General features: G+C 63.7%; 52 protein-coding genes and 1 rRNA gene (1 of these 53 only partly in view). 20 read left to right on the top strand and 33 right to left on the bottom strand.

What is annotated here, in order from left to right; genetic code table 11:
- Positions 1-128: the 3' portion of a peroxiredoxin family protein gene (locus ACFRJ9_RS22695; protein WP_377672855.1), read on the top strand. 343 nt of this gene lie to the left of the window's left edge; the window shows 128 of its 471 coding nt (coding positions 344-471); the start codon falls outside the window, past its left edge; the stop codon is at positions 126-128.
- Between the two features lie 26 nt (positions 129-154).
- On the opposite strand, the gene ACFRJ9_RS22690 is transcribed toward ACFRJ9_RS22695, so the two are convergent.
- The 4 genes from ACFRJ9_RS22690 to ACFRJ9_RS22675 form a co-directional block, all read right to left on the bottom strand.
- On the bottom strand, positions 155-1,636 hold the full coding sequence (locus tag ACFRJ9_RS22690) for an FAD-dependent oxidoreductase (RefSeq protein ID WP_377672853.1): 1,482 nt from the start codon (positions 1,634-1,636) through the stop codon (positions 155-157).
- 63 nt (positions 1,637-1,699) lie between these two features.
- Positions 1,700-2,761 (bottom strand): ABC transporter substrate-binding protein, encoded by a 1,062-nt coding sequence (locus tag ACFRJ9_RS22685; protein ID WP_377672850.1) that lies wholly within the window; start codon positions 2,759-2,761, stop codon positions 1,700-1,702.
- Positions 2,762-2,807: 46 nt separating this feature from the next.
- Positions 2,808-3,644 carry an ABC transporter permease gene (locus ACFRJ9_RS22680; protein ID WP_377672848.1) on the bottom strand — a complete coding sequence of 279 codons (837 nt, stop codon included), beginning with the start codon at positions 3,642-3,644 and terminating at the stop codon, positions 2,808-2,810.
- A complete protein-coding gene (locus ACFRJ9_RS22675; RefSeq protein ID WP_377672846.1) occupies positions 3,637-4,443 on the bottom strand; it encodes an ABC transporter ATP-binding protein in 807 nt (268 codons plus the stop codon). Before ACFRJ9_RS22675 ends, ACFRJ9_RS22680 begins: the two co-directional genes overlap by 8 nt.
- A 343-nt stretch (positions 4,444-4,786) precedes the next feature.
- Between ACFRJ9_RS22675 and ACFRJ9_RS22670 the strand changes: the two genes are divergently transcribed.
- Entirely contained in the window at positions 4,787-5,443 is a 657-nt protein-coding gene (locus tag ACFRJ9_RS22670; protein ID WP_377672844.1) for a TetR/AcrR family transcriptional regulator, read from the top strand.
- Between the two features lie 55 nt (positions 5,444-5,498).
- Here the strand turns inward: ACFRJ9_RS22670 and ACFRJ9_RS22665 are convergent, their stop codons facing one another.
- Genes ACFRJ9_RS22665 through ACFRJ9_RS22655 form a run of 3 tightly spaced genes read right to left on the bottom strand, consistent with a single transcriptional unit; the run spans position 5,499 to position 10,110 of the window.
- On the bottom strand, positions 5,499-7,295 hold the full coding sequence (locus tag ACFRJ9_RS22665) for a glycoside hydrolase family 3 protein (RefSeq protein ID WP_377672842.1): 1,797 nt from the start codon (positions 7,293-7,295) through the stop codon (positions 5,499-5,501).
- A gap of 4 nt (positions 7,296-7,299) precedes the next feature.
- On the bottom strand, positions 7,300-8,817 hold the full coding sequence (locus ACFRJ9_RS22660; protein ID WP_377672841.1) for a carboxylesterase/lipase family protein: 1,518 nt from the start codon (positions 8,815-8,817) through the stop codon (positions 7,300-7,302).
- 12 nt (positions 8,818-8,829) lie between these two features.
- The gene (locus ACFRJ9_RS22655) at positions 8,830-10,110 is read right to left on the bottom strand and encodes an MFS transporter (RefSeq protein ID WP_377672839.1); all 1,281 of its coding nucleotides are present in this window, start codon (positions 10,108-10,110) and stop codon (positions 8,830-8,832) included.
- Positions 10,111-10,280: 170 nt separating this feature from the next.
- Here ACFRJ9_RS22655 and ACFRJ9_RS22650 point away from each other — a divergent pair, with 170 nt between their 5' ends.
- Positions 10,281-11,888, top strand: a complete 1,608-nt coding sequence (locus tag ACFRJ9_RS22650) for a family 20 glycosylhydrolase (RefSeq protein ID WP_377672836.1) — start codon at positions 10,281-10,283, stop codon at positions 11,886-11,888.
- Positions 11,889-11,917: 29 nt separating this feature from the next.
- Here ACFRJ9_RS22650 and ACFRJ9_RS22645 read toward each other — a convergent pair whose 3' ends face one another.
- The 7 genes from ACFRJ9_RS22645 to ACFRJ9_RS22615 form a co-directional block, all read right to left on the bottom strand.
- Positions 11,918-13,159 (bottom strand): ROK family protein, encoded by a 1,242-nt coding sequence (locus tag ACFRJ9_RS22645; RefSeq protein ID WP_377672834.1) that lies wholly within the window; start codon positions 13,157-13,159, stop codon positions 11,918-11,920.
- A gap of 111 nt (positions 13,160-13,270) precedes the next feature.
- Positions 13,271-14,113, bottom strand: a complete 843-nt coding sequence (locus ACFRJ9_RS22640; RefSeq protein WP_377672832.1) for a substrate-binding periplasmic protein — start codon at positions 14,111-14,113, stop codon at positions 13,271-13,273.
- Positions 14,114-14,139: 26 nt separating this feature from the next.
- Complete coding sequence (locus ACFRJ9_RS22635; protein ID WP_377672829.1) at positions 14,140-14,793, bottom strand: amino acid ABC transporter permease; 654 nt, start codon at positions 14,791-14,793, stop codon at positions 14,140-14,142.
- A complete protein-coding gene (locus ACFRJ9_RS22630; protein ID WP_377672827.1) occupies positions 14,790-15,428 on the bottom strand; it encodes an amino acid ABC transporter permease in 639 nt (212 codons plus the stop codon). The genes ACFRJ9_RS22635 and ACFRJ9_RS22630 overlap by 4 nt, the downstream gene beginning before the upstream one ends.
- Before the next feature lies 1 nt (position 15,429).
- Positions 15,430-16,200, bottom strand: coding sequence for an amino acid ABC transporter ATP-binding protein (locus ACFRJ9_RS22625; protein WP_377672824.1), 771 nt, complete (start codon positions 16,198-16,200; stop codon positions 15,430-15,432).
- Positions 16,201-16,223: 23 nt separating this feature from the next.
- Complete coding sequence (locus ACFRJ9_RS22620; protein ID WP_377672822.1) at positions 16,224-16,997, bottom strand: hypothetical protein; 774 nt, start codon at positions 16,995-16,997, stop codon at positions 16,224-16,226.
- Positions 16,990-17,490 (bottom strand): Rid family hydrolase, encoded by a 501-nt coding sequence (locus tag ACFRJ9_RS22615; protein ID WP_377672819.1) that lies wholly within the window; start codon positions 17,488-17,490, stop codon positions 16,990-16,992. Before ACFRJ9_RS22615 ends, ACFRJ9_RS22620 begins: the two co-directional genes overlap by 8 nt.
- 230 nt (positions 17,491-17,720) lie before the next feature.
- Between ACFRJ9_RS22615 and ACFRJ9_RS22610 the strand changes: the two genes are divergently transcribed.
- Entirely contained in the window at positions 17,721-18,269 is a 549-nt protein-coding gene (locus ACFRJ9_RS22610; protein WP_377672816.1) for a type IV toxin-antitoxin system AbiEi family antitoxin domain-containing protein, read from the top strand.
- A 50-nt stretch (positions 18,270-18,319) separates the two neighbouring features.
- Here the strand turns inward: ACFRJ9_RS22610 and ACFRJ9_RS22605 are convergent, their stop codons facing one another.
- The gene (locus ACFRJ9_RS22605) at positions 18,320-18,667 is read right to left on the bottom strand and encodes a hypothetical protein (protein WP_377672813.1); all 348 of its coding nucleotides are present in this window, start codon (positions 18,665-18,667) and stop codon (positions 18,320-18,322) included.
- Positions 18,668-18,771: 104 nt separating this feature from the next.
- Between ACFRJ9_RS22605 and ACFRJ9_RS22600 the strand changes: the two genes are divergently transcribed.
- Positions 18,772-19,029, top strand: a complete 258-nt coding sequence (locus ACFRJ9_RS22600) for a hypothetical protein (RefSeq protein ID WP_377672811.1) — start codon at positions 18,772-18,774, stop codon at positions 19,027-19,029.
- A 58-nt stretch (positions 19,030-19,087) separates the two neighbouring features.
- On the opposite strand, the gene ACFRJ9_RS22595 is transcribed toward ACFRJ9_RS22600, so the two are convergent.
- Positions 19,088-20,005 carry a LysR family transcriptional regulator gene (locus tag ACFRJ9_RS22595; protein ID WP_377672808.1) on the bottom strand — a complete coding sequence of 306 codons (918 nt, stop codon included), beginning with the start codon at positions 20,003-20,005 and terminating at the stop codon, positions 19,088-19,090.
- 116 nt (positions 20,006-20,121) lie between these two features.
- On the opposite strand from ACFRJ9_RS22595, the gene ACFRJ9_RS22590 reads away from it, so the two are divergent.
- The gene (locus tag ACFRJ9_RS22590) at positions 20,122-21,408 is read left to right on the top strand and encodes an amidohydrolase (protein WP_377672805.1); all 1,287 of its coding nucleotides are present in this window, start codon (positions 20,122-20,124) and stop codon (positions 21,406-21,408) included.
- An 8-nt stretch (positions 21,409-21,416) separates the two neighbouring features.
- Positions 21,417-22,400 carry a LysR family transcriptional regulator gene (locus ACFRJ9_RS22585; protein ID WP_377672803.1) on the top strand — a complete coding sequence of 328 codons (984 nt, stop codon included), beginning with the start codon at positions 21,417-21,419 and terminating at the stop codon, positions 22,398-22,400.
- An 80-nt stretch (positions 22,401-22,480) separates the two neighbouring features.
- On the opposite strand, the gene ACFRJ9_RS22580 is transcribed toward ACFRJ9_RS22585, so the two are convergent.
- Positions 22,481-23,497: a LacI family DNA-binding transcriptional regulator gene (locus ACFRJ9_RS22580; protein ID WP_377672801.1), complete on the bottom strand. Its 1,017-nt coding sequence runs from the start codon at positions 23,495-23,497 to the stop codon at positions 22,481-22,483.
- 126 nt (positions 23,498-23,623) lie between these two features.
- Between ACFRJ9_RS22580 and ACFRJ9_RS22575 the strand changes: the two genes are divergently transcribed.
- The 6 genes from ACFRJ9_RS22575 to ACFRJ9_RS22550 all read left to right on the top strand — a co-directional run bounded on the left by ACFRJ9_RS22575 (position 23,624) and on the right by ACFRJ9_RS22550 (position 30,297).
- Positions 23,624-24,028: an L-rhamnose mutarotase gene (locus ACFRJ9_RS22575; protein ID WP_377672798.1), complete on the top strand. Its 405-nt coding sequence runs from the start codon at positions 23,624-23,626 to the stop codon at positions 24,026-24,028.
- A complete protein-coding gene (rhaI, locus tag ACFRJ9_RS22570) occupies positions 24,025-25,203 on the top strand; it encodes an L-rhamnose isomerase (RefSeq protein ID WP_377672796.1) in 1,179 nt (392 codons plus the stop codon). The genes ACFRJ9_RS22575 and rhaI overlap by 4 nt, the downstream gene beginning before the upstream one ends.
- Before the next feature lie 4 nt (positions 25,204-25,207).
- Positions 25,208-27,238, top strand: a complete 2,031-nt coding sequence (locus ACFRJ9_RS22565; RefSeq protein WP_377672794.1) for a bifunctional aldolase/short-chain dehydrogenase — start codon at positions 25,208-25,210, stop codon at positions 27,236-27,238.
- A gap of 9 nt (positions 27,239-27,247) precedes the next feature.
- Positions 27,248-28,750, top strand: a complete 1,503-nt coding sequence (locus ACFRJ9_RS22560) for a rhamnulokinase family protein (RefSeq protein ID WP_377672791.1) — start codon at positions 27,248-27,250, stop codon at positions 28,748-28,750.
- Between the two features lie 26 nt (positions 28,751-28,776).
- A complete protein-coding gene (panD, locus tag ACFRJ9_RS22555) occupies positions 28,777-29,208 on the top strand; it encodes an aspartate 1-decarboxylase (protein ID WP_377672788.1) in 432 nt (143 codons plus the stop codon).
- A gap of 162 nt (positions 29,209-29,370) precedes the next feature.
- Complete coding sequence (locus tag ACFRJ9_RS22550; RefSeq protein ID WP_377672786.1) at positions 29,371-30,297, top strand: AEC family transporter; 927 nt, start codon at positions 29,371-29,373, stop codon at positions 30,295-30,297.
- A gap of 8 nt (positions 30,298-30,305) precedes the next feature.
- Here ACFRJ9_RS22550 and ACFRJ9_RS22545 read toward each other — a convergent pair whose 3' ends face one another.
- Positions 30,306-32,942 carry a trehalase-like domain-containing protein gene (locus tag ACFRJ9_RS22545; protein ID WP_377672783.1) on the bottom strand — a complete coding sequence of 879 codons (2,637 nt, stop codon included), beginning with the start codon at positions 32,940-32,942 and terminating at the stop codon, positions 30,306-30,308.
- An 86-nt stretch (positions 32,943-33,028) separates the two neighbouring features.
- A complete protein-coding gene (locus tag ACFRJ9_RS22540) occupies positions 33,029-34,018 on the bottom strand; it encodes an LLM class flavin-dependent oxidoreductase (RefSeq protein WP_377672781.1) in 990 nt (329 codons plus the stop codon).
- Positions 34,019-34,291: 273 nt separating this feature from the next.
- On the opposite strand from ACFRJ9_RS22540, the gene ACFRJ9_RS22535 reads away from it, so the two are divergent.
- Positions 34,292-35,287, top strand: coding sequence for an ABC transporter substrate-binding protein (locus ACFRJ9_RS22535; protein WP_377672779.1), 996 nt, complete (start codon positions 34,292-34,294; stop codon positions 35,285-35,287).
- Positions 35,288-35,364: 77 nt separating this feature from the next.
- On the opposite strand, the gene ACFRJ9_RS22530 is transcribed toward ACFRJ9_RS22535, so the two are convergent.
- A complete protein-coding gene (locus ACFRJ9_RS22530; RefSeq protein WP_377672877.1) occupies positions 35,365-36,294 on the bottom strand; it encodes a threonine/serine dehydratase in 930 nt (309 codons plus the stop codon).
- Between the two features lie 69 nt (positions 36,295-36,363).
- On the opposite strand from ACFRJ9_RS22530, the gene ACFRJ9_RS22525 reads away from it, so the two are divergent.
- Positions 36,364-36,804: a GNAT family N-acetyltransferase gene (locus tag ACFRJ9_RS22525; protein WP_377672776.1), complete on the top strand. Its 441-nt coding sequence runs from the start codon at positions 36,364-36,366 to the stop codon at positions 36,802-36,804.
- A 72-nt stretch (positions 36,805-36,876) separates the two neighbouring features.
- Positions 36,877-38,073 carry an FG-GAP repeat domain-containing protein gene (locus ACFRJ9_RS22520; protein WP_377672773.1) on the top strand — a complete coding sequence of 399 codons (1,197 nt, stop codon included), beginning with the start codon at positions 36,877-36,879 and terminating at the stop codon, positions 38,071-38,073.
- An 11-nt stretch (positions 38,074-38,084) separates the two neighbouring features.
- On the opposite strand, the gene ACFRJ9_RS22515 is transcribed toward ACFRJ9_RS22520, so the two are convergent.
- The 8 genes from ACFRJ9_RS22515 to ACFRJ9_RS22480 form a co-directional block, all read right to left on the bottom strand.
- A complete protein-coding gene (locus ACFRJ9_RS22515) occupies positions 38,085-38,207 on the bottom strand; it encodes a hypothetical protein (protein ID WP_377672770.1) in 123 nt (40 codons plus the stop codon).
- Positions 38,208-38,293: 86 nt separating this feature from the next.
- A complete protein-coding gene (locus tag ACFRJ9_RS22510) occupies positions 38,294-39,646 on the bottom strand; it encodes an NtaA/DmoA family FMN-dependent monooxygenase (protein WP_377672767.1) in 1,353 nt (450 codons plus the stop codon).
- A gap of 9 nt (positions 39,647-39,655) precedes the next feature.
- On the bottom strand, positions 39,656-40,714 hold the full coding sequence (locus tag ACFRJ9_RS22505) for an LLM class flavin-dependent oxidoreductase (protein ID WP_377672764.1): 1,059 nt from the start codon (positions 40,712-40,714) through the stop codon (positions 39,656-39,658).
- Positions 40,711-41,538, bottom strand: coding sequence for a DUF1684 domain-containing protein (locus ACFRJ9_RS22500; protein WP_377672761.1), 828 nt, complete (start codon positions 41,536-41,538; stop codon positions 40,711-40,713). Before ACFRJ9_RS22500 ends, ACFRJ9_RS22505 begins: the two co-directional genes overlap by 4 nt.
- The gene (locus ACFRJ9_RS22495; RefSeq protein ID WP_377672759.1) at positions 41,522-42,688 is read right to left on the bottom strand and encodes an LLM class flavin-dependent oxidoreductase; all 1,167 of its coding nucleotides are present in this window, start codon (positions 42,686-42,688) and stop codon (positions 41,522-41,524) included. Before ACFRJ9_RS22495 ends, ACFRJ9_RS22500 begins: the two co-directional genes overlap by 17 nt.
- Complete coding sequence (locus ACFRJ9_RS22490; protein ID WP_377672756.1) at positions 42,685-43,677, bottom strand: ABC transporter substrate-binding protein; 993 nt, start codon at positions 43,675-43,677, stop codon at positions 42,685-42,687. The genes ACFRJ9_RS22495 and ACFRJ9_RS22490 overlap by 4 nt, the downstream gene beginning before the upstream one ends.
- 9 nt (positions 43,678-43,686) lie before the next feature.
- Positions 43,687-44,643, bottom strand: coding sequence for an amino acid ABC transporter ATP-binding protein (locus ACFRJ9_RS22485; protein ID WP_377672753.1), 957 nt, complete (start codon positions 44,641-44,643; stop codon positions 43,687-43,689).
- The gene (locus tag ACFRJ9_RS22480) at positions 44,640-45,611 is read right to left on the bottom strand and encodes an amino acid ABC transporter permease (protein WP_377672750.1); all 972 of its coding nucleotides are present in this window, start codon (positions 45,609-45,611) and stop codon (positions 44,640-44,642) included. Before ACFRJ9_RS22480 ends, ACFRJ9_RS22485 begins: the two co-directional genes overlap by 4 nt.
- Positions 45,612-45,900: 289 nt before the next feature.
- Here ACFRJ9_RS22480 and ACFRJ9_RS22475 point away from each other — a divergent pair, with 289 nt between their 5' ends.
- From ACFRJ9_RS22475 to ACFRJ9_RS22460, 4 genes are all read left to right on the top strand, one after another.
- On the top strand, positions 45,901-47,838 hold the full coding sequence (locus ACFRJ9_RS22475) for an FAD/NAD(P)-binding protein (RefSeq protein WP_377672747.1): 1,938 nt from the start codon (positions 45,901-45,903) through the stop codon (positions 47,836-47,838).
- A gap of 57 nt (positions 47,839-47,895) precedes the next feature.
- Positions 47,896-48,414 (top strand): GNAT family N-acetyltransferase, encoded by a 519-nt coding sequence (locus tag ACFRJ9_RS22470; protein WP_377672744.1) that lies wholly within the window; start codon positions 47,896-47,898, stop codon positions 48,412-48,414.
- A gap of 3 nt (positions 48,415-48,417) precedes the next feature.
- Positions 48,418-50,139 (top strand): helicase HerA-like domain-containing protein, encoded by a 1,722-nt coding sequence (locus ACFRJ9_RS22465; protein ID WP_377672741.1) that lies wholly within the window; start codon positions 48,418-48,420, stop codon positions 50,137-50,139.
- Between the two features lie 104 nt (positions 50,140-50,243).
- A complete protein-coding gene (locus ACFRJ9_RS22460; RefSeq protein WP_377672738.1) occupies positions 50,244-51,272 on the top strand; it encodes a hypothetical protein in 1,029 nt (342 codons plus the stop codon).
- Positions 51,273-51,441: 169 nt separating this feature from the next.
- Here the strand turns inward: ACFRJ9_RS22460 and ACFRJ9_RS22455 are convergent, their stop codons facing one another.
- The 5 genes from ACFRJ9_RS22455 to rrf all read right to left on the bottom strand — a co-directional run.
- Positions 51,442-53,415 (bottom strand): NHL domain-containing thioredoxin family protein, encoded by a 1,974-nt coding sequence (locus tag ACFRJ9_RS22455; RefSeq protein WP_377672735.1) that lies wholly within the window; start codon positions 53,413-53,415, stop codon positions 51,442-51,444.
- Positions 53,415-55,814 (bottom strand): cytochrome c oxidase assembly protein, encoded by a 2,400-nt coding sequence (locus tag ACFRJ9_RS22450; RefSeq protein WP_377672732.1) that lies wholly within the window; start codon positions 55,812-55,814, stop codon positions 53,415-53,417. Before ACFRJ9_RS22450 ends, ACFRJ9_RS22455 begins: the two co-directional genes overlap by 1 nt.
- Before the next feature lie 126 nt (positions 55,815-55,940).
- Positions 55,941-56,228: an HU family DNA-binding protein gene (locus ACFRJ9_RS22445; RefSeq protein ID WP_011776355.1), complete on the bottom strand. Its 288-nt coding sequence runs from the start codon at positions 56,226-56,228 to the stop codon at positions 55,941-55,943.
- A 250-nt stretch (positions 56,229-56,478) separates the two neighbouring features.
- Positions 56,479-57,024, bottom strand: a complete 546-nt coding sequence (locus ACFRJ9_RS22440; RefSeq protein ID WP_377672730.1) for a GNAT family N-acetyltransferase — start codon at positions 57,022-57,024, stop codon at positions 56,479-56,481.
- A 139-nt stretch (positions 57,025-57,163) separates the two neighbouring features.
- Positions 57,164-57,249 (bottom strand): 5S ribosomal RNA (gene rrf, locus ACFRJ9_RS22435); the annotation flags it as partial.

The raw sequence follows: 57,249 nt of genomic DNA, 5'->3' as shown, positions 1-57,249 counted from the left end.
CCGGCGTCGTCCTTGCCGACATCGACGGCGTAGTCCGTTACACGCGGAGCGCTGTGATCGCAACGGGCGCCTACAACTGGCCCGAACTGTTCACCGCAATCCGGGAGCTGACGCCTGAAGCAGCCTAAGACCCGGGCCACTTCAGGCAGCCAAGCTACTGGGTTCGCCGCATTGACGAGGCGGGAGCGGGGGCCGGCCAGTCGGTCTCCGCGAACTCGGGATCGCTGTACTGCTCCATACGGGCCAGGTGGTCACCGGCGTCCTCGGCGAACAAGGTGCTGATGACGGCGGTGGCTGCGCGGGCAGCCACCGCCCCCGCTCCGACCACACTGACGGCCGCGACCCCTTGACTGACGATAGCGGCATCCGCCAGACAATAGACATTGCGCAGCGCAGGGCAGGCGCCAGGTTCAGCCTCCACCAGTCGGTAGTCCCGATCCACCACGGGGTGATGGGCGAACGCCTGCTGGGCACGCTCCGGTAGCTGCGGGTCTTTCCCCACGAACCGCATCTGCGGCAGCAGCCGCCGCCATTCGGGCCGACGACGACCATCCACTTCGAAGCCGGTCGCAGCAATCAGGAAATCGACATTGTGCGGCTGCCCGTTGACCCACAGGGTGAGGGAGTCGCCGTCGGCATGGATGGCGGTGATATCGGCGCCAAGGTGGAGCCGATGAGCGCCGGCCTGCCCTAGACGCTGGACGCTGTGACCCGGGGGCGGCGCACCATCAGCTTGCAGCAGCCTCATGAACTCCGCCCGCATCTCCGGCGCCAACTCCCCGAATCCTTCAATGCAGCCGATGTTGATCAACGCCTTGGCCCGGTGAATGGATGGGACCGAGTTACGTCGGACGAAGAAATCGACCGAGGCCGCGCCATGCTCCAAGGCAGTCGAGGCGTTATCGACGGCGGATGCCCCTACCCCAAGAACGCCGACCCTGCGCCCCGCAAGCAACGAGAAGTCGATCATCTCCGACGAATGGGCATAGAGGTACTTGGGGATGTTCGCCAACATCGCAGGCAGCCTCGCCCCTCCCCACCCGCCGTAGCCAGTGCACACGATGACCCGCCGCGCAGTGATCAGGCGCGTCCCGCCGTCGTCCTCTACAGTTAGCCGCAACCAGCCATTGGCGAGCGGTTCCACGTCCACCACCTCGGACTCATTGTGCACAGGAAGTCCGAGTACCTCCTTGAACCAGCGAAGATAGGAAGCCCAGTCGTCGAGGGGGTAATACGTGAGTTCATCCCACGCTTGGACACCGTACTTCGCCTCATACCAGGCCCGGGGTGTGAGCGACGAGATGCCGGGTGTGGGCCCGAGCCCGGATTTCGCCGTGCGCAGGGTCTTCATCCGCGCCGACGTAGCCCAAGGACCTTCGGCACCCGAGGGGTTCCGATCAAGGACCAGCATCCGATCGACTCCGCGAAGAAGCAGCGACGACGCCACCGCCAGGCCGGTGACGCCGCCCCCGATGACGACGACGTCGAGCACCTCTTCGCCGGCGGCGTCACCTTGGGGCGGTATCCAGGGCGCGGACGGCAGGTCCAGGAGGGACAGCTCCTGGGCTACCCTCGCCTCCAAGGCGTGCAGTCCAATGGGTTGGGTATGGTCAGGTAGCGCGGGATCCGGCGACACGAATTCTCCTTTGGATTGAAGGTATCGGGCCATGCGGGCAGGCCCGGGGTTAGCGGCGACTGGCTACGGAGCTTTCGCCAAGGACGCCTCGTTCCACACCATATTTTCTGTTTCCAGAGGTTGCTTGAGCTCGCCCGTTCCGACCATGGCTTCCATGTTTGCTTTGATGGCGTCCTTGTTGACGTCCACGCTGAAGTACCGCGGCATGGTCTTCACGAGCTCGGCATAGTAGCTGTCAGCCTTGACGCCAGCGGGCACAGGGATGGCCTTTTCCATGACGGCCACAAGTTCCTTTGAATTCTTGGGATCAAGGGCCCACGCATGGATTTTCTCCTGCGCTTTCACGAACGACTTAAAGGCCGCCGGGTTCTTGTCCATCGACTTCTGGGTTGTCCAATAGGCCTGGCTCATCGCACCGCTGGCATCCACTTTGTCTCCGCAACTGCTCAGGGAACAATCCAGGAGAATCGATCCCCGTCCGGACAGTTCCGCGACGATGCCCGCGCTAAAGGCGTCGGCCTGGACATCCACCTGACCAGCTTCCAACGCGCTCGAGCCCTGCCCGGGGCCTCCGACCGGAACGAATGACACGTCACTCGCAGGAAGGTCGGCGCCTTGGAGCAGCAGCTTGACGAAGCGGTCAATGGCGCTGCCCAGGACATAGGTTGACACCTTTTTGTTGGCCATATCCTGCATCACGGCGGGGTAACCCTTGCCTGCCTGCGGGAATTTGCCCTTGTCCTTGACGACGAGTTGGAACAGGGGCTTCTTCAGGTTTCCGGCCACGGCGATCGCGTCGAACCCCTGTTGCTTCGCACTCAGCGCGTTGTCCGGGGTGTTCAGCATGACGTCCACGCTGCCGGCCGATAACGCTGCGGTAGCCTGCGGACCGGCAGCGGTCTCGACGAGTGTCACGTCGAGTCCTTCGTCCTTGTAGAACCCTTCCGCGACGCCTATTTGGGCGTAAATACTGACAATGTTGCCGGGAAAAACGGAGACCTTGAATTCCTGGGACGCGCTTGACGTGGTTGCTTGGCCGCCACATGCGGACAGAGCAGATCCGATCAAAATGAGAGCGCCGAGAGCCGCAACAGCGCGGCCTCGTGGGGATTGAGGACTGGACATATCCCTCTTCTTCTTTGTAGGGGACTTACTTACGGGACTTGTTTTGTTACTGCCAGCGGAGGAAGTAGTTTTCGATCACGCGCATGAACGCCACGGCGGCTGAGACGAGCACGCCCAGCACCAGGAGGATGCCGAACACCGCATCCATGCGAAGGACTCCGGAGTAGAACGCAATTTGCTGTCCCAATCCGCTGCTGGCGCCGATCATCTCCCCGACGACGACGGCCAGGAATCCGTAGATCAGGGCCAGGCGGAGCGAAGCAGCGATGCTGGGCAGGGCGTTGGGGAGCACCAACTTCACAAAGTGTTGCCTGCGGTTTGCTCCAAGTTGGCGGGTGATGGTGTTGAGGTCCGGGTCAACCTGCGTCAGTCCAACAAGCGCGCCGCTGAGCACGATGAAGAAGCAGAGGCTGAAAGCCAGGACAATCTTGGACGTCATGCCCAGCCCGAACCAGACAACGAACAGCGGAGCAAAGGCCACGCGCGGCATGCTGTTGAAGAAGGTAAGGATGGGATCCAAGACATCGTGGAGGAGCTTGCTTTGGGCGAGCACAAAGGCGGCGAGCACACCCGCCACGCTCGCGATGACGAAACCGATCACTGTTTCCAGGACGGTGACTTGCACGTCCGACCAGAATTTGGCCGTTCCGAGGTTGTCCATCAGGAACGCACCAATTGCTTGGGGCGAACTGACAACGAACGGATCCAACCACCCGACTGCCACCATGGTCTGCCAGAGGCCGAGTGCCCCGCCGATGACCATCAAGCGAAGGACCCAAACTGAGAGTGCATGCCGCAATCGCTTCAGGGAGGCCTCGCGCAGTTGTGCCTGGACCCAGGCTGCCGGGTCAATACTGGCGCTGGCCATGGAGATCTCAGACATTGCCCATCACACTCCAAATGTGCTGATACAGATCGTGGTATTCGGCATTCACCTGCAGGGAGTTCAGGTCCCGGGGACGGGGCAGGGGGATGGGAATGTCTGCGGCGATATGGCCCGGTTTGGGTCGCATGACGATCACCCTGTCAGCCAGCGCAATGGCCTCGTGAAGGTCGTGGGTGACGAACATGACGGACCTCTTGTCCTGTTCCCACAGGCGAAGCAACAGTTCGCCGAGTTGGATCTTCAGGTGCGAGTCCAAGGCACCAAAGGGCTCGTCCATGAGGAGAATCGAAGACTTGAGGGCAAAGGTGCGGGCCAAAGCCACCCGTTGCCGCATACCGTGCGAGAGCTGCGACCTGTAGGCGTTTTCGTATCCGGCCAACCCTACTTCCGCCAGGAGTTCTCCGGCGCGGGCACGCCTTTCCTTCTTTCCAACGCCGCTCAATTCCAGCCCGTACTCCACGTTGCGTACCGACGTGCGCCACGGCAGAAGAGCGTCCCGGGCCAACATGTAGGCAACGTCTTTCTGCCCGCTCCGCGGAGTTTTGCCATTGACTTTCACTTCGCCGAACTGTGGCTTGACCAAGCCGGCGGCGATATTGAGCAGAGTCGTCTTTCCGCATCCACTGGGACCGACGATGGCCACGAATTCGTGCTTGCGGATCTGGAGCGTCACATCGTGAAGTGCTTCCACCGCCCGGGCGCCGGACTTGTCGCGTAGCAGGAAGTACTGACCGAGGCCCCGAAAGGAAATCGCGGAGTCGTTTTGCTGGTCCACTCCGGGTTCATCGGTCTTCACGAGTGGGGGTCTGTTCCGGATGCCCACATCACTCACAGTTGTCTCCCCGGCGCATCACCGCGAAGCTGCTTGCCGCTGGCTTGGAAGGTGGAAGCGTGCGTTCTCCGTGAATATTGGGCCGTTTCTTACAAAGCATGCTTGGCCTATCTCTCGCCGGTAAATAGTGAATCGACCGGTTGGTGGATTCCTGCGGTGCTTCGTTGCACGGCAGGGGCAAAACTTAGGGATAGTCATATTTAGACTCAGGTACAGATTCAGTCATGAGTCCATTTCTGTCAATAGGTTCACGTCGCCAAGGTGGACGTTGGTGTAATCTCATACTCGAGTTCACTGAGGAGAATCCGTGCCGGTACAGAACACAGAGCCGTTAAGTCGTGTGGAGCGCCGCAAAAGGGACATGCGGGACCGTCTCTACGCAGCAGCGATCGAGCTTTTCCAGTCCAAGGGCTACCACGCCACCACCATGGACGAGATCGCCGAGCTCGCCGACACGGCCAGAGGAACGGTGTTCAACCACTTCCGAACCAAGAGCGACTTCATCAAGGAATGGGCGAGTCGTCGCCGAAAGATCGGAACCGAGGCCATGCTGGCCACCCGCACACAACCGGGCACCTCAGTCGCTGAGCGGATTCGTGCCTACTTTCATGCGATGGGCCGCATCAACGCGCAAACGTACGAGCTCACCCTTGCCATGGGCATCGGCTGGGTCTCCTCCGGAGGACCCATTGACGATGATCCGTGGATGGCCGACGAGATCCTGGTCCTCCTCCGCGAACTCCGGGCAGAAGAAGTGTTCCGCGACGGAGTCGACCTGAGCGACCTCGCACACTTACTCCGCGATGCCTACCTCGGACTCATGTTTCGCTGGCTGCGCGGCAAGGACGACTCGTTCGACTTCCCGGAGGCCCTCGACCGGGTGATTGACCTGATTCTCGTCGGGGCACTCCCTTCAGTGGCGCCAAACCACGACGGCGACGCCCCGCCGTCGAACGCTTCATAACGTACGCACCTCCCGCACGGCCGGCTGGTCGCCCACGCGGGCGACCAGCCGAGTCCTAGGTGTACCGCAGGCCGTGGCCGAACCGGAAGAGCGGATCGGCGGTGTCGAAGGGAACATCCGGGCGGCTGGCCACAACCGCTGCCATGCTTGAGGGCAAGTCCATCGGCAGTGATCCGAGCGGCTGCGCCTCGCCGAACAAGACGTCCAGCAAGGCATCGTCGCTGGCCCCGAAGGTCACAACGGCGGCCGCTACCTCGTTGATGAACGGCGTGAGAATTGCCGGCCGGTCGAGGAATACGTCCACGATGGCGGGTACCGCGGAAGCGACCTGAAGCACGTGCTGGACCTGCTCCGCGGGGAAATCGAGGGAGCCGGCGTGGAAGTAATTCTCAAACGCCGTAGCCCTCTGCTCGAAGGGCGCCTGCAGCCTCAGCACCGCCACGTCGGCCTCCCCCGGCGAGTCCACCACCGTCCCGTATCGGGCCGCTTCGGCCGGTTCAATACCTTCTGCATAGATCTTGATCCCGCGGGAAAGGGGCAGTGCGGGAGTCTCGCCGGAGTTGGTGAGAACGGTGACAGCGGCACGCTGCGCGGCATCCCCAGCGGCCCGGAACGCGGCGTTTCCCACCACGGAGTCCGCTGCGGCGGTGTCTACGCAAGGCTCGTCGAAGAGCCCGAGGAGGAACTTTTCGCGGAGAAGCCGTCGGGCCGAAATATCGATCCTTTCCTCGCTCACATCACCGCTGCGGACCACATCCACCAACAGTTCCGGGATCGCTTCGCCGCCGAATTGGTCCACACCGGCTTCCAAGACTTTGACCATGCGCTCCCGGACGGAAAGATGCTCCACTCCCCAAGCCCGCGCCGGGAAATGGTCGCCCATAATGTGGGAATCGCTCAGCAAGCCCCAGTCGGTGCAGACAATGCCATCGAAACCGTACCGTTCCCGCAACAAGCCCGTGATGATGCTCTTGTTGAAGCCGAAGCCGACTTCCTCGTGCTCCGTGCCCACAGGCATGCCGTAGTAGGGCATGATCTGGCTTGTCCCAGCCTCAAAGGCGGCTTCGAACGGCCTCAGGTGGTGTTCAAAGTGGTCCCCCGGGTATGACTGCTCCCGCCCATAGTCGAAGTGCGGGTCCTCGCCGTCCAGCTGCGGTCCGCCGCCGGGAAAGTGCTTGGTCATGGTGGCGACGGATCCGGGGCCCAGCTGCTTCCCCTGGAAGCCGCGAATATATGCGGCGCCAAGCCGTCCGGTGAGATCGGCGTCTTCGCCGAAAGTGCCGATCTGGCGGCACCAGCGCGGTTCGCTGGTCAGGTCGATCTGCGGGTGCAGTGCGACGCGAAGTCCGACGGCGGTGTACTCCTGGCGTGCGATGTCACCGAATTGCTCCACGAGGGTTTCGTCCCCGATGGCAGCCAACCCCAGAGGTTCGGGCCACTGCGAGAAAGGCCCGGCCATCATGGCTGTTCCCGGGTTCTCAGTAAAGGAGTGGCGCGGATCGGTGGACAGCGTCACGGGAATGCCGAGCCGGCTGGACGCCGCGAGGCCCTGAAGCCTGTTGTGCCACTCGGCCATTTGCCGGGCGGTGGGGGCTGCCCCGAAAACGTTGAAGTGCGTCATGTGCTTCCCAAGGACAAACTCCTCGGTGGACGGCGAGCCAAAGGTGGGATTCGCCTCCGCCAGCTGACCGTCTTCACCAATGGTGATCATGGTCTGGAAGAAGAGCCCTGCTTTCTCTTCCAGGGTCATTTGCCTCAGCAGCACGTCTACGCGCTCTTCGATCGGCAGGGAGGGGTCTTGGAAACAGGCGGGCCTGGCGCGCGTGGGCGCTGTGGTCTCGGTATCGGTCATGGGGTTAGCTCCTTGGTTGAGGCGTGAGGGCTGAGGGGGCAGCCTGCAGGGGCCGCACGTCCGCGTAGCCGTCGTCGATGTCGGTAGTGGGCAAGTCATACACCCGGATCTGGTGGGTTCCTGCGTCCCAGGGCATCCAGCCGGGCTGGCCGGTCCGGATGAAGGAAACTGCGGCACCGTGGACGTCGGCGGCCAAGGACGCAGGGGGTTCGGAACCGGCAATCGCGGTGACGCGCTCGGCGTCGATCAGGTCGAAAAAGAACGGCACGTCCAGGCAGTGGCCGGCCTCGCCTGTCACCGGAGACCGCCACGCGAACCTATACATCCACGTGGGGGCGGTGGAGCCGGCCCGAGCCTCGGCCACCCGCAGCGCCGGCGCGCGGAACATTGAGTCAGTCACGAATTGGCCGAGCAACTGCGCGCTGTCCAGGCCCGGTCGATCGGCGGCGTACATCCCGGCTGTCTCCGTGGAAACTCCCAGCCGGGTCAGCAGGGCCGGGTCCGGCTCTGCTGGGAGATGCGCGCCAGCACCGGCGAGCATCATGTTGAATTCGTGGTCGGTGGTACCGAGCATCAGCGCTTTGCCGGAGCCTTGGCCAGCCCTCATGGCGTCTGCGGTGCCCCGTGGAATGAGCATGCCATCCACCACGGGGGCGAATGCGAGCCCGTCATTCAGCACGCTGGCGATGTTGAGGATCGGATCGCCCTCCTGCCCCAGATGAGACAGCTGGGCCTGCAATTCAAGCACCCGTTGCTCGGGCAAAGTGGCCAGGGCCGCCCTGCTCGATTCGACGCCGCCGAGCCAGGCCAGACGACGGCCCGTTGCCTCCGCCTGCTCCAACGTCATCTCGGTGGGGACTCCGGACAGTGAGATGACCCTTTCAAACAACTCCTGGGCCCGGGGCACGGTCAGCAGAGTCAAGGCCGCACCCCCTCCGGCGGATTGGCCCGCAATGGTCACGCGGGACGGGTCGCCACCAAAAGCTGCGATGTTGTCCCGCACCCACTCCAGCGCCAGGATCCAGTCCAAGACGCCCCGGTTATGCGGGGCATCGGCGATCCACCCGAATCCGTCGAAGCCCAGGCGGTAGGAGACGCTGACGGTCACCACGCCATCGCGGTTGAAAGCTGAACCGTCGTACCAGGGGCTTGCCGGCGAGCCCGCAAAATAGCCGCCGCCGTGAATCCACACAAGGACAGGCAGGCCCCGGTCCTGGGTCTGGCCCGGGCTCGGCGTGAAGACATTCACGTTGAGGGTGGAGTCTCCGGCGACCGAGGGTTCGGGAATGATGGTTACTTCTTCCGGGCCAACGCGCTGCGGTGTTGCCCCAAACTCCAGGGCATCACGGACGCCTTCCCACGGCCGGTGCGGCACAGGAGCGGCGAAGCGCAGTGCGCCTACAGGCGGTTCAGCAAAGGGGATGCCGAGGAAAGCAGCCGAGCCCTCCCGCCAGCAGCCGCGGACGGCGCCTGCCGCCGTCGTAATTTCTAAGTAGTCTGGGGAAATCGATGGTTGGGTCATTGACGCGTATTCCTAGCGGACGGTTTTGATGGGAATGAGCACGAGGCCGGCAATGGCCGCAGAGACCATGCCTGCCATGAACAGGCTGGCGTAACCCCCAACGGAGCCGACCAGCAACCCGGCAACCACAGGGCTGAGTGCTTGCGGGATGTTGTTGGCGATGTTCAGAATGCCGAGGTCCTTGCCGGCCGCGTTGCCGCCACCGGGCAGCACCTCGGTCATGAGGGCCGTATCACAGGACATGTACAGGCCAATGCCGAACCCGTTGATGACAGACATGATGATCATTCCGGTCATGTTCGGCATGACAATCGGGAACAGGAGACCCAGCACCATGAAGACTGCCGCCGCGTAGACGAAGACTTTCCTCCTGCCGATCTTGTCGCTCCACCAGCCACCCACAGACACCGACAAGAGCGTTGATCCCAGACCAGCGAGACTCAGCAAGCCAATGGCGGCGTTGGCGTCCGGCAAGGGCAAGCCGATGTAGTCGGTCAGAATGTATAGCTGGAAAGTGATCACCAAAAAGTAGCCGAGGATGAAGAAGAACCTGGCCGCAAACGCCCACGCGAAGTCGGGATGTTTGCGGGGGCTGATCCAGAATCCGGCGAAAAACTGCTTCCAGTTGAAAGGGGTTCGTGCGGCACTGGCGCTGGGGGCATCACGGTTGAAAACAACGAAAAGCAATGAGGTCACCAGGACAGCGACGCCGAAAACGGTGTAGCCCACACCTGCGTTGCCCGCCAGGATGACCCCGGCCGTGGAACCAGCCATGGTTCCAACGCCCACCATGGCCGAGGCCATGCCGCGGCGTTCGCGGGGAAACCTGTCCGGAACGATCGCAGAGAAGGGCCCTTGGAGGGCGTTCAGTGAGACCTGGATAATGACCCAGAAAATGGCGATCCACAGGATAGAGTCCAGCCCACCGAGGCCCATCAGGAACACAGCTCCGCTCGCGGCGCCAATGAGCATCCATGGTGCGCGCCGGCCCAGCCTGCTGCGCGTGCGGTCGCTCAGGGCGCCGGCTATGGGCTGCGCGAACAAGGTGAAGATGAAGGAAACGGTGGAAATCGTAGCGAAGTTGGCCACCTTGTTGGCCTCATCAATGGCAGCGACCTGGTTGGGCAGAAGCACTGAAATGAGACCTGTGTACGTTGCGAACAGGACCATGGAGGTGATCGCCAGGGACGGCAACAGACTGCGCCGGACGGGCGCTGAGGTGACTGCGGATTCGGCGGGGACCGGTATGGCAACGGCCACTCCGGAGTCCTGTTCGGATAGGGGTTTGGACACGACTCTCCTCAGTGAGAAAGTTACGGCTTGATTGAAGAGGCTCGAAAATCGATGAGCGCTTGGGAATGAGTATGCGCTGCATCCAGACTTAATTCAATGGTTAAACTATATTTGGCCCAGGTCCCCGTAACAGTCGCTCGCGGGCTGCCCAAACCGAACAAAGGAGCATCGTGTCAGGAATCATTCCAACTCCAACCATGGTCGGTCTGGCCACCGGAAGCTATGCGCTGCCCAGAACCGTGCGCGTAGCCGTGGACGAGAGGCTCGTCGCGGCGCCCCTCGACGATGCAATGGCCCGCATCAACGAACTCACCGAGCATCAGGCCACTGCGGTGTGGGGAGGAAACGAATCGGCGGAGATCTTGATTCGCCTCGTAGACGCGGATCCGATCTTGGATGGGTTACGGTCCACCCATGGACTGAGCCCAGCTGATCGCGACCCGGCTGACGAGCGGTACGTCATCGAAGTCACCGAATCGGGCATTGAGGTTCGGGCAACCGCCGCCGAGGGCCTGGCCCGCGGGATCGCCAGCCTAACGCAACTCATCGTAGGAGGAGCCGCGGGTGAGGTCTCGATCCAGTGCCAGTGCATCGTTGACGCACCCCGCTTTGCCTGGCGAGGACTATCTGTCGATGTTGTTCGCACCTTCTTCCCGCCCACAGCCGTCAAGGCTGTGATCGACATGCTGGCGCTCTACAAGATGAACGTACTGCACCTGCACTTGACCGACAATCAGGGTTGGCGCCTCGAGATTCCCTCCCTGCCCCAGCTCACCGGGCTCGGCGCTGTGGGTGCGGTCGGCAATCGGCCCGGAGGCTTCTACTCCCCCGCAGAATTTCAGGACATTATCAATTATGCTGCCGAGCGTTTCGTCACTGTGGTGCCGGAGATCGACGTGCCAGGCCATGCAGGAGCAATCCTAAAGTCATACCCGGAGCTCCGTTCCCCCGATCAGGCCAGCCACGACTACGATCCCTCCGCCGGATACCTGGACCCGCGAATGGAATCGACCCGGGAATTCCTGAGCCAGGTCTTCACCCATCTGGCCAAGGTCATCCCCGGACCGTACCTGCACATCGGTGGAGACGAAGCCTTCGGCATGCCGGAGACGCTCTACCAAGAGTTCATTGCGCTGGTTCTGCCGCTGGTACGTGCTACGGGCAAGAAAGTCATTGGTTGGCAAGAGATTGCCAGAGGCGACCTCAGCTCAAGCGACATCATCCAGTACTGGGTCAATGGCGGCATCGACGTGCGCGAGGCACTCAACAATTTGCCCGCGGAGTTCGCCATGGGGCCCGAGATGATCGAGGCGATGGTGATCCAGTTCAAAAACGCGGGACTCGACCTCCAGAAGGCGCAGGAGCAGGGCGCCCATGTGCTCCTCTCCCCGACAACCGTCGCCTACTTCGATACCCCGCACGCCGAGACATCCATCAGCCGGGAGCAGGAACTGCGGCGCCCGGGTCTTGGCTTCCGTGCGTACCCACCAAAGTCGACGGCCGACTCCATTGCTTGGGACCCCGAAACGGTGATTCCCGAGGCCGACATGAGCGGGGTCATCGGCATCGAAGCAGCCGTCTGGTGTGAGACCGTCGAATCCGAAGCCGACCTCCACATGCTCCTGCTTCCCCGCCTCGCCGGATTTGCCGAGAAGGGCTGGTCGCCGCAAGACAGCCTGATCTGGGACGAGTATTCTCAGCGTCTCGCCGCCCAGGCGCCGCTATGGCGCCAGGCCGGCTGGCACTTCTTCGAATCCTCCCTCGTCGAGTGGAGTTGATCGTCAGGGCCAGTGAATCTATTCACTGATTAGACTAAATCCAACGCCAAAGGGTCCAGCAAAAGCCGGTCACGGGCTGCCCAAACAGCCCCAAGCAATGCCACATCCTCGCCCAGTTGCGCGGAGATGATGTTCGGCCTTTGCAGCGGCTGGCCCGCGAAGACGGGTTGATCTGACTCGAAGGCCGTCCTCACGTGCTCTGCCAATCCAGCCCAGTACCCGCCCAGCAAGATCACTTGCGGGTCCAGCGTCATGGTGAGGACATGAAGGGTCCGCGTTATCCAGGCAGTGGCGTCAGTCCAGGCAGCGGTTGCCCGCTCCTCGCCGTTGTTGATCCGATCTGTCAGCTCTGCCAGGGCCCGGGTCAAACCCTCTGCTTCCAGTAGTTCTCCGAGGCCTGCAGCAGCGAGGACGGTGTCAGGGCCCGCCACCAGGACAAGGCAGCCACGCTGCCCGCAAACACAGAGCTCTCCGCCGTGGTCAATGGGTAGGTGGCCAAATGCGCCGGCATATCCATGTGCCCCCGTCACGATCCGCCCATCGTCGATGATCGCGCCGCCGATGCCCGAATTGCTCTTCAGATACAGGACGTTCCGAACACCGTCGAGCCTGCTGTATTCGGCCCAGGCAGCAACGTCAGAGTCAGATCGAAGCCGCGTGGTCTCCGGCATCCCGGGAACCCGCTTCCGCAGCTCGCCCAGGACATCTACCATCCCCCAGTCCAAGTCGGTGTCTGCAAATACCACCGCTGGATCACCTGCGACGGGAGCAAAGACCACCACTGTCAGGTCCACCATTCGACGCCCCGCCCCCGCGGCCGCGGCCATCCCCTGGGCAAGCACTTCTGCCAGAACATCCAGCACCGGTTCAGGCTCACCCATGGGCCTCCCGTGGTGTTCAGCGATCCGGAACAGGATCTCACCTGAGACCGAAGCCACCATGGCAACGGCCTGGTCTGCGTCAAGCTGCAGGGCAAGGATGGCCACGTCGTCTGCGGCCAGTTCAAGGAGCGTCAACGGGCGGCCCTTGCCTCCACTGGCCACGGGCTGTACTTCGCGGAGGATCCCGGCATCCACAAGCAACTTGCTCAGTGCTGTCACTGCTCCCCGGGTCAGCCCCGTTCCATCCGCAATCTGACTCCGCGAACTGGGGCCTTGGGCCACGAGATACCCGGCCAGAAGACCAAGGTTGTGCCTGCGCACATCTCCGCTGACCAGAGAGTTTGCGGATTCAAAGCCCGGACCGCCGGGTCCCTGTGCGTGGTTGACCATGAAGCTAGCCTGCCACAGGATCCACATGCCCGCTGAGCCCAACTGTGTAGCAGATCCGGGCCGTTTTGAGACGTCAAAACGGCCCTGATCTGCTACTTAGTTGGGTTGGGGTCAGCCGATCAGGCGCGCCGCCCCCGTCTCCACTGCGGACGCCGGGAAACCGTTCTTCACCAGGATCTTCTCCAACGTGCCATCCTTGCGGAGGCTATCAACGTAAGAGTTCAAAGCTGCCAGCAATGCGGCGTTGTCCTTGGTCACCGGGAAGCAGGTCTGCGGCGGTTCGAGGGAGGCCTTGATGGCGCTGTCCGGCTCCAGGACTTCGACCCTCAGCCCGTTGCTGTTGTTGTGCGCCTCACCGAAACCGTCAATTCCGACGTCGATTCGGCCCGACTTCAGGTCCTGGAACAGGTCAACGGGGGCCTTGTACAGCTGAAGGTCTCCGCCGAGGTAGTTCTTGGCGTCGTCAACCCACACGTTGCCGTTCACGGTGCCCACCTTCTTGCCCTTCAGGTCGGACACCTTGTTGAGTCCGTCCTTGGAGATCAACACCATTTGATCGGTGTAGATCGGCTCGGTCAAAGCCAGGATCTCAGCGCGGGCGGCAGAGCGCCACCAACCACCTGTGGCGACATCAGCGCGTCCGCCCTGGACCGTGGGGATAACAGCCGCAGCTGCAGCGGACACAGAGGTGATGTCCAGGCACTCTTTCTCCGCAAAGCCCATGAGGATGTCGCCATCGACACCCCCGAGCTCATTCCCCTTGAAGGTGACGTATGGCGGCGCCTCGTACACAGCCACCGTCAGGTTGCCCTTCTTGAGGGTGTCGAATTGGGATGCGGGCTTGCAGTCGGTGGCCACCTTGGTTCCCGAGGCTTCCGTGCTTCCGCCACAACCGCTGAGGGCTGCGGCCAGCGTCAGGGCGGCCACGGCCGATGCGATCATTCGTAGTTTCATGCTGGTTCCTTTGCCTAATTGGCGCGTCAACGGTGACGCGCCAAACGATGCTCAACGAAGTTGCTCAGGGAACTCGCGGGGATGGTGATCAGTGCGTACATCAGGCCCGCGAGGGTAAGGATGCTCAAATAACGGAACGTAATGGAGCCGATGGAGTAGGCCTGGCTCATCAGTTCCGGCATGGCAATGGTGTAGGCCAGGGAGGTCGCCTGGAACACCATGATCGCGAACCCCATGAGCGGCGGGATGGCGATTCTGACTCCTTGCGGAATCACAACAAAACGGAGGATGTCGCGGCGTGCCATCCCGAGCGCATGTGCTGCTTCCACCTCGCCGGACGGCACAGCCTGCAGCCCGCCTCGGAGGATCTCGCTGGTGTAGGCGGCCGTGGTGAAGGCGAGCGCCAGGGACGCGGCGACAAAGGACGTGAGGGTCATGCCTGCTGACGGAAGTCCAAAGTAGAACAACTGAAGCACCACCAGCGCCGGAGTTCCACGGCCAATCTCGATCACGCCGATGGTGATGACACGGAGGACCTTGTTCCCGGAACCCGCGCCGAGGGCCAGGACGAGTCCAGCGGGCAGACCCATCAGGAGCGTCACCAGGGTCAGTTGGAGGCTGACCCCCAGGCCGCTGAGCAGGTCCGGGAAGTAGTCCACCCAATCGTTGAAGAATGTCATCGCGCAACCCGCTTCCGGAGCTTGCTGTCCAACCACCGGGTGGCCCAGGCACAGGGAATGGTCATGGCTACATACAGGCCGGCCGCGTAGAGGAACGGCACGATCGCGTCACCGCTGACCGTGGATTCGTGGCTTGCCCAGTAGATGGTGTCCTGCACGCCGATCACCGAAGCCACAGAGGAGTCCTTCAACAGGCCAATGGCGAAGGTAGCTGCCGCCGGAATCGAGACGCGAAGAACCTGTGGGCCTATGATCGTGGCCAGCGTCGCAGCGCGCGAGAGGCCCAGCGCATCGCTGGCTTCCCACTGCCCCTCGTGGATGGCGGTCAATCCGCCACGGTAGATCTCCGCCATGTAGGCCGAAGCCACCAGGCCGAAACCGATGACGGCGGCCGCGAACGAACTCAGCTCGATCACCCCGGTTCCGATGCCGAAGTAGATGATGAACAACCACGCCAACGGCGGGATGCCACGGAGCAATTCGATCACCGAACGGGCCACGAACCGCACCACCACAAAGCGGGAGCGGCGGGCCAAGGCCAACGGAATTCCTCCGACGGCTCCAAGCACGAACGATGAGAGGGTCAGCAAGAGCGTCATGGAGACGCCCTGCGCCACCACTGACAGGGCTTCCATCTCAGCGCTCCAAAACAGCGCGCAGGAATTTACGCGTTCGGTCCATGGCCGGGGCAGTGAAGACGTCCGCAGGATCGCCTTCCTCCAGGATGGCCCCTTCTGCCATTACCACCACGCGGTCCGAAACGTCCCGAGCGAATTGCATCTCGTGGGTAACAACCACCATGGTCATGCCCTCAGCGGCGAGCTCTCGCATGACTGCCAGAACCTCCAACCCCACCTCGGGATCCAATGCCGACGTAGGCTCGTCGAAAAGCATGACCCTGGGCTCCAAGGCGAGCGCCCGGGCGATGGCGATGCGCTGCTGCTGGCCACCCGAGCATCGGCTGGGATATTGCTGGGCTTTGTCCGCAAGTCCTACCCGCTCCAGCAATGCCAGCGAGCGGGCGTCTGCTTCCTGCCGGGTCCGGCCCAGAACGCGTTCCTGGGGAAGCGAGATGTTCCGAAGCACCGTCATGTGCGGGAAGAGGTTGAAGGATTGGAACACCATGCCGACGTTGCGGCGGAGTCGGACCAAGTCCTTATGGCTGATCGCGGTTCCGGCATCCACGTGGTTGCCTTCCACCGTGACCCTGCCGCTGTCCGGGACTTCCAGGAGGTTGATGCACCTGAGCAGCGTGCTCTTGCCGGCGCCGCTGGGGCCGATGATGGCGATCACCTCACCTTCCCGGACGGACAATGACACGTCGTTGATCACGGTGTGATCTCCGTACCGTTTCACCACTGATTCCAGCGATATGGCGGTCCGGTCCTGCCCGGTGTCTTCCTGCATGACTAACTCGTTCCTGACTTGTGTCATTGGCTCAAGGTGGCGCTGGCCGAGGCCGCTGCCGGACCGGCGTCGAAACCCTTACCCAGCGCGTTCAGCGCGAAGGAGGCGACGTCGAGGATCGGCGCATCGGTGTACTTACGGATTTCCTGGCGGAATTCGGGCAACAGGGTGCACTCAAGGACCAGGACGCCGACGTCGGCGAAGCGCCCGCCTGGGCCGAACTCGCGTTTGGCCACGGCCGCTACGCCTTCCTTCAGCAAGGCCTGGTCCCAGCCGTTGCCCAAGGCGTGGTCGTTGGTCAGCATGGTGGACCAACCAGGCTCGCCTTCCATGCCGGCAATGACAATCCGGGAAGACAGCACGTGGTCGCCCAGGAGTTTGGTGGCGAGTTCTTCCGAAACGGTGAGGATGCCGATGTCGCGGTTGGTCAGAATGGACGCAATCGGCAGAAGGTCAAGACCGCTGGTGATCACGTTGGCTGTTTGGCGCATGTCCTTGCGGGCGTAGAAGAAGAAGCCGCAGTCGGTGATGACCAAGGGGCAGTGGGCCAGCTTTTCGCTGGCGGCCCAGAACGCTTCCACGGCCTCCGGCTCACCGTTGACCAGCGGTTCCACGCGGGCTCCCCGGGCCACTGCGTAGGCAACGGGAAGGCCCTGCCAACTGGCCGGGTTCTCGAAGAAGCCCACCGGGTTGTTGCTGATGCCCGGCGCATCCGGGGTGAGGCACTCCACGTAATCGACAGGGTAGGAGTCGAGGTCGCAGAGGATGACTCCAAGCTGGGGCTTGATGCTAGTCATTCGACTCGCCCGCAGGGGTGCCGTTGAGCGCCGCGGGAGTACCGCCGTCGAACGCTTCAACGCGGTTGGCCGCGCTGCCGACGATAGCGACGGCGTTGACTTCCACGCGGATGCCGGGAAGGTTGAGTTCCTCGCCGATCAGGATGCCGGTGGCGGTGGGGCCGGGGGCGGGGAAGTAGCTGAAGCGGATGTCGTAGGTGCGCTGCCATTCTTCGTAGCTGAGTTCACCGGCGTAGAAGGTGTTGAACTGGACCACATCGCCCATGGTTCCGCCCAGGTTTTCGATAACCCGCTTCAGCGATTCCATGACGGACTTGCACTGGGCCACGATGTCGCCGGGGTTGTTGACGTTGCCGTCCGCGTCGAGGTCCTCCTGGCCGCCCACGTAGATCATGTCCCCCACACGGATGCCGTGGCTGTGGTTGATCTTGAAGTGGCCCGGCACCTGCCAGTGTCCTGGAACCTCTGCGAAGCGTCGTTCGAGGGTGGTCATTTTTCGTTCTCCTTTTGTGGTGATCGTCACTAATCACTACAAGCATGGAACGAAAAACAGGGGTTTGACCGGCCAGCAGAGCGATGTTTGCTGGCGCTGCCGCAAGAGATTCTTTGACTGCCGTTGAGCCCCCGCCTCAACCCACGACGGCGGCACGCGGCAGAGCGCGCGACGGCGGGAGAGTTTTGGGGAACATGCCAAAAGGTGACTAAAAATAGTAACCTTTTGGCATGACTAAGGTTAGCGAACTACGGGAATTCGGAATGGACAGCGGAGGATTCGTGGATACCGAGGCCGCTGTCGCCGTAGGTATGGACCCGAAGTCACTGTCCCGCATGGCCCTGCGCGGACGCCTGACACGAGAGCTTCAGGGCATTTATCGCTTTCCCGAGGTCCCGGTAGATGAGACGACTGAATACCGGCTCGCCTTACTCTGGGCCGGACCGCAAGCCGTCATCGACTCCGAGAGCGTGCTGGTCCTGCTTGGGCTTTGCGACGTGAATCCACGGGAACTGCACGTAGCCGTCCCTCCAGGGGTCCGGGTCCGGCGCAAGGGGAAGGAGCATTACCGCCTTCACCGAGGGAAATTCGACGTTGAGTATCACCGGGGTCTACCGATGGTCTCCGTCCATCAAGCCATCAGCCGGGCTTTGGATCACGGCTTGCGGCACGAACTGGCCCGCCAGGCGATCCGGACCGCGTCCCGCAGGGATTTAATATTGGACTCCGAGGCGTTGGAGCTGCACCGGCATTACGAAATTGGGGGAACGGGGATTTGAAGTACGGGAGCCTGGAGGCGCGAATCAAGCCCGCTAAGACCGCTTCCTCCCTATTGGCAGGCATACGCAATGTGGATACCGGAGAACCAGAGCAAGTAACCACCTGGACCATCGCAGCGAGTGTCCTTCTGGCCGCTCTGCAACGCCAAACGGACACGGATGGTCTGCCAATGGTCCGGCTCAAAGGCGGCGCATACCTTGAGTGGTCGCTGCATCCCGCCGCGCGGGCAACCCAGGACGTCGATACTTTCTTCACTGCGGAGGCTGAACGCTTCGACACGTTTCTCCAGGAAACCCTGGCAGCACCTCTTGGCGATTTCTCGTTTATCGTCAAGTCCCGGGTGGGAGAGATTGATGTTGCCCTGGCGGCCGTAAACCCACGCCGACACGAGATCCAAGTGGTCTTCGCGAGGAAGCTCTTGCGCAAAATCAAGTCGCCCAGAAAGTTCACGCTTGCACCGGCCCCGGCCATGATGACAGGGAACGCGACGTCCTGGATATCTTGCTGCTCAAACGCCATGTCTTCGACGCCGGACGGAAGACCGACGGCTTGGATCGGGCGTGCCAAGACGTCTTCGACACAAGGGCCATCAACGGGGCCATCAACGGTATCGAAACCAAGACGTGGCCCACGGAAATAGTTGTGCATCGGAGCTGGGGCACGGACTTCACCAAACTGGCTGACGATTTGGGGATCGACATCGATCTTGCAACTGCGGTCCGGGAAGTCAACGATTGGCTCCTCCACCTCCGACCGTGACTTTCTCGCCACTTGGGTCGCTGGCAGCCGAATGCTGTGGCCGACGGCGGCACGCGGCTCACGCGGCGGCGGCACCCAGGAGGCTGTGGATTTCATCCAGGACGGCCTTCACGATGGGCCGTTTTGCGTCGCTGCTCCTGGTCACGGTGAGCACCCGGCGTTGAATGCGCGGCTTGTCGAAGGCATGGATACCAACAGGCGCCACCGTGTTGTCGATGGAGAGCGGGGGAAGCAAGGAGATCCCACGGCCCCTGGAGATCGACTCAACCAACAACAGGAGATCGTCCACGATCCACCGGATGTTGGGCTCGAATCCCTCGTTGCGGCACGCGTATCGGACCGCCTGCCCACAAGCACCGACCTCCGGCGTCAGGACCCAATCGGCGTTCTTGAGATCGGTCAACTTCAGTCGCGGCGGCACCACATAGTCAGGCGGGGTGACCAGAACCAGCGGCTCGCTCATGACTTCCCTGGTGACCAAGTAGTCCGGAAAGGCCATGGGCACATTGTCGTAGAGGTCCACGATCGCGATATCCAAGGCACCGTTCAGCAGTTGCTCGATGCTGTCCACTGGTTCCACCACGTTAACGGTCAGCTCGACGTCGGGAACGGTCGCCTCGAGCTTTTCGGCGACCGGGAGCAGCACCGTCCGGGCAAGGGAAGGGATGGACCCTATGCGTACCCTGCCGGCGAGTTCGCCGCTGAGCTGGTCCATCTCTGCCCGGGTAACTTCCAGTAGCCGGACCACCGCCCGCGCGTGCTCCACCAGGATTTCACCGGCACCTGTCAGACCAACACCACGTGATGAGCGGTCCAGGAGCTGGACTCCGGTCTCCCGCTCCAGGATGCTGATCTGCTGGGAAACAGCGGACGACGTGATGCCCAGAACGCGTGCGGCACCGGCCAATGATCCTTGCCGTGCAACCTCACTGAGGAGGCGCAGTCGCGATACATCCGGGAGGGGTTTTTCGGTCATGGTCACATTGTTGCATGATTAGCTATGCTTAAGACGAAGGCGGATGTATCTTAAGTTAAACAACACGCCACCTACGGAACGACGAAGTTCCGAAAATGGCCCCAACACTTCCCAACGTGAAAGGACGCCACGTGGTCACCGTGGAAACGCACCCTCCCCTTACCGGCATCCTCGGCGCCCCCGAATCCGTGGCCCGGAACATCACAGGCACTATCGAAGACCTGAGCACAGACCTCCAGGAGCTCAGCCACGGCATCCATGGAATCGCCGAGGTCGGCTTTGAAGAGCGCCTCTCGGTCGCCTTCGCCGCAGAGTTCCTCCGGTACAGGGGTTATCCGGTCCAAGTGGGCCGCTATGGACTCCGCACCTCCCTCCGCGCCGAGGCAGGTTCCGGCTCGCCCAAGGTAGCCGTCCTCGCCGAATACGACGCCCTCCCCGGCGTGGGCCACGGCTGCGGCCACAATGTGATCTGCGCTGCGGCCGTCGGAGCCTTCCTGGGCGTAGCCGCCCAGGTGCAGGAACTCGGCGGATCCGTGGTGCTCATCGGCACGCCGGCCGAAGAAAACGGCAACGGCAAGGAACTCCTGGCCCGCGCCGGAGCTTTTGACGACATCGACGCCGTGGTGATGCTGCATCCGTTCACGGGCGAATACGAGGTAGCGTCGTTCGCTTCATTGGCGGTCCGGGACGTCGAGGTGACCTTCCACGGCGTCGCCGCCCACGCCTCCTCCGCACCGCACATGGGCCGCAACGCGCTCGACGCCGTGGTCGCCGCGTACCAGGGAATCGCGGCCCTCCGCCAGCACATTCCTGCGACGGACCGCCTTCACTGCCTCATCACCGAGGGAGGCACCGCGGTGAACGTCGTACCGCACCTGGCGAGCGCCGTCGTCGAAATACGTTCCCTGGACCCGGACGGCCTGATCGACATTTCGCAGAAGGTCCAGAACATCCTGGAGGGTGCGGCCCTCATGACCGGAACGCGGCTGGAAACACATTGGGACCCCTTCCCCGCCTATCTTCCCGTGCGCAGCAACAATGCGCTGGCCGCCCGGTACCACGCCCACATGTCCGCGCGCGGCAGAACCATCACCTTGGAGACCGAACTGGTCGGTGGCGGCTGGTCTACGGATCTGGGAAACCTCAGCCTCCGGATCCCGTCCATCCACCCGACCGTGAGCATCTCCCGTGCTACCGCGGTGATGCATACGGTGGAGTTCGGCCAACACTCCATCAGCCCCGCTGGTGACGCCGCCGTGGTGGACGGTGCGGTAGGGCTCGCGCTCACCGTGGCCGACTACCTGGCCGACGCCCGGCTGCGGGAGCAGGTTCGCCTGGACTTCGAGGCCGCGGGCGGAGCCGTTGACGTGGAGCGGTTGCTCACGCCGCCTGCCGGGGAGTAGCCACGGCCATGCTGAATCCCGTCCATTTGCGCACATTGTCCGTAGTCCTCCGGACAGGTTCTTTCGCCGATGCCGCACGCGAAATCGGCTACACGGGCTCCGCTGTTTCGCAGCAGGTAGCCGCTTTGGAACGCGCCGTCCAGGCACCGTTGGTGGAGCGTGACGCCCAGAGTATCCGCCCCACGGAGGCGGCAAAGTTCCTGGCTGCCAGGGCCAACGACATCATCAATGCCCTTGGCGCACTGGAAGACGACATGAAGGGCTTCAGCAAGGGCGACTACGGGCTGCTGCGGCTGGGGAGCTTCAGTACGGCCAGCCAGCGGCTGCTTCCCAGCGGACTCGCCTCCTACCTGCGAAAGCATCCGAACTCGTCCGTGGAATTGGAGGAGAGCAGTCCTGCCGGCCTGGCGGCTATGATCCGGGACTCCACGCTGGATGTCGCGGTGGTCTACCACTACGATCTTGTCCCCCAGAAATGGCCATCGAACGTTGTCGCCACACCGCTCCTGGCCGAGGACTTGGTGCTCCTGCTGCCCGAGGCCCACCGGCTGGCCGGGGCCGACTCCATCACCCTGCAGGACCTGTCAGAAGAAGCCTGGGTCTCCACCAAGGAGGACTCATCCGGCGACGCCTGCCTCAGGCACTTGTGCGCCAGCGGAGGTTTCATGCCACGCATCGCCGTCCGCAGCAACAACTACGACGCCATCCGCGGCATGGTCCGTTCAGGGCTGGGCATTGCGCTGGTTCCAGCGCTGGACCATGTGTCCACGGACAAGACGATTGCCACCAGCATCAGCGGATGCACCGCCCGGCGATATGTTTCGACGCTGCGGCAGAAGTCGCAGGCGGGAATCTCCATCACCAGCATCCTGAACTGCTTGGGGCGCTCGGCCGACAAGCTGGCATGCTCGGCCCCCGGGCTCGTCCGCCAGACGAAGCAGCCGGACGCCCTGGCGCCGGTCGAATACCTGGCCGGCCTCCGCGCGTCGTAATTCATCCCAACTGGCTGGCATTAGTGGTTGTTCTGACGCCCCAAAACAACCACAAATGCCAGTTAGTTGGGTGAGTCGGCTTAGTTCGGTGAGCCGGCTGTGCTTTGCCGCACCACGAGCTCGGGCGTGAAGACCACGGCCCTGTGCTTGGTTCCGCCACTCTCCTGCTCCTCGGCGAGCAATTCAATCGCTGTCCGACCCAGCGCTTCGGTGGGCTGGCGGATGGAGGACAAAGGCACGACGGCGGAGATCGCGAAGTCGATGTCGTCATACCCGATGAGTGCGATGTCCTCCGGGATCCGGACGGTCCGCAGCATGGTCAGCGACTGCATGACGCCAAGGGCCAGGAGGTCGTTGGAGCTGAAGATGGCTTCGGGCCTTTCTTCCGGCGAACGCTCCACCAGCTTGTTGCCCACTTGCCGACCGGCCAAGACTGTCTGCCCGGCGGAGTCGAGGACCTCGAGGGCGGCGCCGGGAACTTCGGCAACTGCACGCTGCGCGCCCTTGAGTCGGTGCGCCACCTGGCGGATCGAAGGGGTGCCAACGAAAGCCAGACGACGGCGGCCCGTGTCCAGCAGGTGCTTGGCGGCCAGGTATCCCCCGGCGTCGTCATCAACGGAGACCGAACTGCAGCGATCCTCATCTGCGAGTTGGTCCACGAGCACTGTGGGGACGCCACGTTCACGAAGGGTGTCGATCCGTTCGGTCACATCGCCTACGGGCGAAATGAGCAGGCCTTGAACACGCTGTTCCTGGAACAGGTCCATGTAGTGCGCCTCGCGGGAGGTGTCCTGCCCGCTGTCCCCCACCAGCACCACGCTGCCCAACGCAGCGGCGGCATCCTCAGCAGCACGGGCCACGGAGGAGAAGAAGGGGTTTCCGACGTCCAGCACGATGAGGCCGATGGTCCTGCTCTGGCCAGCACGGAGCTGGCGGGCAGCATCGTTGCGCACGAAGCCGAGTTCGGCGATGGATTGGAGGACGCGTTCCTTGGTCCGCTGCGAAACGCGGTCCGGGTAATTCAGTACGTTGGAAACAGTCCCCACGGCTACCTGGGCATGGGTGGCAACGTCTTTGATGCTTGCTGTCTGCGACATGCTTTCCGATCTCCGTTGGCTGACGTCAATGTGCTGGAAACGCCTTGACACCCTCCCGTTTCCGAGGGTAATTTGAATCGTAACAAATGAAACGATTCAAAGACGAGTAACACTGGAGATCCGCACATGAGGGTTTGTTTCCGCTCTTCAGTCCAGCCGGAACTGATGGCCGAGTACAAGCAACGCCACGCCGCAGTATGGCCGGAAATGCTGACAGCACTGAAGGACGCAGGGTGGAACAACTATTCACTGTTCCTCGCTCCTGACGGCCAGCTGATCGGCTACTTGGAGTGCGAAGACTACGCAGCCGCGCAGGCCCGCATGGCCCTGACGGACGTCAACGCACGCTGGCAGGCCGAGATGGCCACCCTGTTCGCGAACAGCGACCTCCCGCCAGACCAGGGCTTCGAACTCGTCGAGGAAGTTTTCAACCTTGAGGACCAACTGACCGCCGCGGGCACCGTCACGGACGCCGCAGCCATACCACTTAAAGACACAGCCGCCAACGAGTACCCAAAGGAACAAGCATGAACACCACAGAATCGGCCCTGGGCCGTCTCGGGGAACTGGCCATTGAAGTGCCGTCCTGGGCCTACGGAAACTCCGGGACCCGGTTCAAGGTTTTCGGCACCCCGGGCACACCGCGCACCGTCCAGGAAAAGATCGCCGACGCCGCCAAGGTCCACGAGCTCACCGGCTTGGCCCCCACGGTTGCCCTGCACATCCCGTGGGACAAGGTGGATGACTACGCCGCCCTCCGCGAATACGCTGCGGGCCTTGGCGTTGGGCTGGGGACCATCAACTCCAACACGTTCCAGGATGACGAGTACAAGTTCGGTTCCCTGACCTCGTCCAACGAGTCCGTGCGCCGCCGCGCGATCGACCACCACCTGGAGTGCATCGAGATCATGCATGCCACCGGGTCCAAGGACTTGAAGATCTGGCTCGCTGACGGCACCAACTACCCGGGCCAGGACGACATCCGCGGCCGCCAGGACCGCCTGGCGGAGTCCCTCCAGGAAATCTACGCGGGCCTGGGCGATGAGCAGCGCCTGGTCCTTGAGTACAAGTTCTTCGAGCCGGCTTTTTATCACACCGATGTTCCGGACTGGGGCACGTCCTACGCCCAGACCCTGGCCCTCGGCGAGAAGGCCTTTGTCTGCCTGGACACCGGCCACCACGCCCCGGGCACCAACATCGAGTTCATCGTGATGCAGCTCCTGCGCCTGGGCAAGCTGGGTTCGTTCGACTTCAACTCCCGCTTCTACGCCGATGACGACCTGATTGTTGGCGCAGCCGATCCGTTCCAACTGTTCCGCATCATGCACGAGGTCATCCGCGGCGGCGGTTTCGGCAAGTCGTCAGGAAAAGAGTCCGGCGTCGCGCTGATGCTGGACCAGTGCCACAACCTGGAAGAGAAGATCCCGGGCCAGATCCGCTCGGTGCTGAACGTCCAGGAAATGACGGCCCGCGCCCTGCTCGTGGACACCGCCGCCCTCAGCGAAGCCCAGCGTGCCGGGGATGTCCTGACCGCCAACGGCATCTTCAACGATGCCTTCTACACCGATGTCCGCCCGGTCCTGGCCGAGTGGCGCGAATCCCGCGGCCTGCCCGCCGACCCGATGGCCGCCTACAAAGCCAGCGGATACCAGAAGAAGATCAACGAGGACCGCGCAGGCGGCCAGCAAGCCGGATGGGGCGCCTAAAAAGATGACCACTGTTGAAGAACTGATCTCCCGTTCCAACCGCCTCGGTGCGGACAAGCGGAACACCAACTTCGCCGGCGGCAACACCTCCGCCAAGGGCACCGAGAAGGATCCGGTCACCGGCCAGGACGTCGAGCTCCTCTGGGTCAAGGGCTCCGGCGGCGACCTCGGCACCCTCAAGGCCGAGAACCTCGCAGTACTCCGGCTGGACCGCCTGCAGGCACTCAAGTCCGTTTACCCCGGCGTCGAGCGTGAAGACGAAATGGTGGCCGCCTTCGATTACTGCCTGCACGGCAAGGGCGGCGCGGCTCCCTCGATCGATACCGCCATGCATGGCCTGGTGGACGCAGCTCACGTTGACCATCTGCACCCGGACTCCGGCATCGCGATTGCGACTGCAGTGGACGGCGAAGCCCTGACCTCAAAGGTCTTCGGCGACAAAGTGGTGTGGGTTCCGTGGCGTCGTCCCGGTTTCCAGCTGGGCTTGGACATCGCCGCGATCAAGGAAGCCAACCCGCAGGCCATCGGCACCATCCTGGGCGGCCACGGCATCACCGCGTGGGGCGCCACGTCCGAGGAGGCCGAGGCCAACTCCCTGTGGATCATCGATACGGCTGAGAGCTACATCCAGGACAACGGCAAGACCGAGCCCTTCGGCGCCCAGCTCCCCGGCTATGGCGCCCTCCCCGAGGCTGAACGGCGGGCAAAGGCAGCCGCCCTTGCTCCCGTGATCCGCGGCCTGGCCTCCACGGACAAACCGCAGCTGGGGCACTTCAGTGATGACGCCGTCGTTCTTGAATTCCTTGCCGCCGAAGAGCACCCGCGCCTCGGCGCGCTGGGCACGTCCTGCCCGGACCACTTCCTGCGCACCAAGGTCAAGCCGCTGGTCCTGGACCTCCCGGCCGATGCCTCGATCGACGACTCAGTGGCCCGGCTCAAGGAACTGCACGCCGCGTACCGCGAGGACTACCAGGCGTACTACGACCGTCATGCTGACGAGAACAGCCCGGCATTGCGTGGCGCTGACCCGGCCATCGTGCTGGTACCAGGCGTTGGCATGTTCTCCTTCGGCAAGGACAAACAGACCGCACGCGTGGCCGGCGAGTTCTACACCAACGCCATCAACGTGATGCGCGGCGCCGAGGCCATCTCCACGTACGCCCCGATCGAGGAATCCGAAAAGTTCCGCATCGAATACTGGGCGCTGGAAGAAGCCAAGCTCGCCCGGATGCCCAAGCCCAAATCTCACGCCACCCGCATCGCGCTGGTGACCGGTGCGGCGTCGGGTATTGGCAAGGCGATCGCCACCCGTTTGGCGTCCGACGGCGCGTGCGTGGTCATTGCCGACCTGAACCTTGAGAACGCCCAAAAGGTCGCCGATGAACTGGGCGGATCCGACGTCGCCATCGGCGTCCAGGCCGACGTGACCGACGAAGCCCAGATCGCCGCCGCGATCGCCGAAGCCGTGCTCGCATTCGGTGGCCTGGACCTGGTGGTCAACAACGCCGGCCTTTCCATCTCCAAGCCGTTGCTGGAGACCACCGAGAAGGACTGGGATCTCCAGCACAACGTCATGGCCAAGGGCTCGTTCCTGGTGTCAAAGGCCGCGGCCAAGGTGATGATCGACCAGGGCTTGGGCGGGGACATCATCTACATCTCCTCCAAGAACTCCGTGTTCGCCGGCCCGAACAACATCGCCTACTCCGCCACCAAGGCAGACCAAGCGCACCAGGTCCGCCTGCTCGCCGCTGAACTGGGCGAGTACGGCGTCCGCGTCAACGGCATCAACCCCGATGGCGTGGTCCGCGGCTCCGGCATCTTCGCCGGCGGCTGGGGTGCCAAGCGCGCCGCTGTGTATGGCGTGGACGAGCAGGAACTGGGCAAGTACTACGCTCAGCGCACGCTCCTCAAGCGCGAAGTCCTCCCGGAACACGTCGCCAACGCCGCGTCCGTGCTCACCAGCAACGAGCTCTCCCACACCACCGGCCTCCACATCCCAGTGGACGCCGGCGTGGCAGCCGCCTTCCTGCGCTAGGACCGGACAGTGACCAACGGAACCGCCACGGACACCGCCCCGGCACACGCCGGGGCGGTGTCCGCCCACAACGTGTTTGCCGCCATCGACATCGGAGCCTCCTCCGGCCGCGTCATGCTGGGCCGCTTCTCCTCCGCATCCGGCGTCTCCCTCGAGACCATTCACCGCTTCCCCAACGGCGTCATAGAGCTCGACGGCGGCCTCCACTGGGACTTCGACGCACTGTTCGCTGAGGTGCTCAAGGGTCTGGCAGCTGCAGCCTCGCGTGCGCAAGAAAACGGCGAGCGCATCGTCAGCATCGGCATAGACACCTGGGCGGTGGACTACGGACTGGTGAACGACGCCGGCCAGCTGACCTCGGTGCCGTACAGCTACCGGGACGAGCGCAGCAGGGTGACCGTGGAGCGTGTACATGCAGCGATCCCTCCGGAAAAGCTGTACGCCACCACCGGCTTGCAGTATCTGCAATTCAACACGATTTACCAGCTCGCGGCCGAACCGAAACTGGACGGGGTCCAGGCTCTCCTGATCCCGGACCTGATCGCGTTCCTGCTCACGGGGGTACGTCGAACCGAGGCCACCAATGCCTCCACCACGGGGCTCTTTGATGCCGTCAAGGGCGAGTGGGCCACGGAATTCCTAGATGCCCTGGGCCTGCCGAGGAATATCTTCCCGCCGCTCATCCAGCCCGGCGAAACGGTGGGCACGCTCCTTCCGGCGATCCTTGAGCAAACTGGCCTGCCCGCTGACACCACGGTGGTGGCGGTTGGCTCGCACGACACCGCCTCGGCCGTGGCAGCCGTCCCCGCGCTAGACCAGGATTTCGCCTATATCTCCTCCGGCACGTGGTCACTGGTGGGCGTGGAACTCCCCCAGCCGGTCCTCACGGAAACCAGCCGCAAAGCCAACTTCACCAACGAACGTGGAGTGGACGGAACCATCCGCTACCTTCGCAACGTCGGCGGTCTGTGGCTGCTCAGCGAATGCCAAAGGGCATGGGCCGCCGAAGGCTACTCACAGGCTCTGACCGCCTTGCTCGATTCCGCGGCGGCACTACCTGCCGGCGGACCGCAGATCAACGCCGACGACCCCCGTTTCACGGCTCCGGACAACATGCCGGACCGGATCCGGGCAGCCGTGCGAAACACCGGTGCCGTGCTCGCGGACCGGCCTGCCGCCGTCGTGCGTTGCATCATGGACAGCCTCGCTGCCGGTTACGCTCGAACATTGGCCGACGCCGAGCGGCTCACGGGTAGAAGCACCAGCATGGTGCACATCGTTGGCGGCGGTTCGCAAAACCGGCTCCTGTGCCAGCTCACCGCGGATGCGACGGGCAAACCCGTGATCGCGGGACCCGTTGAAGCGACAGCGCAGGGCAATGTCCTGGTCCAGGCGCGGGCTGCTGGATTGGTTGGAGGCGGGCTGGCTGAGCTGCGCGAACTCGTGGCCGCGGGAACAGAGTTGGAGAGGTACGAGCCAGCTGAACGTCTGGTACGTCACAGCGCCGGATGAGGGTCCCGCGCTAAACTGATCGCATTATGATCCGCACAATGTTCAAGTCCAAGATCCACCGCGCCACGGTGACCCATGCCGACCTCCACTACGTCGGTTCGGTCACCGTTGACCTGGACCTGCTGGACGCGGCCGACATCCTTCCCGGTGAACTCGTGTCCATTGTGGACGTCACCAACGGCGCCCGGCTGGAAACGTACACCATCGCCGGCGAGCGCGGTTCCGGCGTGATCGGGATCAATGGTGCGGCGGCCCATCAGGTCCATGTGGGCGATCTCGTCATCCTCATCACGTACGCCGAGATGACCACGGAAGAGGCCAGGGCGTACCAGCCCAAGGTTGTCCACGTCGGCAAGGACAACAAGATCACGCAGCTCGGCAACGATCCCGCCGAGGCACACACTCCCGGGCTGATGCGCCCGCCCCATGCACTGAGCAACGCGGCGCACCTCAGCTGAGGCTCCACAGCAACGCTCGACGCCGGCACTCACCAGAGTGCCGGCGTCGAGCGCGTTAAGGGAGTCCATATGACGGAACTGTCGCGAGAAAACGCTTACTCACTAGAGGAATGTGGCTAGGCTGTACCTCGTGATCCAACGATTCCCCGCCCGTACGCTCCCATGATCGGCGTCCTGTCCGGGTTTTTTGTTGTCTGGGCCATCATCCTGGTGGGCATGTTCGTTGGTCGTCGCGGGATCCTGGGTGAGAACGCGCGCTCGGTCCTGAGTTCCCTGACCTTCTTCGTGGCCAGCCCCGCGCTCCTGTTCGAGACGTTGAGCAAAGCCAAACTGCACGATGTCTTTGCGGCCCCGCTCTTGGTCACTGCAGTGGGCGCCATCATCACGGGCCTGCTGTTTTTCCTGATCGTGAAGTTCTGGCTGAAGCGCACCATGCCCGAGGCACTCATGTCCTCGATGAGTGCTTCGCTGGCCAACTCCGCGAACCTGGGTATCCCCATTGCCGTGTTTGTCCTGGGTGACGCGAGCTATGTGGCTCCGCTGCTGATCTTCCAGCTGGCTTTCTTCACTCCGATGTACCTGATGGCCCTCGACGCCAGCACCAGCACGCACCGCACCACTCCCCTGCGCTTCCTGCTGATGATCGTGAAGAATCCCATGATCGTGGGCTCGGCGCTGGGCCTGCTGGTGGCCGGTACTGGTTTTCAGGTGCCCGCCCTGGTCCTGGAGCCGATTCACCTGATCGGCGGGGCGGCGATTCCAGCCATGCTGATGGCTTTCGGCATGAGCCTGAACGGGTCCAAGCCGTTGCAGAAAGCTGCGGGACGTAGGTTGGACACGCTGTTGGCCAGCGGGTTCAAGCTATTCGTGCACCCCTTGATCGCTTACCTGTTTGCCCACTTTGCACTGGGGATGGACGGTCATGCACTGTTCGCCGTGGTGGTGACGTCCGCACTGCCCACCGCCCAGAATGTGTTCGTCGCGGCCACCCGGTATCGTGCGGGAATCACCGTGGCCAAGGACACCGTGCTCATCACCACGATCGTGGCCGTGCCCGCAATGATCGCCGTCGCCCTGCTGCTCGCCTAACCCCCCGGTTACTCCACGTCGGCGCTGGACAGGTAGTAGTCCAGGAGCTGCGCGCAGCGGATGAAACCCAGGTGCGAGTAAGCCTGGGGATGGTTGCCCAAGTGTGTTTCGGTGCCGGGATCGTACTCCTCGGGGAGCAATCCGGTGGGACCGAACAACGCCACCAACTGGTTGAACAACTCCAGCGCATCATCCAAACGGCCAACCGCAAGGTACGCCTCGATCAGCCACGTGGTGCAGATGTGGAAGCCGCCCTCCAAACCCGGCAGGCCGTCGTCGTACCTGTACCTGAAAACGGTAGGCCCGACGCGCAACTCGCGTTCCACAGCCGTCACGGTGTCCAGGAACCGTTGGTCCTGGACGTCCAGCAGGCCGGACAAGCCGATGTGCAGCACTGCGGCGTCCAGGTCCGGGCTGTCGTAGGCCACGGTGTACGAAGCAGCGGACGAATCCCAACCCTCGCGGAGCACTTCCTCGCGGATGGTGCGGGCAGTCGGCGCCCAATCCCCATGCGGCGCGCGCCCGTGCAAGGCCGCTGTGCGCAGGGCCCGGTCCAGAGTGACCCAACACATGACCTTGGTGTAGACGTGGTGCCGTGGTGGTCGCCGGGCTTCCCAGATCCCGTGATCGGGCTCGTGCCAGCGCGCCAGGACCGCGTGCGCCATCTGCTCCATGAGGAACCAATGGTCATCGGGCAGGTAACCACGCCGCTCGGCCAGATCGTGAATCAACTCGGCAATGGGCCCGAAGACGTCCAGCTGCACTTGGTGGTCCGCAGCGTTTCCGATCCGCACCGGCCGCGAGCCCGCATAACCAGGCAGGCTCTCCACAATGGCTTCCGTGGACAGCGGCGCGCCCGTCACTGAGTAGAGGGGGTGGAGCCATTCCGGCCCGGGCGCGTTCTCCAGGATGCGGCCCAGCCAGCCCAGGAAACCGTCGGCCTCTTCCGTGGATCCCAGAGAGACCAGGGAATTCACGGTCATGGACCCGTCCCGCAGCCAGCAATACCGGTAGTCCCAGTTGCGGGTCCCGCCGATCCCCTCCGGCAGCGATGTTGTGGGCGCGGCCAGGACAGCCCCGGTAGGCTCATGCACCAGCGACTTCAGCACCAGCGCGGAACGCCGGACCAGCGACGTTTTGATGGTGGGCAGCTGCAGCGCCTTGACCCACTCCCGCGCAACCTGCCCGACGGCGGCACGCCGGTGGGGCTCCCCGTCCGGGTCCGCGGGCGGCGGCTCGGTGTCACCGCACCGCAGGTTCAGGACTACGGGTCCGAGATGAAGGGGCACTTCAGCGGTTGCCGTGGCATGGCGGCTGTCGCTGACGATCTGGAACGAAACGCCGGGCGCCGAGAGAATGATCGGATCCGAGGTCCCCACCACATGGACTTCGTCGCCACGGATTTCCATGCTGAACGGCGCGTTGGCATAGTCCGGCCGGGGCGCGAAAATGATGCGGGCGGCACCCGTCCCCGACAGAACCCTGACCAGGCTGGTGATCCCTTCCGGGGCAGGCTCCAGGTAGTCGGTGACGGTGACATCGGCCCAACGGGTTTCCACGATCATGGTGTAATCCACATAGCGCTGCGCCAGGACCTGCGACGGTTTCACTGGCTCAATGCTGAAATGCCCTGCGGGATCACCGCCAAGAATATGCGCGAACAACGACCCCGAGTCCGGCAATGGATGGCTCATCCAACAGACCTTCGCATCAGGGGTGAGCAAGGCCGTAGAGGTCCCGTTGCCGATCATCGAGTGCCGCTCCAGCCCCACCGCGTCCTCGCCGAACAGCCACGCTCGCCGCAGTTCGAACAGCAAAGCCAGCACGCGCGCAAAGGATTCCGGGTCCGGGATGGTGTGGGCCGCCGTCGTATCCCCTGGACCGACGTGCAGGCCCAGGTCCGGCCCGCGCAGGGTGGCGAGCGCGCGTTCATCGCTTTCAGCATCGCCGGCGTAGAGTGCGGCGCTGACGCCCAGGCGGGACCGGAGCTGCTCCAGCGCCTGGCCCTTTGCCGGTTCCTCCACGGTCAGGTCCAGCACCGAACCGTCAATGATGAAATAGAGACCGTACTCAATGGCGATCTGGTGCGACCGGAAGATCACGCGCTCCACTACTTCCGGTGTGGCGGGCCGCGTGTGAACGGCAACGCCGGTGGGCTTGCGCATGATCCTGATGCCCTTTTCAAAGGCGACGGCCTCGGTGAGCGCGGTAGCAACCTGTTGGAGCAGCGTGTCCGTGGCCAGGGACAAGTTGTACGCGTAGCCCATGTCGAACTCCACCCCGTGGGAGCCCACCAGATGGACTTCAGCGGGCAACCTGGACACGGCTGCGAGGTCCCGCAGAGACCGTCCGGAAATGATGGCCGTGTGCGTATTGGGCAGTGCGGCGAGCGCCCGGAGCGCCACGGCCGCACTGTCCAAGGGCAGTGTTTCCGTGGACACCCCTTCAGCGGAGCACAGGGTGCCACCGTAATTGCAGGCCACCAGCAGGCCGGGCACACGGGACAGGACCTTAAGGTCGGCAAGCAACTGCGGGGTGATTCCGTGGTCCGCGTCCGACTGTACGAAAGTCCGCAACAGTCCAAGGGGCAGCGACTTCATGAGAAGTGCAGAGGCCGCGACTGACTGGTTCAGGGGTGTAGGCATGGCGGATCCTTCCGATGCGGATAGCTACAGTTTCCGCCCGGCCGGTTTCGCTTGTATACCTCTAAGGTTGCGAATGTGTTAATGCATCAGGCGGGAACAAGTCCGGCGACCTCTGCCACGAGCTCCACGGACCGCAGCCGTTCCTCCGTGCCGATGCTTTGGTGCGCCACAATCAGTTCATCGGCGTCAGCGTGCTTGGTGAACTCATCAAGGTAATCGCGAACCACGTCCTTGGTTCCCACGGCCGAGAACTTCATCATCTGGGCGATGTGCTGGCCCTGCGGGGAATCGAGCACCATATCCGCTTCGTCGTCCGTGAACTCACGGCCGCCGCCGAAGAACAGGGACACTCGGGCCCTCTTCACGGCGAGGTGGATGGCCTGCGCTTCGGCGTTGCTGTCCGCCGCGGTGACGTTGACGCCGGCAATGACGTGGGGCTCCGACAACTGCGCAGAGGGCTTGAAGTCGCGGCGGTAGATGGCCACGGCGTCCTGCAGCGCGGCCGGTGCGAAATGCGAGGCGAACGCGTACGGGAGCCCGAATTGGGCGGCCAACTGCGCGCCGAACAGCGAGGATCCCAGGATGTACAGCGGCACGTTGGTGCCCTTGCCCGGCGTCGCTTCCACGCCCTGGATGCGCGTGGGCCCGGTGAGGTAGCCCTGCAGCTCCAGGACGTCCTGCGGGAATGCGTCTGAGGACATATGGTCGCGGCGCAGCGCACGCATGGTGTTCTGGTCGCTTCCCGGGGCCCGGCCCAGGCCGAGGTCGATCCGCCCCGGGTGCAGCGTCTCCAGCGTGCCGAACTGCTCGGCGATGGTCAGGGGCGAATGATTGGGCAGCATGACGCCGCCGGCGCCGAGCCGGATGGTGTTGGTGTGCGCGGCGACGTGGGCAATCAGAACGCTCGTGGCCGAGGAAGCAATGGCGGACATGTTGTGGTGCTCGGCGTACCAAACACGGCGGTAGCCGAGCTCCTCGGCCTTCTGCGCCATGGCGACGCTGCCCGCGAGGCTTTCCGCCACCGTCTGGCCCTTTCCGATGGTTGCCAGGTCGAGGATGGAAAGAGGAACAGTCACGGGAGAGGCCTTTCGGTACGTTTCGCGGTGCCCGCGCGTTTGGTTGCGGGGCACTCTAGCGACAACGACGACGACACCGGGCTTATTTCTGTGAGTTGCGTCGCGCGATGCCTCCGCGGGCGTTTTGTGACACCGTTCGACGCCCGATTAACCGCCGTGACCCCCCATATCCCCGCGTTTCAGAGCGCTTTGACCGCCTCCCGAGGGCTGCCGGATAGTTGCAGCCACAACCACGCATCAGACTTCCCGTTTCGGGCAACCCAAGGAGTACACATGGCACGTTTTGCAGCCAAAACCGGCGTGACCGCGGCGCTGGCCGCCACCGCCCTGCTGGGGCTCGCGGCCTGCTCGGACCCGGGCGCGACGGCGGCGACCGCCCCGCAGGGGTCGGCTAGCGCGAACGCGTCTTCCAGCTCCTCCACCAAGGAATTCAACCTGACGCCGCAGCAGGACCGCATCAAGGTGGCGGTGGACGCTGCCGCTGCCGCGAAGGTTCCGGACGCCATCAAAGCGGACGGCAAGCTCACAGTTGTAACCACCGGCGGCGCTGCTCCCCTGAGCCTCTTCGCGACCGACAACAAGACCCTCATCGGCAGCGAAGTGGACATCGCCTACGCAGTAGGTGAGACGCTCGGGCTGCAGGTTGAGGTGCTCCCGGTCGCTTGGGCTGACTGGCCCCTCGGCGTCGAATCGGGCAAGTACGAGGCCGTCCTTTCCAACGTGACGGTCACGGAAGCACGCAAGGAGAAGTTCGACTTCGCCACTTACCGCAACGACCTCTTGGGCTTCTACGCAAAGAGCGATTCCGATATTGGCGAGATCAAGGAAGCCAAGGACGTCGCCGGAAAGAGGATCGTTGTCGGCTCGGGCACCAACCAGGAAGCCATTCTGGTTCGCTGGGACGAAGAGAACAAGAAGAACGGCCTGAAGCCGGTTGACTTCCAGTATTACGACGACGACTCTGCCTCCCAGCTCGCCCTCCAGTCGGGCCGTGCGGACCTGACGTTCGGGCCCAACGCTTCGGCAGCCTACAAGGCGGCCAAGGACGGAAAGACCAAGGAGGTGGGCACGCTGGCCGGCGGCTGGCCGTTGAAGGCCGAGATCGCGTTCACCACCAAGAAGGACAACGGCTTGGCCGTAGCGGCGCAGGCTGCACTGAACACGCTCATCAAGGATGGCAACTACGGCAAGATCCTGGACCGCTGGGGACTCGCCTCCGAGGCCATTCCGTCGTCCGAACTGAACCCGGCAGGCCTGCCCAAGAAGTAGGACGCCGCAGTGGCAGGGCAGACCTGCCGACGCCGAATCCCCGCCGGACACCAGCCGGCGGGGATTCTTGCGTGCGGCTAGAAGTGTGCGGGGTCGGTGTTGGCGCCGCAGAGAATGACCGCCACCGTTTCGCCGTCGTGGGGTTTGTATGCTCCCGAGAGCAGCGCCGCGTAGGCTGCTGCGGCCCCGTGCTCCACCACGATGCGGTGCTTCTCCCACAGGGCGCGCCGGGCTTTGACGATGTCATCATCGGTCACCAGCACGCTCTGGACACCCGTGCGGCGGGCGACGCCGAAGCCGATCTCGCCAATCCGCCGGGCGCCAAGTGAATCAGCGGCAATTCCGGAGACGGCCACATCCACCGGTTCGCCTTGCGCCAAGGCAGTATGCAGGGTGGGGACCGTCTCCGGTTCAACGCCCACTACGTGTGCCCTGCCCTCGGTGGCTGCCGCGATGCCTCCCATCAACCCGCCGCCGCCGACAGCAACAAGGATGGTGTCGACGTCGGGCAGTTCATCCAGGAGCTCAAGGCCCACCCCTCCGGCTCCGGCGACGATTTCGGGCTGGTCGTAGGCGTGGCAATAGACCGCGCCCTTCTCCTCGGCGAAGCGGACTGCCGCCGCGTAGGCCTCTGCGTATTCGGCGCCTCCTTGGACCACCCGGGCGCCGATGGCATAGAGCTTATGGACCTTGTTGGCCGGCGCCGACTCAGGAACGAAGACCGTTGCGGGCACTCCGAGCTTGGCGGCGGCGTAGGCGTTGGCCAGGCCGGCGTTGCCACCGGAGGCCACCACGATCCCGACTTCGGGGTCCAGCTCGCCGTTCTCCTTCGCCGTGAGAAGGCGGTTGAACGCACCACGGGCCTTGAACGAACCCGTGTGCTGCATGTACTCGCATTTGAACCAGAGGTGATAGGGCTCCAGATTGCCGCTCTCGGCCAAAGGCGTATGGCGGACCCAGCCTGATGTCCGTGCGTATGCGGCTTCTACTTCTTCGCGTGTGACCATCGTGGCGGCACCTTTCGTCCGTTTCATCCTATGGTTCCAAAGCCAGGCGGACGGAATAGGCTTGTTCCCATGCCCGACTTCATTCTCCGTCAGTGCGTGGCCTCCGATGCCGCATGGATCGCCGAGCTCAGGGCCGTGGTGATGCGCCCGGACCTCGAACGGCTTGGGCGCTGGGATCCCGTGCGCGTCCGCGAGCGTTTCCTGAACGCTTTCCAACCCGAGCACACCTCGGTGATCCATACCGACGGCGTGGACGCCGGAGTGATCGCAGTTCGCCCCGAACCGGATGCGCGGTGGATCGAACATTTCTTCGTGGCCCCGGCGCATCAGGGCAAAGGACTGGGCGCCGCGGTGCTCCGGCAGGTCATGGCGGCCTCCGTGGACAGGCGTCCGTTCCGACTGGACGTGCTCCAAGGAAGTGCTGCACGGCGCCTCTACGAACGGCATGGCTTCGTGCTGGAATCCGAGGACCCCATCGACGTCTTCATGGTTGCGCCCGCGGCCTCCTGACCTGCCCCACGAAATACGGTAATCTCAGCAAACACCACGCGGCTTTGACGCGATACTTCCGGGGGGAAACAAATGGGGCTGTTTCGAGCGCGCACGTTGAGCTTTGCGACCGCTGCGGCAATTGCTTTGGCGGCCGGGCTTCTTGCCCCGGGAACGGCCACCGCGGCCTCGCAGCCAAAACCGATCATCGACGGCGTCCCGTACGTGGGCTCCGAGATGCGCCGGCAGTACAACTACGACTACTGGGGCTGTGAGCACACCGAGGGCACCACGGACGGCATCACCCTGGAATGGATCCGGGACGGCCAACCGCTGCCGGCCGAGAGGCAGGGCGAAACGCTCCGGATACTGCCCGAGGACCAAGGCAGCCGGATCGCGGTGCGGGTCCATCCATCGACTCCGGGTGAATCCGGGTGCCCTTCCGGCACACAGTTGAGCGCGGAAACCCAGCCCATCAAAGCTTCCAGCAGGGCCATGGGCTGGACGGGGCGCGGCAACTTCGAACCACTGGCACGCACCCACGACGGCCGCCTGGTCCTCTACCCGCGGACTTACACCTACTACAAGGGCGCCTGCGAGGGCCCATGCCCCGCCTACTGGGGTTCGTGGGACGAACCCCGCGAGGTCGGGGCGGGTTGGAACATCTTCAACATCGTGTTCTCACCCGGCGATTTTGACGGCGACGGCTTCAACGACCTCCTGGCCAGGAACTCTGCGGGCGGCCTGTTCCTCTATCCGGGGGACGGCGATGGCGGCTGGCTGGAAACCCGGCAGGTGGGCTCCGGTTGGAATATGTTCGACTCGATTGTTGGCCCCGGGGATTTCAACGGCGATGGCACCAACGATGTCCTGGCACGCAACGCCGCCGGTGATCTTTTCCTCTACCCCGGCGACGGCAACGGCGGCTGGCTCACCCCGTCCAAGGTGGGCTGGGGCTGGCAGGTCATGAACAAGCTCGTTACCGGTGGTGACATGAACGGTGACGGCACGGTGGAGATCTTCGCCCGTGACAACGGCGGCTACCTTCACCTGTACCCCAGCGATGGCCAAGGTGGCTGGCGTGCGCCGGTAGTCGTCGGTGGAGGATGGGACGCGTTCTCCCAAATCGCTGGGTTTGGCAGCTCCGGCCACTCGAAATACAGCGAACTCTCCGCCGTCGACCAGAACGGATACCTCCTTAGCTACACAACCGGTGCTGCCACCACAGGCATGTATGGCCCCTACGGTCCTATCGGGAACGGTTGGGATGTGTTCCGGGAACTGCTCTAGCCTTCCAACAGCTAGAGCGGCTGCCCCCACACGGACAGCTGGAGCCTGATGGTCCCGCGCGAAACGTCGACGACGGCGGCACTCGCCTTCCCGCCGTCGGGCGCCGGCGATGCTGTGTGATTCTGCTGGATCAATCCCTGGCACTGGGGTCGGCTCCCGCGTGGTTCCGGGTCCTGTCCTTTGCGACGAAGGATTGATCCAGCAAAACGGAGTACGTTCATCAGACTTGCACCGACTCGTCGGAGCGAACGGGCGTCTCCAGCCCCAGGTTTTCGCGCAGCGTGGTCCCGCGGTATTCCGTGGGGTAGACGCCGCGTTCCTGGAGCTCGGGCACCAGGTGGTTCACGATGTCGTCCAGGCCGGTGGGGATGAGCCACGGCGAGATGTTGAAGCCGTCCACAGCCCCGACCCGTGCGAATTCGGCCAAGTGATCCGCTACGGCCGTGTACGAGCCGGTGAACGTGGCATCGATACGTGCGGTCTTCGACGTCACGAACTGGCGGATGGAAAGGCCCTTGTCCTTGGCCTCGGCCCTCCACTGATCAGCGAGCTGACGGGCTTTGGCGCCGTGGAAGCCGCTGCCGCGGGTCTCGGACGTTTCCTCCACCACGGGGTCGATCTCCGGGAGGGGACCATCCGGGTCATAGGACGAGAGCTCGCGGCCCCAGAACTGTTCCAGGTACGCGATGGCCTGCTGCGGGCCAATCTGCAGGCTGCGGACCCAGGCCTTCTTCTCCTGCGCTTCCTGGTCGGTGGCGGCCAGGATGAACTCGCTGGCCGGCATGATCTGCACGGCGTTTGCTCCTCGACCTGCCGCCACGGAGCGAGCCACGATGTCGCGGCGGAACTCCACGGCGTCGTCGAACTTGGGGTGGGCGGAGAAGATCACGTCAGCCTGTCGGGCAGCGAAGTCGCGGCCCTCCGGTGAGTCGCCGGCTTGGAAGAGGACGGGACGGTACTGGGCGCTCCGCGGCAAGCGGGGTGTGACGTCCACGGTGTAGTGCTGGCCTTCGTGCAGCACTCGGCGGGCCGGGCCTGAAGGAGTCTCCCACGAGTCCCAGATGCGCTTGGCGGTCTCAACAAACGCTTCGGCGTGCTTGTAGCGGTCCGCGTGGTCGAGGTAGCCGCCGCGCCGGAAGTTGGCGCCGGTCCAGGCGTTGTCCGTGGTCACCACGTTCCAGGCAGCCCGTCCACCGGAGATCAGGTCCAGGGAGGCCAAGCGGTGCGCCAGGTCCGCGGGGTCGTTGTACGTGGTGTTCTGCGTGGCGACCAGGCCGATGTTCGTGGTCACAGCGGCCAAGGCAGCAAGCATGGTCTGCGCATCGGGCCTGCCCACAACATCCAAGGCGTGCGGACGGCCAAGGTGTTCACGCAAACGGAGGCCTTCGCCCAGGAAGAATGCTGCGAACTTTCCGCGCTCGGCGGTCTGCACGATGTGCCGGAAGGATTCGAAATCCGTCTGCGAGCCCGCTTCGGCTGCCTTCCAGATGGTGCCGGAGTTGACGCCCTGGAAGAAGATCCCAAACTGGATCTGACCACTCGGCTGGAAAATAGCACGGTTGTGCTGTGTCATTGTGTTCCCTTACTTTCCAGCGCCAACGGCGGTGGGCACAGAAGTCGTATAGCGGTTCTCCGCCGGCCCGAGGCCCAGCAAATCCCGGAACGTGCCGTCTTGGACGGGCGCACGCAAGGCACCGCGGCGGCGCAGTTCGGGCAGGACCAGGCGGGAAAACTCACCCAGTTCCACATCCACGGCAGCCGGGTGGAGGCGGACGCCGTCGGCCTCTTGAAGAAGCGAGGTCAGCAACTCGGTAAGACCGGCTGCCGAGCCAACAAAGCGCGCCCGATCTCCCTGAGCGGATACCGGACGCGAGGCCGCAGCCTGCCCACGCGAGTCCAGGACGACGTCGAGCTCCGCCACAATCGCGACGGCAGCACCGAGGCGGGCCCGCACGTCGCGAACCTCGGCAACCAGCAACTCCGGAGTCGGCGCCGTGACCAGGACCGCGTCCACTGCGTCCGCTGACACCAACCCCTCGCCCACCAGTGACGCAGCGGCGAGGACGGGCAACTGTCCCTGCAGCGGCCTCGGGATGATGGATGGACCCTTCACCGAATAGGCGGCCCCGCTGAAGTCGGCAGGGGTTTCGAAGTCAATGTAGTGCAGCTTGTCGACGTCGATGTAGCGGCCGGTCGCGACGTCGCGGATCACGGCGTCGTCCTCCCAGGAATCCCACAAGCGGCGGCCAACCTCGATCGACGCGGCAGCTTCCTGCGCCAGTGCCCCACCTTCAACGAAGGAACGTCCGACGGCGGCAGCGGCCTCGGGCGACTCCGCTGCGGTAGCGATCCAGCCGGCACGGCCACCGGATACGTAGTCCAGGCTCGCGAGCTGCGTGGAGATGTGGAACGGCTCCGTATATACGGTGTCCACTTCCGGAACCACAGCGATGGTCCTCGTCAACGGACCGGCGAACGCTGCCCGCTGCAGGGCGTTGGCCCGGCCGGCTTCCGGCGCGTCCTTGAAGGTGGCCACGTGGAAGCCGGCAGATTCGGCTGCGAGGACGGCGCGGGCAAGGTTCTCATACCCGGCGCCATCGAGTTCAATGGCCAGGAACCCGGCCTTCTCAGCAATGCTCACTTCTGGTCCTGACGTTCGTAGGGAATCTTTTCGCCGGCTTCGATGGCCACGGGAAGCCGGTTTTCAGCGGGCGGCAGTGGGCAGGTCGCGAGGTCGGTGTAGGCGCACGGCAGGTTCACGGCCCGGTTGAAGTCGAGCTGTACGGAGCCATCGGCGGCGGGAACCACGGACAGCGAGCGGTTGGCCGCGTACGTGGTCTTGCCGGACGTCTGGTCGGTGAACAGTACGGACAACGAACCCGGCGCGTGGCCATTGAATGCCGTCAGCGCCAACTCCTCGCCGGCCAGCTTGAAGCGAATCTCGCCTGGAGCCTCGTACACGTGCTGGATACCCTCGACGGCGGCGCCCACCGTAGTGGGACGCGGCGAGTCGAACGGCACGAACGTTCCGGCAACGGCGAACGCCGCGTTCGGCGTGAAGGCCGGCGTGCCCTGGTACTCCTGCAAGAGGGCGTTGGACGGGTTCCGCGGCCGCACAATGTACTCGCCGCCGCGCTTGGCCACCTCGATCACCGTGTCGCCTGAGACCAGGTTGATGCCGCCGCGTTCCTCGATCGGCCCAAGTTCAAGCGGGTTACCGGTGTTCAGTTCCACACCGTCCTGCTGCAGGCTCTCGCCCGGTTCCAGGACAACACGTACGACGTCGGCGTCCGCGCTCCAGCTGCCCGGCGCACCTTCCAGACGGGTCGCGTCGCCTGTCAGCCAGTGCAGGTGGGTCACGGCAAGGAAGCCGTGGGGGTGGGCACGGTGACGTTCATGGGCGTCGTGCCATTCCTGCCAGTTTTCTTCAAACGATTCCAAGGCTGTTTCAGTGTGCGTAGACATGTGCGGTGTCGCTCCTGTTGAAGGCGTGGTCTGCGGTGACAGTGGCTGCTGCATCGGCTTCGGTGGCCCCGGCAAACTCCGGCCGGCCACCGAAGGGGTCTTCGGCTTCCCACAAGGTGCTTGGCGCGGAAGCCCGGACGGCCGGGATGACTTCCAGCGCGAAGCGTTCCAGGATCTCGAGTTGCTGCTCGAAAGGCAGGGTGGTGGGCAAGGAGATCGACTGGAGGTCGTGGTTGTACAGCGAGTGGTAGCTGAGGATCTTGTCCACTACTTGTTCCGGGCTGCCAACCAATGCCGGTCCCTCGGCCACGGCGTGCTGGATGTCCCGGAACGGCGAGTTGTTGCCGGGTACGTTGCGGCCAGCAGTCAGGCCCTCGTAGACGGGGCCGTACTGGCGGATGGCTTCCTGGGTGGTGTCCGCGATGAACACGCCACCGGCGCCGCTGCCCGAACCCAAGTACTGGTGCCGTGGGTCGTGGCCGTGGCGTTCGTACTCTTCGCGGTAGTGGTCGATCAGGACTTTGTAGTTCTCCCGCGGCTGGATGGCGTTGGCCGTGAACAGCGGATCGCCCCACTTGGCAGCGAGCGCAGCGGATGTCAGGGTTGTAGCCGAGCCGTGCCAAATCCGGGGCGAACCCGCGAAGGGGCGGGGCGTCGTCGTCGTTGGTTCGGTGAGCGCAGGCCTGAAGCGGCCGGACCATGTAACGCTTTCCTTGCGCCACAGCGTACGCAGCAGCCCATACTTCTCGGCAAGCAGCTCCCACTGATCGTCCAGGGACAAGCCAAAGAGCGGGTACTGCAGCACCTCGTTGCCCTTGCCGATGACCAGTTCCAGGCGGCCGCGGCTCAGTTGGTCGATCGTGGCATAGTCCTCGGCCACGCGCACCGGATCCAGGACGGACAACACCGTGACGCCGGTCTGCAGGCGGATGCGGCTGGTGACGGCGGCAATCGCGGCGAGGACCGTCGTCGGGGATGACGAGACGAACTCGCCGGCGTGCCGCTCGCCCACGGAGAAACTGTCGAAGCCGAGTTCCTCGGCCCGCTTCGCTGTCTCAACAACCTGGTTCAGTCGCTCAGCGGTGGAGACGATCTCCCCCGTCACCGGGTTTTTCAGGTGCGGAATGATGTCCAGGACTTGAAACTTCATTTGGTGGTCCCGGCGGGCGTGACAAAAGTGGCCTCGGTGACCGTCTTGGACTCCGGGATGGCTTCCTCGGAGAGGCCCCAGCGCTCCAGGACCTTGGCGTAGGAGCCGTCCTTGATGGTGGAGTTCAAGGCGTCGGTGATGGCCGGAGCCAGTCCGTTGCCCTTGAGTGTGGTGGCTGCCACGAGCGTCTCGGCCGGCCAGCCGGCATTGACCTTGCCCACTACCTTGAGGTCGTCGCGGGTGTTCTCGCGGTAGGTCACCGACGGGTACGGGGCCAGGTTCAAGTCCGTGCGGCCGGAGGAGAGCGCCAGGATGGTGTCGGCGTCCGAGGAGTAGTACTGCAGCGTGGCAGGAGCCTTGCCCTTGGCCTCGAGCTCCTTGTTCCACGCCAGCAGGATCTTCTCCTGGTTGGTGCCCGAGCCCACGGAAACCTTCAGGCCGGAAATGTCGTCCGAGCCCTTGATGTCGTAGCTGGAGCTCTTCTTCGCTTCGAAGCCCATGAACGCAGCGCGGTAGGTGGAGAAATCGAACAGCTTTACACGCGCTGGGTTGATGCCCACGTTGGAGAACACGGCCTCGAAATCGCCGGACTGGGTCTTGAGCGGCCAGTTCTCCCACGACGTCACCTGCACGTCCAGGTCCAGGCCGAGCTTGTCGGCCACGAGCTGGGCGATGTCCACCTCCACGCCGATGGGAGTCTTGTCGTCCGTGGCGTGGAAGGACAGCGGAATGGAACCGGCCGTGGTGGCGACAGTCAGCTTGCCGTCCTTGGCGATGGCGGCCGGAACGACGCCCGCAGCGGCAGGGTCCTTCTCCGCTCGGATCCGGTTCTGGTCCACCGAAGTGTTGTAGACGATGCCGTTCTCCGCGGCCTCGGATTCCGGCTTGGCTGCCGACGCGCCAGGATCGGAGCACCCGGCCAGCACGGGAAGTACGACGGCGGGAAGTACAGCGAGTGCCAAAAGCCTGGTTTTGGTAGTGCGAAGCATTGAGGGTTCCTAGATGTTGAAAGCTGGTTCGATGACTTTGGAGAAGAAGCTGCGGGTGCGCTCCTCGCGGGGGTTGGCGAAAATCTCCTGCGGGGTGCCGGACTCGACAATCAGTCCGTCGTCCATGAACACCACGGTGTCCGCAACGTCCCTGGCGAAGCCCATCTCGTGCGTGACAATGATCAGCGTGGTCCCGGAGGTGGCCAGTTCGCGGATGACATCCAGGACCTCATTGACCAGTTCGGGATCCAGCGCGGAAGTGGGCTCGTCGAAGAGCAGGATCTTCGGGTTGAGGGCCAGTGCACGGGCAATCGCGACACGCTGCTGCTGGCCGCCGGAGAGCTGGCGTGGGTAAGCATTGGCACGGTCTTTGAGGCCCACCCGGTCAAGGAGTTCCAGGCCGCGCTTCCTGGCTTCCGCCTTGGAACGCTTCTGCGCCACGATCGGCGCTTCGATGACGTTCTCAAGTGCCGTCAGGTGCGGGAAGAGGTTGAAGCTCTGGAACACCATGCCGATGTTGGTGCGCTGCTTCAGGATGTCCTTCTCGCGCAGCTCATGGAGCTTGTTGCCGCGGACTTGGTAGCCCACGAGTTCGCCGTCGATGGTGATGTAGCCGCCGTCCACCTTTTCCAGGTGGTTGATGGTCCGCAGCAAGGTGGACTTGCCGGAGCCGGAGGGGCCGACGATCACAGCGACGCCGCCCGGCGGAACGGACAGGGAAACGCCCTTGAGGACTTCGGTGGCTCCAAAGGATTTGCGGACATTCGTGATGTCCACTTGGCCTCGGGTGGCTGGCTTGTCCGCCGCGGCGCGCCGACCCGCCGTCGTGGGTTCCTGGCTGGAAGGCGCGGATTCCCGGTTGGAAGGCACCGGTTCCTGGCTGGAAGCCGGTGGCTGCCCATCCAGGGTGGCCTCGGCGAGGTGCGCGGCAGCTGCCGCTTCTGAGGAAGAAAAGATGGTGGTCATCGGGATTCCTTCACGTTCGTGGGAGAGGCAGCGACGTGGGTGGCGAAGAACTTACGGGCTTTCTGCAGGGGCGTGAGCGGCAGGGTCCGCAGGGCGCCCTTGGAGAAGTGGCGTTCGATGTAGTACTGGAAGACGCTCAGCACCGAGGTGATCACCACGTACCAAAGCGTGGCGACGAGCAGCAGCGGCAACACTTGTTGGGTCCGGTTGTAGATCACCTGGACCGTGTAGAAGAGCTCGGAGTAGGCCAGGACATAGACAATCGAGGTGCCCTTGACCAGGCCGATGATCTCGTTGAACGCGTTGGGAAGAATGGCCCGCATTGCTTGGGGCAGCACAATCCTGGTGGAGCGCTTCCACGCCGGGATGCCCAAAGCGGACGCTGCCTCGAGCTGGCCCTGGTCAACGGAGAGGATGCCGCCGCGGATGATCTCCGCCGAGTAGGCTGCCTGGTTCAGCGTGAGTCCCAGGACTGCTGCGGCGAACTGGCTGATAAGGGTGGTGGTCTGGGCCTCGAAGAAGCGGACGTCCGTGAAAGGAATGCCCAGGCTGATCTTCTCGTAGAGGTAGCCCAGGTTGTACCAAAGCAGCAGCTGGACCAGCAGCGGGGTTGAACGGAAAATCCAGGAGAACGTCCAGGACACCGAGACCAGCAGCGGTGAGGCGGACAAGCGCATGAGGGCCAGGACGAACCCGAGCACAAAGCCAAGGACGCCGGAAATGGCGGTGAGCTTCAAGGTCTCGATGAGACCGTTGACCACCGACTGGGCCGTGAACCACTCGGCCACCACTCCCCACTCCCAGCGGGGGTTGGTCACCAGTGACCAGGCAATGGCGGCGACGCCTGCGGCCACCACTACGGTGCCCACCCATCGCCAGGGGTGCCTGGAAGGAACCAGCTTGTAGTCGGAGTAATCCACGGTGGGCGGTGCAGTTTCCGCCGGGGCAGGCGGTGCGATTGCACTCATGCGCCACCTCATTTCAGTTCGATTGTTGTCTATCGGATGGCTGCCAATCTATGGGCGCTCGAAACCCGTCAGCAAGGCGGGAATTTGCACTTCTTCACCCGGCTTAGCGCGGCTTAGCGGGACTACGCACAGCGTCACAATCGGCTTCATGGTGCGCCATTTTGAGTCGTCGTTTTTCCTGTCTTGACGTTCCGTGACGCGTAGTGAACGGCCGTTACCAGCGCCTCGACTGTGCCCCTCCGACGTCCCTAGATTGGGCTGCATACCCTACTGCTTTCCAGGAGATCCCATGCCGCCAAGAGTTCCCGCCATCGCCTTCATCGGCGGCGGCCCGCGCACGGCCGGTGTCCTCGAAAGACTTGCTGCCAGCCGCCCGGCCTTGTTCGAGGGCCCGCTGCACATTCACGTCATAGAGCCGCACCAGCCAGGTTCCGGAAGGATCTGGCGTTACGACCAGGACCCCGGGCTGCTGCTCAACTCCACTGCCGCGGACGTCACCATGTTCACGGACGCTTCCGTGGCCTGCGATGGTCCCTCGGTGGACGGTCCCGGACTTTCCACCTGGGCGGCCGGCGTGCTGGACGGCAGCATCCGCGACGTTCCGGCCCTCGAGCCGCACTTGCTGGAGCAACTGCGGTCCCTCTCCCCCGCGTCCTTTCCCACACGGCAGCTCCAGAGCAAGTACCTTGAGTGGTTCTTCGGCCGCGCGGTCGCTTCACTGGGCCCCGACGCCGTGGTGACCGTTCACCGGGACACCGCCCACGGCGTTTCGCCTGCAACGGCCGGTGAGTCCGACGCCGGTGCCCACCGCGTGCGGTTGGCTTCCGGTGCCGAGGTGGCTGCCGACGTCGTGGTGTACGCACTGGGCCACACCGACTCTTTGCTGGAGCCGGAGTCGGCCCGCCTCGGTGAGTTTGCTGCCCGGCACGGCGGTTTCCATGCGGCGCCGTCGTACACCACCGACGTTGACTACTCCGGGATCGAAGCCGGGCAGGACGTGATCGTCTCCGGCATGGGGCTGGCGTTCGTTGACCTGTTGGTGCTGCTGTTCGAGGGCCGCGGCGGCCGGTTCAAGGAAAGGCCCGACGGCGAACTGGACTACGTGCCGTCCGGCGCCGAGCCGCGGGTCTGGGCCGGGTCGCGACGCGGTGTGCCGTACCACTCGAAGATTTCCTCGGTGCTGCGCGGGGAGCCGGCCGCGCGTCCGCGCTATTTCACGGCTGAGGCTGTTGCGGAGTTGCTGGCCGAGCATCACGAACTCGATTTCCGCACCCAACTGTGGCCGCTGATCGCCAAGGACGCCGGCTATGCGTACTACCGCGAACTGTTCACCGGCTACCCGGAACGGGTTTTGGGAACGTGGACCAGTTTCGAGGCGCACTTCGACTCCGTGGACTGGTACAGCTCAGCCCGGGAAGAGCTGGTGAACTTCGCCGTGCCTGATGCCGCGCTGCGCCTGGACCTGGAGAAGCTCGACCATCCGCTGAGCGGTTGCGCCTTCGCGGACCATGACACCGTGCAGCGATCCGTGGCCGCCTACATCCAGCGCGACTTGGACCTCCGCACCAGCGACGACCATTCCGAAACCCTCGCCCTCTTTACCGCGCTGCTGTTCGTTTACATGGACCTCGGCCGGCTGGTTCCGCAGGAGCGGCTCAACGCACGGTCGCAGCAAGCTATCCATGGTTGGTGGCACGGTTTCTTCAGCTTTGTCGATTCCGGACCGCCCCCGCACCGCCTCCGCGAAATGCTCGCGCTGCACCGTGCCGGCCTTTTGAAGTTCCTGGGTCCCGGCATGTGGGTGCGCGCGGACGAGGCCGTGGGCCGGTTCGTCGCAGGCTCGTTCCAGTCGCCCGTAGTGGTCGACGCGTCAGCGTACATCGAGGCGCGGCTGCCTTCCCCGTCCGTGGAACGTTCCGCAAACCCCGCCCTGGCTGACCTGCACGACGCCGGATGGGGCACCGAGCAAAGGCTGCTCACCTCCGAGGGCGCCCACTCCACCGGTAAACTCCTGGTTTCCGGGAATCACGAGGTCTTGTCCCCTGTTGGTACACCACAGAATGGTTTGTTTGCTGTGGGGCCTTGGACATCCGGCTGGGGTGCGGGAGCGTTCGCCCGTCCCAACACCAATGCTGCACCGTTCCGGGAGAACGATGCCCTTGCGCGCCGGATCCTGGCCACCGTTGCTGCCACCCACCCAACTGAGTCGCAGTTAGCGCCGTTTTGAGCCCTCAAAACGGCCTCACCTGCTACCTACTTGGGTTCCACCCACGAAAGGCTTGACATGACAACAACGCCCACAATGCCGACGTCGGGCCTTTCCGTCCTCAGCCTGCGCATGCGGGACCCGCGCGTGCGGCCGCTCCTTGACGAGCTCGCCGTCGAATATGAAACGCGCTACGGAAACCTGTTCGGAACCGGCGGCGCTGCCGAAGAACTCAACAGATACCCGGCCGAAGAGTTCGAGGCTCCGCACGGTGCCCTGATCATCATCCAGGAGAACGGCGAGTCCATTGCCGGCGGGGCCTTCCGCAGGTACGACGAGCACACGGCCGAACTCAAGCGGATCTGGACGCATTCCGCGCACCGTCGTCGCGGACTCGCCCGCCTGGTCCTTACCGAATTGGAAAATGAGGCTCGTCGGCGCGGCTACCGGAAGCTCTACCTGACCACGGGTCCCCGCCAGCCAGAAGCCAAGAACCTGTACCTCGCCACCGGCTACAAAGCACTGTTCGACCTCGCAGCGGACCCGGAAGAAATCAAGCATTTGGCGTTCAGCAAGGATCTTGCCGTCCCCAGCTAAACTATGCGCATGGCCAACAAACCCATCGCAACAACTGCCGAAAAACTCGCCACCATCCAGCAGGGGTACACCCTGGAAGGCGCCACCATCGAGCTCGGTGCCGCGATCGTGGACGACGAAGTCCATAAGGAAGCGCAGGTCCGCCTGCCGCTCGCCATGATGAACCGGCACGGCTTGGTGGCAGGCGCCACCGGCACCGGCAAGACGGTCACGCTGCACATGATCGCAGAACAGCTTTCGACGGCGGGTGTTCCGGTTTTCCTTGCCGACATCAAGGGCGATCTCTCCGGACTGGCGACGGCGGCCACCCCCAGCGAGAAACTCACGGCACGTACCGAGGCCCTCGGACAGCAGTGGCAGGCCAAGAACTTCCCGGTGGAGTTCCTTTCGCTCGGCGGCGACGGCAACGGCATCCCAGTCCGTGCCACCATCACTTCGTTCGGGCCCATCCTGCTCTCCCGCATCATGGACCTGAACGACACCCAGGAGTCCAGCCTTCAACTGATTTTCCACTTCGCGGACAAGAACAACTTGGAACTGATCGACCTCAAGGACCTCCGCGCCGTTATCCAGTTCCTTACCTCGGACGAAGGCAAAGCCGAACTGGAGAATCTTGGCGGGCTTTCCAAGGCCACGGCAGGGGTGATCCTTCGCGAACTCGTCACGCTCGAGGCACAGGGCATGGAGAAGTTCTTCGGCGAACCCGAGTTCGATACCGCCGAGCTCCTCCGCACCGCCCCGGACGGCCGAGGCGTCATCAGCTGCCTTGAGCTCCCCACGCTGCAGACCAAGCCCCTGCTGTTCTCCACGTTCCTCATGTGGCTTCTCGCGGACCTCTTCGAGGACCTCCCCGAAGCCGGCGACCTGGACAAGCCCAAGCTCGTTTTCTTCCTGGACGAGGCACACCTGCTGTTCAACGGCGCGTCCAAGGCCTTCCTCGAAGCCATCACCACCACCGTCCGGCTGATCCGTTCCAAGGGTGTGGGCATCTTCTTCGTCACCCAGACACCCAAGGATGTTCCCGCCGATATCCTCGGCCAGCTCGCCAACCGGGTGCAGCACGCACTGCGTGCCTTCACTCCCGAGGACGCGAAAGCCCTCAAGGCGACGGTGTCCACGTTCCCTGTCAGCGACTACGACCTCGAGAAGACCCTCACTTCGGCCGGCATCGGCGAGGCCGTCATTACGGTCATGAACGAGAAGGGCGCACCCACGCCAGTTGCCTTGACCCGGCTCCGTGCTCCCGAATCCGTGATGGGCCCCAGCACCGACGACCTCGTCCGCAGCACCGTGGCCGCTTCCTCGCTGCTGTCCAAGTACGGGACCGCCGTGGACAACGTGTCGGCCTTCGAGAAACTGAACGGCAGCGCCGCTGCGCCAACCGGTGACGCTGCGCCAGGGCTGCCGCCCGTACCGGCCTCCTCTACCGGGGTATCCCAGGCCGACGTCGATGCCGAGGCACGCCGCATCGAAGAAGAGATCCTCGGGCGTCCAAGCTCCCGGCCGGCGCCTGCTCCCGAGTCCTACCCCGCTCCGCCCGCCATGCCTGCACCGGTACCCCAACAAGCCCCCCAGCAGGACAGCGGCATGTTCGGCGACCTCGCCGGGGCGCTCGGAGGTGCACTCGGCGGCGGCCTCAAGAGCATGGTCCGGTCCATGGGCACCCAGCTCGGCCGCGACCTCATGCGCGGCGTCTTTGGCACCTCCTCACGGAAGCGCCGCTGAGGTCCCAACCACGACGCCGGGCGGCGGCACTGCGCGCTGCCGGCCGCCGTCGTGGCTTTCCTCACAGGTGGATATAAGTCACTCGGAAGCCTTCCTGCACTACCATGGCCGCCGCGGCGGGTAACGTAAAGGGCGTGCAGTTGAGTCAAGCGATGGTCAGGACCGCAGCCGGATGGCTGCTCGGTCTGATGCTTGCTGCCGCCGGGGCGATCGTTTGCATCAACCTGGTGAGCTCGTCGGTGGCCAGTCCGCAGCAGCCCGTGAGGGAGTATCTGGAAGCCCTGCAGAAGGGCGAAGGCGAGGAAGCGCTGGGTCTCCTCCGCGCCAAAGTCCCCAACGCGAACGCGGCCATGCTGGACGGCACGGCGCTGCAAACGGCCGCCTCCAAGATATCCGACGTCAAGCTTGGGAACCCCGAGGCCCGTGGCAGCAACCGCATGGCGGTGCCCCTCGACTATTCCCTGGACGGCAGCCGGCTCCACACGGAATTCCTCATGGAACGCACGGGCACGCAATGGTTGTTCTTCGCCAAATGGGCGTTTGTGCCCACCACGCTGCCCACCATCGAAGTCACGGTGGTCAACTCCAGCGAGGCCGCACTCAACGGTGTCCCGGTGAACATGCCCAACGGCCGCAACACTTTCGCCGTGTTCTATCCCGGCAAGTACGAGGCCAGCCTGAACGGGACGTTCTTCGAAGCCCCGCCAACCTCTGCCCTGGTTGCCACGCGGGACAGCGGCCAGGCACCCCTGAACCTCCAAACCAGGTCCACCAAAGCCATGAACGAGGCCGTGGCCGGCAAAGTCCGAGAGTTCCTGGACACGTGTGCCGCCCAAGCCACCGAGCAACAACGCCTCCAACCCGACTGCCCGTTCTACCACGTAAGCAACGCCCGCGTGGTGGACGGAACCATCAAATGGGAAATCACGGAGTACCCCAAGATCACCATCGAACCGTTCGGCGGCAAATGGGTGGTGGCACCCTTGAACGGCAAGGCCCGGCTGACTGCCCGCGAGATTGACCTGTTCACGGGCTTCGGCAACGACCTCAACGTGGAGCACGACTTCAGCTTCACCACGCAACTGGACACCAGCAACGGCACCGTCACGGTGACCCCGTACCTGAGTTTCTAGGCACGGATAGACCGGAGCTGCGGACAGGCCTTTCTTGACGATGCCCACAGCGTGAAGCCCACAACGTGAAGCCCGCAGCGTGAAGTCCTCGAGCATGAGTCCTCGAGCATGAAAGGCCCGGGCCAACCCCTGAAGGGGCAAACCCGGGCCATCCCCGTCTTTCTAAGGCTTAGTCCATCCCGCGCAGGTCCAGGACCAGCTCGGACTCGCCATCGGCCTGCAGCACCACCGGGATTCCCCAGTCCTGCTGGTACAGATGGCAAGCTGCGTGGTCCGGGATCTCACCGTCTTCCGTTTCCGGTCCGTCGCACGCGGCCGCTCGCGCCGTGATGTGGAGGATTCCCTCGGGAACATCGGCCGACAATTCAAGGGTGCGCAGCAAGCCCACGGACGTTCCACCCCCGGAGACCAACAATTCCGGAGGAGTCGAGGAGATCTTCAATTGCGTGGGGTCGCCCCACCGGTCGTCCAGCTTCTGGCCGGTCGGAGCCTTGAAGCGGACCGCAAGTTCCAAAGTGCCGGGCGTCACCGGGCTCTTGGGACGGTGCGTCTGGGAAGCACCCTCATCAACCTGCTGGGCTTCCTTAGGGATCGGCACCAGGACCAGCTGGTGTTTGTTCGACTCCACCACCACCAGCAGCGGCTCGCTGCCTTCAACCTGGACCACGACGACGTCGCTCGGCTCAGCAAGGCCCCTCGCCAACGTGGACACGGACTTGGTGACGGGGTCGTACCGGCGAACGGCACCGTTGTACGTGTCCGCGATGGCCACGGAACCGTCCGGGAGCACAGTGACACCCAAGGGGTGCTGCAGGCGCGCATCGGCGGCATCGCCGTCACGGAACCCGAAATCGAACAGGCCCTTGCCCACGGCAGTTTCCACGGTGACGCCGGAATCGCTGACAACCAAGCGGCGCAGGGACGACGTCTCCGAGTCGGCCACCCAGATGTTGTCATCCGCGTCGATCGCCAAGCCGGACGACTGTGCGAACCAGGCTTCCTCGGCCTTGCCGTCCAACAACCCTTCAAGACCGGAACCGGCCAGGATGGAGACCTCATTGGTCAAGGGATCGAAGGCGAAGATCTGGTGGGTTCCCGCCATCGCGATGACAACGCGCTGCAGCTTTTCGCTCCACACCACGTCCCAAGGCGAGGACAGGGATACCCCGGTACCGAGACCCAGCGCCCCGACGTCGATGGCGTCGGCAGCGAAGTCAGCCGGACCGGCGTCGTGGTGTTCAGACCAGGTTCCTGCGCCGGTGTCAGTCACGCGGGCAGGTCCGGCGTCCAACAGGCGCTGCACGCCGTTGCCTGCAACGGTCTGTACATAGCCGGAGCTGAGCGTCACGCCCCGCAGGCGGTGGTTGACGGTGTCTGCAACCACGGCGTCGTAGCCGAGCTTCCAGGCCAGGTCCGACGGCAGCAGGGCAACACCCTGGGGTTCGTTGAACTGTGCGATCTCCGCTTGCCCATCCAGGTACCCCTTGGTGCCCGAGCCAATGACGCGCTCCACGGTTTCCAGGTCGGGGCGGAGCTCCACCAGCCGGTGATGACCGGAGTCGACCACGAGGTAATTGCCGTTGGTCAACTGTGTCGCCTTGCCGGGGAAGCGCAAAGTGCCCGACGTCGGCACGGGAGCCACGTACGGACCGTTACCGCGGTGGAGGGTTCCCTTGGCGTCATGCTCGGCCACGAGTTCCTCCAGCAGGACAGCAAGGCCGTCTGCGTGGCCCTCGCCGGAGAGATGGGCCACGATGTAACCCTCGGGGTCAACCACAACGAGCGTGGGCCAGGCACGGGCCGTGTAGGCCTTCCACGTGGCGAGCTCGGGGTCGTCCAAGACCGGGTGGTGAATTTCGTAGCGCTCAACGGCGGCTGCCAGGGCCAACGGATCGGCCTCGTGCTCGAACTTGGGCGAGTGCACCCCGACCGTCACCAGGACGTCCGAGTACTTTTCCTCCAGGGGCCGGAGCTCGTCCAGGACGTGCAGGCAGTTAATGCAGCAGAAGGTCCAGAAGTCGAGGAGCACAATCTTGCCGCGCAGGGATTCCAGGTCAAGGGACTTGCCGCCCGTGTTGAGCCAGCCGCGTCCCTCCAGTTCGGAGGCCCGGACCCGGAGTTGGGTGCGTACGGTTTCGCTCATCAGCGTCCTTCCAGCTTGGTGTTACGTTCGGTGTGCCCGGCAGCGGTGTCCGGCTGGGCACCAGTTTCCTGTGGGGTGGCGCTGTCCTGGGTGGAGCGTTCAGCGGTGGAGCGTTCAGCGGTGGAGCGTTCAGCCTGGGCCGTTCGCGTCGCCTGGGGTGTTGGCGTGGTTTGGGGTGTTGGCGTGGTTTGGGCTGCTGTCGTGGTTTGGGCTGCTGTCGTGGTTTGGGCTGCTGTCGTGGTTTGGGCTGCTGTCGTGGTTTGGGCTGTTCGGCCGGCCACTTTGGCATCGCGGTCAGCGAGCCGGGCAAACATATCGTTGTAAGCACTGAGATCGGCGTCGTTATTCCTGTCAGCGGCCCGGTCCACGCGTCGGGTCTCCCGCTCATCGGAGCGGGACCACATGACGGCCACGCCAATGGCCACCAAGAGCGTGGGTACTTCGCCGATGCCCCATGCCACTGCGCCGCCCAATTGTTGGTCTCCGATGGCCGACGGACCCCAGGTGCGGCCAAGGTTTCCAAAGTAATCAGCCGCGAGGAGCCCGGTGCCACCCATGATGGCCACGCCGAAGAATGCGTGGAAGCCCATAGTGGCCAGCAGCAGGAGCAAACGCATGGGGTAAGGAGCCCTGCGCGGCAGCGGATCGCTCCCGATCATGCTCAAGACAAAGATGTAGCCCGTCAGCAGGAAGTGCACGTTCATGAGCTCATGGCCTACGTGCTCGCGCATTGCAAGGCCGAAGAGGTCCGAGTAATAGAAAAGAACAATTGAGCCCGCGAAGTTCGCCGCGGCGAACAGCGGGTGCGTCACGACTTGAGAGAACCTGGAATGCACGAACAGCAGCAACCATTCCCGGAGGCCCCGGGAACCGTGGGCGCCCTCGCCCCTGACCGGGAGTGCCCGCAGCGCCAGGGTGATCGGCGAGCCCAGCACCAGGAAAATAGGAGCCACCATGGTGAGAGCCATATGGTCCACCATGTGCGCCGAGAACAGCACCCGGCCGTAGACAGCAGGCGGGCCCGAGGTGATGTATGTGAGGACCACCAGCCCAATAAACCAGTTCACGGCCCTGAACCAGGACCACTTATCCCCGCGCCTGCGGAGCTTGATGATGCCCAGGATGTAGGAGACAGCACCGAACAAGGCCACTCCCACCCACAGCCAGTCCAAGCGCCACTCCGTGAGCCAGCGTTCAGGTGTGAGTTCCGGCGGGACTTCGTAGCCGGAGAGAATGAAGGACGGCGACGCGTCCGGCGCGTACGTGGTGGGCTGCGGCGGGGCCGAGCGTCCCAGCGCGACGGCGAGTCCCGACGTCGCGCCCATCACCAGCAGCTCAACCAAAATCAACTGCCACAGCACCCGGCGGGCAGACATTGAACCGTTCTTGCCCAACTGCGGAATGACCCACTGGCGGTGCATGAATCCGATGCCGCCCAGCACCAACGTGGCAAGCGCCTTGGCAACGATGAGTTGGCCGTAGGCCGAACCAAAGAGATCACCGAGGTTGGTGACCCGGATGGCTGCATTGATGACACCGGACGCAAACACGAGGACGAAGGCAAAACCTGCCAGCGACGAGAAGCGTCGAAGGGTCTGCTCCGTGATGTCCTGCGTACCCGCGCTCCTGGAACCGGTGAGGAGCCTCGAGATGACAGCCAGCATGATGATGCCGCCCACCCAGGTGGAAACGCCCACCAAGTGGAGGCCCAGCGAGTTGATGGCACCTTCATGGTCGCTGGAACTCGACGAGTGTCCGATCAGCGCAGTGGGAATCAGCCCTATCAGCGCCAACAGCAGCGTGAATGCCAGGCCGGTCAGCGAACGGACGCCAAACAGGGCAGTCGTGACGACTGCTGCGATGATCGTGACAGCGAGCCAGGCCTTGCCGGTCTCGATATCCGTCATGAAATACACCAGGGCCCGGGTGAAATCTGCGTCTCCGGAGAGGCTCTGCCCCGCTACGTCCGCGTATGTCAGCACAAGGACGGCAACGGCCGACAATGTCCACGCCGCTCCGGCCGCAGCTGCAACAGCAAGGGCACGGGTGAACGCCGGGTGCTCAGGAGCGTCGACGTCCTTCTCGCGGGATCGGGAGCCCCTAAGGTTCTTTGGCAGGATGCCTACGGCGAAGATCAAGCCGCCAATCACCGTAGCCACTGACACGTTATGGATGGCCTTCGCCACGGGAAGGCCCCAGCGGACCAAGGCGCCGGGGTCCGAGACCTGACGGGCAGCTGAAGCTCCGGAGAAGATCAGGGCTGCGGCCAAAGTCAGGAAGAGTACGCCCAGTCCGGCCAGCTGCCATGGGACGGAAATGCCCGTGACGGCATTGCCTCCCCGCACTCCCGGCTTGGGAGCAGGCGAAGGGGCAGTGGCGGAACTTCTTGCTGATGGCACTCATCCATTGTCCGCTACCTGTCGCCGGGCTGCGAATCGGGAAGGCGCTATGTGCACAAACTCAAAGCAGAAAGGGACGGCAACCAGCAGGTTACCGTCCCTTTCAAGGCATGCGCCGAAGAGAAATTACTTCTTCTTGGCGACTGCAGCCTTCAGCTTGGAACCAGCGGTCAGCTTGACGCTGTGGCCGGCTGCGATCTGGATGGTCTCGCCGGTCTGCGGGTTGCGGCCGGTGCGTGCTGCACGGTCGGTGCGCTCGACTGCAAGCCAGCCCGGGATGGTGATCTTCTCGCCAGCGGCGACAGAAGTCTCGAAAACTTCGAACAGTGCATCGAGCACGGAGTTGACGGCTGCCTGGCTGGTGCCAGCCTTGCCTGCTACCTCTGCAACGAGTTCACTACGGTTCTTAGCCATTTACGTCCTCCTGGACTCATACGTTTTTGAGCTTTCAAGCGGAATGCGAGCAAGCCACTGCTCGAAAACTTACCAGCTTGCACTGGCATGGCCAGCAAATTCCGCGTGTTTCCGCGCTTTTTTGACCAAAATCACCGGATTTTCAGGGTTTTTGGGGATGATGTACGCCCATGGCGTACTCTTGGCCGCGTCTGGTGGGCTGGCAGCCTCCTCACAGCGCGCACGTGGACTGGCCCGAATCACGAGCAAATCAGAAGAGAATCCGCTGATGCAGAAGGTGGTCCTGCCACTCACCGGCAATGTTGAGGTATCTCGAGGCCAAGCCGATCTGCTCAAATCCGCACCTCTTCAGGACGGCCTGGGACGCGGCATTGTGCGTCAGTGTGGCAGCCTGGATACGGTGGAGGCCGAGTTCGTTGCCGGCCATGGCAAGGACAGCTTCCACTGCGGCAGAGGCAAGACCCTTGCCTGTACACGCCTGATCTATCCAATAGCCCAGATTGGCGTTCAAGAAGGGGCCACGAACTATGCCCGTCAGTGTGATCAGGCCAACGATGCCCGTATCGCCTATAAGAACCCATGGCAGCTCACCGCCCAATAGCTTGGTTCGGATGCTTTCCCGTTGACCGGCAATCGTGAAGAACTCTTCGCTGCGGAGGGGCTCCCACGGCGCCAAATGCTCGCGGTTGCACAGGTAGGCTTCTGCCAAAGACTCAGCGTCTGACAGCTCCAGGGGCCTTAGATTCACGTCCAAGGGGCTTACCGACGCGGCATCCAGGGTTCGAGTGAGAATCATCTCAAGACTCTACCCGCAGAGCTGACCCGTCAGGGTACGTCGTTGCAGCTCAGACCGCCGTCAGCCCGGTATGGGCGTGTTTGGTGGTTAAGTGGGGAGAGCCCCGACCGTCGTGGTCGGGGCTCTCCCGTTAATGTGTGTCCGGCGGTGTCCTACTCTCCCACACCCTCCCGGGTGCAGTACCATCGGCGCTGTGGGTCTTAGCTTCCGGGTTCGGAATGGGAC

The organism is Paenarthrobacter sp. NPDC056912 (assembly GCF_042786555.1).
In the GTDB taxonomy this organism is placed as follows: Bacteria; Actinomycetota; Actinomycetes; order Actinomycetales; family Micrococcaceae; genus Arthrobacter.
The sequence above is the reverse complement of the archived record's forward strand: the minus strand, read 5'-3'. Positions and strand labels throughout refer to the sequence as shown.

Coding starts and splice junctions, on each gene's coding strand:
- ACFRJ9_RS22685 (WP_377672850.1), bottom strand. CDS start 2,761: ATGTCCAGTCCTCAATCCCCACGAGGCCGCGCTGTTGCGGCTCTCGGC.
- ACFRJ9_RS22680 (WP_377672848.1), bottom strand. CDS start 3,644: ATGTCTGAGATCTCCATGGCCAGCGCCAGTATTGACCCGGCAGCCTGG.
- ACFRJ9_RS22665 (WP_377672842.1), bottom strand. CDS start 7,295: ATGACCGATACCGAGACCACAGCGCCCACGCGCGCCAGGCCCGCCTGT.
- ACFRJ9_RS22660 (WP_377672841.1), bottom strand. CDS start 8,817: ATGACCCAACCATCGATTTCCCCAGACTACTTAGAAATTACGACGGCG.
- ACFRJ9_RS22645 (WP_377672834.1), bottom strand. CDS start 13,159: ATGGTCAACCACGCACAGGGACCCGGCGGTCCGGGCTTTGAATCCGCA.
- ACFRJ9_RS22640 (WP_377672832.1), bottom strand. CDS start 14,113: ATGAAACTACGAATGATCGCATCGGCCGTGGCCGCCCTGACGCTGGCC.
- ACFRJ9_RS22635 (WP_377672829.1), bottom strand. CDS start 14,793: ATGACATTCTTCAACGATTGGGTGGACTACTTCCCGGACCTGCTCAGC.
- ACFRJ9_RS22630 (WP_377672827.1), bottom strand. CDS start 15,428: ATGGAAGCCCTGTCAGTGGTGGCGCAGGGCGTCTCCATGACGCTCTTG.
- ACFRJ9_RS22625 (WP_377672824.1), bottom strand. CDS start 16,200: ATGCAGGAAGACACCGGGCAGGACCGGACCGCCATATCGCTGGAATCA.
- ACFRJ9_RS22620 (WP_377672822.1), bottom strand. CDS start 16,997: ATGACTAGCATCAAGCCCCAGCTTGGAGTCATCCTCTGCGACCTCGAC.
- ACFRJ9_RS22615 (WP_377672819.1), bottom strand. CDS start 17,490: ATGACCACCCTCGAACGACGCTTCGCAGAGGTTCCAGGACACTGGCAG.
- ACFRJ9_RS22610 (WP_377672816.1), top strand. CDS start 17,721: ATGACTAAGGTTAGCGAACTACGGGAATTCGGAATGGACAGCGGAGGA.
- ACFRJ9_RS22595 (WP_377672808.1), bottom strand. CDS start 20,005: ATGACCGAAAAACCCCTCCCGGATGTATCGCGACTGCGCCTCCTCAGT.
- ACFRJ9_RS22585 (WP_377672803.1), top strand. CDS start 21,417: ATGCTGAATCCCGTCCATTTGCGCACATTGTCCGTAGTCCTCCGGACA.
- ACFRJ9_RS22580 (WP_377672801.1), bottom strand. CDS start 23,497: ATGTCGCAGACAGCAAGCATCAAAGACGTTGCCACCCATGCCCAGGTA.
- ACFRJ9_RS22575 (WP_377672798.1), top strand. CDS start 23,624: ATGAGGGTTTGTTTCCGCTCTTCAGTCCAGCCGGAACTGATGGCCGAG.
- rhaI (WP_377672796.1), top strand. CDS start 24,025: ATGAACACCACAGAATCGGCCCTGGGCCGTCTCGGGGAACTGGCCATT.
- ACFRJ9_RS22565 (WP_377672794.1), top strand. CDS start 25,208: ATGACCACTGTTGAAGAACTGATCTCCCGTTCCAACCGCCTCGGTGCG.
- panD (WP_377672788.1), top strand. CDS start 28,777: ATGATCCGCACAATGTTCAAGTCCAAGATCCACCGCGCCACGGTGACC.
- ACFRJ9_RS22550 (WP_377672786.1), top strand. CDS start 29,371: ATGATCGGCGTCCTGTCCGGGTTTTTTGTTGTCTGGGCCATCATCCTG.
- ACFRJ9_RS22545 (WP_377672783.1), bottom strand. CDS start 32,942: ATGCCTACACCCCTGAACCAGTCAGTCGCGGCCTCTGCACTTCTCATG.
- ACFRJ9_RS22535 (WP_377672779.1), top strand. CDS start 34,292: ATGGCACGTTTTGCAGCCAAAACCGGCGTGACCGCGGCGCTGGCCGCC.
- ACFRJ9_RS22530 (WP_377672877.1), bottom strand. CDS start 36,294: ATGGTCACACGCGAAGAAGTAGAAGCCGCATACGCACGGACATCAGGC.
- ACFRJ9_RS22525 (WP_377672776.1), top strand. CDS start 36,364: ATGCCCGACTTCATTCTCCGTCAGTGCGTGGCCTCCGATGCCGCATGG.
- ACFRJ9_RS22520 (WP_377672773.1), top strand. CDS start 36,877: ATGGGGCTGTTTCGAGCGCGCACGTTGAGCTTTGCGACCGCTGCGGCA.
- ACFRJ9_RS22510 (WP_377672767.1), bottom strand. CDS start 39,646: ATGACACAGCACAACCGTGCTATTTTCCAGCCGAGTGGTCAGATCCAG.
- ACFRJ9_RS22500 (WP_377672761.1), bottom strand. CDS start 41,538: ATGTCTACGCACACTGAAACAGCCTTGGAATCGTTTGAAGAAAACTGG.
- ACFRJ9_RS22495 (WP_377672759.1), bottom strand. CDS start 42,688: ATGAAGTTTCAAGTCCTGGACATCATTCCGCACCTGAAAAACCCGGTG.
- ACFRJ9_RS22490 (WP_377672756.1), bottom strand. CDS start 43,677: ATGCTTCGCACTACCAAAACCAGGCTTTTGGCACTCGCTGTACTTCCC.
- ACFRJ9_RS22485 (WP_377672753.1), bottom strand. CDS start 44,643: ATGACCACCATCTTTTCTTCCTCAGAAGCGGCAGCTGCCGCGCACCTC.
- ACFRJ9_RS22480 (WP_377672750.1), bottom strand. CDS start 45,611: ATGAGTGCAATCGCACCGCCTGCCCCGGCGGAAACTGCACCGCCCACC.
- ACFRJ9_RS22475 (WP_377672747.1), top strand. CDS start 45,901: ATGCCGCCAAGAGTTCCCGCCATCGCCTTCATCGGCGGCGGCCCGCGC.
- ACFRJ9_RS22470 (WP_377672744.1), top strand. CDS start 47,896: ATGACAACAACGCCCACAATGCCGACGTCGGGCCTTTCCGTCCTCAGC.
- ACFRJ9_RS22465 (WP_377672741.1), top strand. CDS start 48,418: ATGCGCATGGCCAACAAACCCATCGCAACAACTGCCGAAAAACTCGCC.
- ACFRJ9_RS22460 (WP_377672738.1), top strand. CDS start 50,244: ATGGCCGCCGCGGCGGGTAACGTAAAGGGCGTGCAGTTGAGTCAAGCG.
- ACFRJ9_RS22455 (WP_377672735.1), bottom strand. CDS start 53,415: ATGAGCGAAACCGTACGCACCCAACTCCGGGTCCGGGCCTCCGAACTG.
- ACFRJ9_RS22445 (WP_011776355.1), bottom strand. CDS start 56,228: ATGGCTAAGAACCGTAGTGAACTCGTTGCAGAGGTAGCAGGCAAGGCT.
- ACFRJ9_RS22440 (WP_377672730.1), bottom strand. CDS start 57,024: ATGATTCTCACTCGAACCCTGGATGCCGCGTCGGTAAGCCCCTTGGAC.